Annotated in this window: 58 protein-coding genes and 1 pseudogene (1 of these 59 only partly in view); 32 read left to right on the top strand and 27 right to left on the bottom strand. The window is 69.0% G+C overall.

From position 1 onward, the window contains the following. Nucleotides 1–25 precede the first annotated feature (25 nt). Nucleotides 26–1,507, bottom strand: a complete 1,482-nt coding sequence (gene rpsA / locus ELY19_RS17910) for a 30S ribosomal protein S1 (protein WP_126197432.1) — start codon at nt 1,505–1,507, stop codon at nt 26–28. 166 nt (nt 1,508–1,673) lie between these two features. On the opposite strand from rpsA, the gene ELY19_RS17905 reads away from it, so the two are divergent. The 3 genes from ELY19_RS17905 to ELY19_RS17895 all read left to right on the top strand — a co-directional run bounded on the left by ELY19_RS17905 (nt 1,674) and on the right by ELY19_RS17895 (nt 3,470). After that, entirely contained in the window at nt 1,674–2,459 is a 786-nt protein-coding gene (locus ELY19_RS17905) for a class I SAM-dependent methyltransferase (RefSeq protein WP_126198910.1), read from the top strand. Nucleotides 2,460–2,691: 232 nt separating this feature from the next. Beyond that, nucleotides 2,692–3,045, top strand: a complete 354-nt coding sequence (locus ELY19_RS17900) for a hemophore-related protein (protein WP_164711644.1) — start codon at nt 2,692–2,694, stop codon at nt 3,043–3,045. A 26-nt stretch (nt 3,046–3,071) separates the two neighbouring features. Beyond that, entirely contained in the window at nt 3,072–3,470 is a 399-nt protein-coding gene (locus tag ELY19_RS17895; RefSeq protein ID WP_126197430.1) for a hemophore-related protein, read from the top strand. Nucleotides 3,471–3,472: 2 nt separating this feature from the next. On the opposite strand, the gene relB is transcribed toward ELY19_RS17895, so the two are convergent. The 9 genes from relB to ELY19_RS17855 form a co-directional block, all read right to left on the bottom strand. After that, on the bottom strand, nt 3,473–3,817 hold the full coding sequence (relB, locus tag ELY19_RS17890) for a type II toxin-antitoxin system RelB family anti-toxin (RefSeq protein WP_126197429.1): 345 nt from the start codon (nt 3,815–3,817) through the stop codon (nt 3,473–3,475). A 127-nt stretch (nt 3,818–3,944) separates the two neighbouring features. Continuing rightward, nucleotides 3,945–4,553 carry an HAD family hydrolase gene (locus ELY19_RS23550; protein WP_164711643.1) on the bottom strand — a complete coding sequence of 203 codons (609 nt, stop codon included), beginning with the start codon at nt 4,551–4,553 and terminating at the stop codon, nt 3,945–3,947. An 11-nt stretch (nt 4,554–4,564) separates the two neighbouring features. Beyond that, nucleotides 4,565–4,969: a hypothetical protein gene (locus tag ELY19_RS23545; RefSeq protein WP_164711642.1), complete on the bottom strand. Its 405-nt coding sequence runs from the start codon at nt 4,967–4,969 to the stop codon at nt 4,565–4,567. 55 nt (nt 4,970–5,024) lie between these two features. Next, nucleotides 5,025–6,302 (bottom strand): reverse transcriptase family protein, encoded by a 1,278-nt coding sequence (locus ELY19_RS17880; protein WP_126197427.1) that lies wholly within the window; start codon nt 6,300–6,302, stop codon nt 5,025–5,027. A gap of 239 nt (nt 6,303–6,541) precedes the next feature. Next, complete coding sequence (locus ELY19_RS17875) at nt 6,542–7,129, bottom strand: hypothetical protein (RefSeq protein WP_126197426.1); 588 nt, start codon at nt 7,127–7,129, stop codon at nt 6,542–6,544. Between the two features lie 28 nt (nt 7,130–7,157). Continuing rightward, nucleotides 7,158–9,833, bottom strand: coding sequence for a DNA polymerase I (gene polA, locus ELY19_RS17870; RefSeq protein ID WP_227967360.1), 2,676 nt, complete (start codon nt 9,831–9,833; stop codon nt 7,158–7,160). Between the two features lie 68 nt (nt 9,834–9,901). Further along, the gene (locus ELY19_RS17865) at nt 9,902–10,336 is read right to left on the bottom strand and encodes a hypothetical protein (protein ID WP_126197424.1); all 435 of its coding nucleotides are present in this window, start codon (nt 10,334–10,336) and stop codon (nt 9,902–9,904) included. Between the two features lie 26 nt (nt 10,337–10,362). After that, entirely contained in the window at nt 10,363–11,631 is a 1,269-nt protein-coding gene (locus ELY19_RS17860) for a TFIIB-type zinc ribbon-containing protein (RefSeq protein WP_126197423.1), read from the bottom strand. Nucleotides 11,632–11,633: 2 nt separating this feature from the next. Next, nucleotides 11,634–12,794: an SPFH domain-containing protein gene (locus ELY19_RS17855; RefSeq protein ID WP_227966935.1), complete on the bottom strand. Its 1,161-nt coding sequence runs from the start codon at nt 12,792–12,794 to the stop codon at nt 11,634–11,636. Between the two features lie 192 nt (nt 12,795–12,986). Between ELY19_RS17855 and ELY19_RS17850 the strand changes: the two genes are divergently transcribed. The 3 genes from ELY19_RS17850 to ELY19_RS17840 all read left to right on the top strand — a co-directional run bounded on the left by ELY19_RS17850 (nt 12,987) and on the right by ELY19_RS17840 (nt 14,886). Further along, nucleotides 12,987–13,172 carry a YegP family protein gene (locus tag ELY19_RS17850; protein WP_126197422.1) on the top strand — a complete coding sequence of 62 codons (186 nt, stop codon included), beginning with the start codon at nt 12,987–12,989 and terminating at the stop codon, nt 13,170–13,172. An 81-nt stretch (nt 13,173–13,253) separates the two neighbouring features. Beyond that, nucleotides 13,254–13,886: a HEAT repeat domain-containing protein gene (locus tag ELY19_RS17845; RefSeq protein WP_126197421.1), complete on the top strand. Its 633-nt coding sequence runs from the start codon at nt 13,254–13,256 to the stop codon at nt 13,884–13,886. A 19-nt stretch (nt 13,887–13,905) separates the two neighbouring features. Next, nucleotides 13,906–14,886, top strand: a complete 981-nt coding sequence (locus tag ELY19_RS17840) for a MerR family transcriptional regulator (RefSeq protein WP_126197420.1) — start codon at nt 13,906–13,908, stop codon at nt 14,884–14,886. Here the strand turns inward: ELY19_RS17840 and ELY19_RS17835 are convergent. Both ELY19_RS17835 and ELY19_RS17830 read right to left on the bottom strand, forming a co-directional pair. Then, entirely contained in the window at nt 14,861–16,651 is a 1,791-nt protein-coding gene (locus ELY19_RS17835) for a phosphocholine-specific phospholipase C (protein ID WP_227966934.1), read from the bottom strand. The two genes, ELY19_RS17840 and ELY19_RS17835, sit on opposite strands and share 26 nt — an antisense overlap. A gap of 63 nt (nt 16,652–16,714) precedes the next feature. Continuing rightward, complete coding sequence (locus ELY19_RS17830) at nt 16,715–17,377, bottom strand: TetR/AcrR family transcriptional regulator (RefSeq protein ID WP_164711641.1); 663 nt, start codon at nt 17,375–17,377, stop codon at nt 16,715–16,717. A gap of 88 nt (nt 17,378–17,465) precedes the next feature. Here ELY19_RS17830 and ELY19_RS17825 point away from each other — a divergent pair. Beyond that, nucleotides 17,466–18,968, top strand: a pseudogene (locus ELY19_RS17825) (MFS transporter). 1 nt (nt 18,969) lies between these two features. Here the strand turns inward: ELY19_RS17825 and ELY19_RS17820 are convergent. Beyond that, nucleotides 18,970–19,392, bottom strand: coding sequence for a nitroreductase/quinone reductase family protein (locus ELY19_RS17820; protein WP_126198908.1), 423 nt, complete (start codon nt 19,390–19,392; stop codon nt 18,970–18,972). Nucleotides 19,393–19,489: 97 nt separating this feature from the next. On the opposite strand from ELY19_RS17820, the gene ELY19_RS17815 reads away from it, so the two are divergent. Further along, nucleotides 19,490–20,314, top strand: coding sequence for an aminoglycoside phosphotransferase family protein (locus tag ELY19_RS17815; protein ID WP_126197417.1), 825 nt, complete (start codon nt 19,490–19,492; stop codon nt 20,312–20,314). Nucleotides 20,315–20,346: 32 nt separating this feature from the next. Here ELY19_RS17815 and ELY19_RS17810 read toward each other — a convergent pair whose 3' ends face one another. Beyond that, complete coding sequence (locus tag ELY19_RS17810; RefSeq protein ID WP_126197416.1) at nt 20,347–20,709, bottom strand: MerR family transcriptional regulator; 363 nt, start codon at nt 20,707–20,709, stop codon at nt 20,347–20,349. Between the two features lie 41 nt (nt 20,710–20,750). On the opposite strand from ELY19_RS17810, the gene ELY19_RS17805 reads away from it, so the two are divergent. Beyond that, nucleotides 20,751–21,836 (top strand): alkene reductase, encoded by a 1,086-nt coding sequence (locus ELY19_RS17805; protein WP_126197415.1) that lies wholly within the window; start codon nt 20,751–20,753, stop codon nt 21,834–21,836. On the opposite strand, the gene ELY19_RS17800 is transcribed toward ELY19_RS17805, so the two are convergent. Further along, nucleotides 21,816–22,811 (bottom strand): glutathione S-transferase family protein, encoded by a 996-nt coding sequence (locus tag ELY19_RS17800; RefSeq protein WP_126198907.1) that lies wholly within the window; start codon nt 22,809–22,811, stop codon nt 21,816–21,818. The two genes, ELY19_RS17805 and ELY19_RS17800, sit on opposite strands and share 21 nt — an antisense overlap. A gap of 114 nt (nt 22,812–22,925) precedes the next feature. Between ELY19_RS17800 and ELY19_RS17795 the strand changes: the two genes are divergently transcribed. Continuing rightward, entirely contained in the window at nt 22,926–23,420 is a 495-nt protein-coding gene (locus tag ELY19_RS17795; protein WP_126198906.1) for an LppP/LprE family lipoprotein, read from the top strand. Between the two features lie 64 nt (nt 23,421–23,484). On the opposite strand, the gene ELY19_RS17790 is transcribed toward ELY19_RS17795, so the two are convergent. Continuing rightward, nucleotides 23,485–23,982 (bottom strand): VOC family protein, encoded by a 498-nt coding sequence (locus ELY19_RS17790; protein WP_126197414.1) that lies wholly within the window; start codon nt 23,980–23,982, stop codon nt 23,485–23,487. A gap of 75 nt (nt 23,983–24,057) precedes the next feature. Between ELY19_RS17790 and ELY19_RS17785 the strand changes: the two genes are divergently transcribed. Then, the gene (locus tag ELY19_RS17785) at nt 24,058–24,822 is read left to right on the top strand and encodes an AraC family transcriptional regulator (protein ID WP_227966930.1); all 765 of its coding nucleotides are present in this window, start codon (nt 24,058–24,060) and stop codon (nt 24,820–24,822) included. Here ELY19_RS17785 and ELY19_RS17780 read toward each other — a convergent pair whose 3' ends face one another. The 6 genes from ELY19_RS17780 to ELY19_RS17755 form a co-directional block, all read right to left on the bottom strand. Then, entirely contained in the window at nt 24,823–25,086 is a 264-nt protein-coding gene (locus ELY19_RS17780) for an Rv1893 family protein (RefSeq protein WP_126197413.1), read from the bottom strand. 26 nt (nt 25,087–25,112) lie between these two features. Then, the gene (gene eutC / locus ELY19_RS17775; protein WP_126197412.1) at nt 25,113–25,907 is read right to left on the bottom strand and encodes an ethanolamine ammonia-lyase subunit EutC; all 795 of its coding nucleotides are present in this window, start codon (nt 25,905–25,907) and stop codon (nt 25,113–25,115) included. Beyond that, nucleotides 25,904–27,319 (bottom strand): ethanolamine ammonia-lyase subunit EutB, encoded by a 1,416-nt coding sequence (locus ELY19_RS17770; protein WP_126197411.1) that lies wholly within the window; start codon nt 27,317–27,319, stop codon nt 25,904–25,906. The genes eutC and ELY19_RS17770 overlap by 4 nt, the downstream gene beginning before the upstream one ends. 26 nt (nt 27,320–27,345) lie before the next feature. Beyond that, nucleotides 27,346–28,608, bottom strand: coding sequence for an HAD family hydrolase (locus tag ELY19_RS17765; RefSeq protein ID WP_126197410.1), 1,263 nt, complete (start codon nt 28,606–28,608; stop codon nt 27,346–27,348). After that, nucleotides 28,605–30,050: an ethanolamine permease gene (eat, locus tag ELY19_RS17760; protein WP_126197409.1), complete on the bottom strand. Its 1,446-nt coding sequence runs from the start codon at nt 30,048–30,050 to the stop codon at nt 28,605–28,607. Before eat ends, ELY19_RS17765 begins: the two co-directional genes overlap by 4 nt. 98 nt (nt 30,051–30,148) lie before the next feature. Further along, nucleotides 30,149–30,763: a TetR/AcrR family transcriptional regulator gene (locus ELY19_RS17755; RefSeq protein WP_126197408.1), complete on the bottom strand. Its 615-nt coding sequence runs from the start codon at nt 30,761–30,763 to the stop codon at nt 30,149–30,151. Nucleotides 30,764–30,828: 65 nt separating this feature from the next. On the opposite strand from ELY19_RS17755, the gene ELY19_RS17750 reads away from it, so the two are divergent. The 4 genes from ELY19_RS17750 (at nt 30,829) to ELY19_RS17735 (ending at nt 35,019) form a co-directional block, all read left to right on the top strand. Further along, nucleotides 30,829–31,752, top strand: a complete 924-nt coding sequence (locus ELY19_RS17750) for a metal-dependent hydrolase (RefSeq protein WP_126197407.1) — start codon at nt 30,829–30,831, stop codon at nt 31,750–31,752. 3 nt (nt 31,753–31,755) lie between these two features. Beyond that, nucleotides 31,756–32,892, top strand: a complete 1,137-nt coding sequence (locus tag ELY19_RS17745; RefSeq protein WP_126197406.1) for a DUF7802 domain-containing protein — start codon at nt 31,756–31,758, stop codon at nt 32,890–32,892. Beyond that, nucleotides 32,889–33,611, top strand: a complete 723-nt coding sequence (locus tag ELY19_RS17740; RefSeq protein WP_126197405.1) for an MgtC/SapB family protein — start codon at nt 32,889–32,891, stop codon at nt 33,609–33,611. Before ELY19_RS17745 ends, ELY19_RS17740 begins: the two co-directional genes overlap by 4 nt. Nucleotides 33,612–33,711: 100 nt before the next feature. Beyond that, nucleotides 33,712–35,019: a KasA/KasB family beta-ketoacyl-ACP synthase gene (locus ELY19_RS17735; RefSeq protein WP_126197404.1), complete on the top strand. Its 1,308-nt coding sequence runs from the start codon at nt 33,712–33,714 to the stop codon at nt 35,017–35,019. A 62-nt stretch (nt 35,020–35,081) separates the two neighbouring features. On the opposite strand, the gene ELY19_RS17730 is transcribed toward ELY19_RS17735, so the two are convergent. Further along, a complete protein-coding gene (locus ELY19_RS17730; protein WP_227966928.1) occupies nt 35,082–35,594 on the bottom strand; it encodes a TetR/AcrR family transcriptional regulator in 513 nt (170 codons plus the stop codon). Nucleotides 35,595–35,619: 25 nt separating this feature from the next. On the opposite strand from ELY19_RS17730, the gene ELY19_RS17725 reads away from it, so the two are divergent. Further along, nucleotides 35,620–36,342 (top strand): lysophospholipid acyltransferase family protein, encoded by a 723-nt coding sequence (locus tag ELY19_RS17725; protein WP_227966927.1) that lies wholly within the window; start codon nt 35,620–35,622, stop codon nt 36,340–36,342. Between the two features lie 30 nt (nt 36,343–36,372). Here ELY19_RS17725 and ELY19_RS17720 read toward each other — a convergent pair whose 3' ends face one another. Further along, nucleotides 36,373–37,239 carry an alpha/beta fold hydrolase gene (locus tag ELY19_RS17720; RefSeq protein ID WP_126197403.1) on the bottom strand — a complete coding sequence of 289 codons (867 nt, stop codon included), beginning with the start codon at nt 37,237–37,239 and terminating at the stop codon, nt 36,373–36,375. A gap of 67 nt (nt 37,240–37,306) precedes the next feature. Here ELY19_RS17720 and ELY19_RS17715 point away from each other — a divergent pair, with 67 nt between their 5' ends. Together ELY19_RS17715 and ELY19_RS17710 are read left to right on the top strand one after the other, a co-directional pair. Next, nucleotides 37,307–37,909: a TetR/AcrR family transcriptional regulator gene (locus ELY19_RS17715; protein WP_227966925.1), complete on the top strand. Its 603-nt coding sequence runs from the start codon at nt 37,307–37,309 to the stop codon at nt 37,907–37,909. 161 nt (nt 37,910–38,070) lie between these two features. Then, nucleotides 38,071–39,969 carry a DNA/RNA non-specific endonuclease gene (locus tag ELY19_RS17710; RefSeq protein WP_126197402.1) on the top strand — a complete coding sequence of 633 codons (1,899 nt, stop codon included), beginning with the start codon at nt 38,071–38,073 and terminating at the stop codon, nt 39,967–39,969. Between the two features lie 724 nt (nt 39,970–40,693). Here the strand turns inward: ELY19_RS17710 and ELY19_RS17705 are convergent. Beyond that, nucleotides 40,694–41,506, bottom strand: coding sequence for a hypothetical protein (locus tag ELY19_RS17705; RefSeq protein WP_126197401.1), 813 nt, complete (start codon nt 41,504–41,506; stop codon nt 40,694–40,696). Nucleotides 41,507–41,570: 64 nt separating this feature from the next. Between ELY19_RS17705 and ELY19_RS17700 the strand changes: the two genes are divergently transcribed. After that, complete coding sequence (locus ELY19_RS17700) at nt 41,571–43,130, top strand: hypothetical protein (protein WP_126197400.1); 1,560 nt, start codon at nt 41,571–41,573, stop codon at nt 43,128–43,130. A 426-nt stretch (nt 43,131–43,556) separates the two neighbouring features. Then, on the top strand, nt 43,557–43,808 hold the full coding sequence (locus ELY19_RS17695) for a hypothetical protein (protein WP_126195759.1): 252 nt from the start codon (nt 43,557–43,559) through the stop codon (nt 43,806–43,808). Here the strand turns inward: ELY19_RS17695 and istB are convergent. Next, nucleotides 43,805–44,632, bottom strand: coding sequence for an IS21-like element helper ATPase IstB (gene istB, locus ELY19_RS17690; RefSeq protein ID WP_068526535.1), 828 nt, complete (start codon nt 44,630–44,632; stop codon nt 43,805–43,807). The two genes, ELY19_RS17695 and istB, sit on opposite strands and share 4 nt — an antisense overlap. After that, complete coding sequence (gene istA, locus ELY19_RS17685) at nt 44,629–46,386, bottom strand: IS21 family transposase (protein WP_227967292.1); 1,758 nt, start codon at nt 46,384–46,386, stop codon at nt 44,629–44,631. Before istA ends, istB begins: the two co-directional genes overlap by 4 nt. Nucleotides 46,387–46,688: 302 nt before the next feature. Here istA and ELY19_RS17680 point away from each other — a divergent pair, with 302 nt between their 5' ends. The 12 genes from ELY19_RS17680 to ELY19_RS17625 form a co-directional block, all read left to right on the top strand. Further along, complete coding sequence (locus tag ELY19_RS17680; protein WP_126197399.1) at nt 46,689–47,684, top strand: hypothetical protein; 996 nt, start codon at nt 46,689–46,691, stop codon at nt 47,682–47,684. Then, nucleotides 47,681–48,343, top strand: coding sequence for a hypothetical protein (locus tag ELY19_RS23640; RefSeq protein ID WP_197715919.1), 663 nt, complete (start codon nt 47,681–47,683; stop codon nt 48,341–48,343). Before ELY19_RS17680 ends, ELY19_RS23640 begins: the two co-directional genes overlap by 4 nt. Nucleotides 48,344–48,378: 35 nt before the next feature. Further along, on the top strand, nt 48,379–49,476 hold the full coding sequence (locus ELY19_RS17670) for an IS630 family transposase (RefSeq protein WP_126194392.1): 1,098 nt from the start codon (nt 48,379–48,381) through the stop codon (nt 49,474–49,476). Between the two features lie 34 nt (nt 49,477–49,510). After that, nucleotides 49,511–50,842, top strand: a complete 1,332-nt coding sequence (locus tag ELY19_RS17665) for an FtsK/SpoIIIE domain-containing protein (RefSeq protein WP_164711640.1) — start codon at nt 49,511–49,513, stop codon at nt 50,840–50,842. Beyond that, a complete protein-coding gene (locus ELY19_RS17660) occupies nt 50,842–51,234 on the top strand; it encodes a hypothetical protein (RefSeq protein WP_126197397.1) in 393 nt (130 codons plus the stop codon). The genes ELY19_RS17665 and ELY19_RS17660 overlap by 1 nt, the downstream gene beginning before the upstream one ends. A gap of 161 nt (nt 51,235–51,395) precedes the next feature. After that, on the top strand, nt 51,396–51,746 hold the full coding sequence (locus ELY19_RS17655) for a hypothetical protein (RefSeq protein WP_126197396.1): 351 nt from the start codon (nt 51,396–51,398) through the stop codon (nt 51,744–51,746). Further along, nucleotides 51,746–52,312 carry a hypothetical protein gene (locus tag ELY19_RS17650; RefSeq protein ID WP_126197395.1) on the top strand — a complete coding sequence of 189 codons (567 nt, stop codon included), beginning with the start codon at nt 51,746–51,748 and terminating at the stop codon, nt 52,310–52,312. The genes ELY19_RS17655 and ELY19_RS17650 overlap by 1 nt, the downstream gene beginning before the upstream one ends. A 5-nt stretch (nt 52,313–52,317) precedes the next feature. Further along, on the top strand, nt 52,318–52,758 hold the full coding sequence (locus ELY19_RS17645; protein WP_164711639.1) for a helix-turn-helix domain-containing protein: 441 nt from the start codon (nt 52,318–52,320) through the stop codon (nt 52,756–52,758). Nucleotides 52,759–52,900: 142 nt separating this feature from the next. Further along, nucleotides 52,901–53,470: a recombinase family protein gene (locus tag ELY19_RS17640; protein ID WP_126197393.1), complete on the top strand. Its 570-nt coding sequence runs from the start codon at nt 52,901–52,903 to the stop codon at nt 53,468–53,470. Continuing rightward, a complete protein-coding gene (locus ELY19_RS17635) occupies nt 53,467–53,967 on the top strand; it encodes a M50 family metallopeptidase (RefSeq protein ID WP_126197392.1) in 501 nt (166 codons plus the stop codon). The genes ELY19_RS17640 and ELY19_RS17635 overlap by 4 nt, the downstream gene beginning before the upstream one ends. Further along, on the top strand, nt 53,964–54,788 hold the full coding sequence (locus tag ELY19_RS17630) for a DUF2637 domain-containing protein (protein WP_126197391.1): 825 nt from the start codon (nt 53,964–53,966) through the stop codon (nt 54,786–54,788). The genes ELY19_RS17635 and ELY19_RS17630 overlap by 4 nt, the downstream gene beginning before the upstream one ends. After that, nucleotides 54,785–55,019, top strand: the 5' portion of a protein-coding gene (locus ELY19_RS17625) for a hypothetical protein (protein WP_126197390.1). Its footprint extends 95 nt past the window's final position; only the first 235 of its 330 coding nucleotides appear in the window; the start codon lies at nt 54,785–54,787; its stop codon lies beyond the right edge, outside the window. Before ELY19_RS17630 ends, ELY19_RS17625 begins: the two co-directional genes overlap by 4 nt.

The following is a 55,019-nucleotide window of genomic DNA, read 5'->3' as shown; positions in this document are numbered from 1 at the left end:
TTCGCCGTCGTTGCGTCGAAGCGGATCAGGCGTTGCCCGACAGCTTCTCGCGGAGCGCGGCGAGCTGCGCGTCGCTGGCCAGCGAACCGCCGGTGCTCTGCGGGGCGTCGTTGCCGCCACGGTCGCTGGACGACTCGCTCGAGTAGTTCGCGCCACCCGCGGCCGGTCCACCGGCTGCGGCCTCGGCGGCCTCGTCGGCCGCGAACTTCTCCATCTGCGCGGTGTGCATCTTGTGGCGACGCTCCGCCTCGGCGTAGCGGCCCTCCCACTCCTCGCGCTGCTTCTCGAAGCCCTCGAGCCACTCGTTGGTCTCGGGATCGAAGCCCTCGGGGAAGATGTACTCGCCGTTCTCGTCGTAGCTGTCGGCCATGCCGTACTTCGACGGGTCGAACTCCTCGGTGTAGTCCTCGTTGGCCTGCTTGAGGCTCAGCGAGATGCGACGACGCTCGAGGTCGATGTCGATGACGCGCACCATGGCGTCGTCGCCGACCGAGACGACCTGGTCCGGGACCTCGACGTGGCGCTCGGCCAGCTCCGAGATGTGGACGAGGCCCTCGATGCCCTCCTCGACGCGGACGAACGCGCCGAACGGGACGAGCTTGGTGACCTTGCCGGGCACGATCTGGCCGATGGCGTGGGTCCGGGCGAACTGGCGCCACGGATCCTCCTGGGTCGCCTTGAGCGACAGCGAGACGCGCTCGCGGTCCAGGTCGACGTCGAGCACCTCGACGGTGACCTCGTCGCCCACGGTGACCACCTCGGACGGGTGATCGATGTGCTTCCAGGACAGCTCGGAGACGTGCACCAGGCCGTCGACGCCGCCCAGGTCCACGAAGGCACCGAAGTTGACGATGGAGGACACGACGCCCTTGCGGACCTGGCCCTTCTGCAGCTGGTGCAGGAACTCGCTGCGGACCTCGGACTGGGTCTGCTCGAGCCAGGCGCGGCGCGACAGGACCACGTTGTTGCGGTTCTTGTCGAGCTCGATGATCTTCGCCTCGATCTCCTTGCCGATGTACGGCTGGAGGTCGCGCACGCGACGCATCTCGACCAGCGAGGCCGGGAGGAAGCCGCGGAGGCCGATGTCCAGGATGAGACCACCCTTGACCACCTCGATGACGGTGCCCTTGACGGCCTCGTCCTTCTCCTTGAGCTCCTCGATCGTGCCCCAGGCGCGCTCGTACTGCGCACGCTTCTTGGACAGGATCAGACGGCCTTCCTTGTCCTCCTTGGTGAGGACGAGAGCCTCGACGGCATCGCCGACGTTGACGACCTCGGAGGGGTCGACGTCGTGCTTGATGCTCAGCTCGCGGGAGGGGATGACGCCCTCGGTCTTGTAACCGATGTCGAGCAGAACCTCGTCACGGTCGACCTTGACGATGGTGCCCTCGACGATGTCGCCATCGTTGAAGTACTTGATCGTGGCGTCGATCGCGGCGAGGAAATCCTCCGCGGTGCCGATGTCGTTGACGGCGACCTGCGGGGACGTAACGGTGGTGGTGGGCATTGGGTAAGTTGCTCCGGACAGGGTGCTAGTAGTTTGGGTTGAGATCGCGCACGCATGGGCACACGCGGGATCCAGGCTACTCCACCACGTGCAACCTGGGCAAACCGCCCTCACCGCAGTCGCCGTCGAGAGGTTCACTCCCGTGCCCTACCGCCCCAAACCGGACATGCGGCGCGACAGCGCCGGCTCCGAGGCCGTGAACCGATCCTGGTGGGACGCCGACGCCGACGCCTATCACGCGGAGCACGCCGCCTTCCTGGGCGTGGACACGGCCGACGGCGCCTTCGTGTGGTGCCCGGAGGGCCTGCACGAGTCCGACGCCGGCCTACTCGGCATCGTGGGGCCGGGCACCGTCGCGGTGGAGATCGGCTGCGGCAGCGCGCCGTGCGCCCGCTGGCTCGCCGCGCAGGGCGCGACAGTGGTCGGGATCGACATCTCGGCCGGCATGCTCCGCCGCGGACTCCCCCACGTGCGTGGCGGCAACCCCCTCCTCGTGCAGGCCGGGGCCGAGCGCCTCCCCATCGCCGACGGTGCCGCCGACGTCGTCTGCTCCGCCTTCGGGGCCATCCCGTTCGTCGCCGACTCCGCACGCGTCATGGCCGAGGCGCACCGCCTCCTGCGGCCGGGTGGCCGCTTCGTCTTCTCGGTGAACCACCCGATGCGCTGGATGTTCCTCGACGATCCGGGGCCCGACGGCCTCGTCGCCACGTTGTCGTACTTCGATCGGTCGCCGTACGTCGAGACGGATGACGACGGGGCGCCGACCTACGTCGAGCACCACCGGACGATGGGCGATCGGATCCGCGAGATCGTCGGCGCGGGCCTGCGGGTCGTGGACGTGATCGAGCCGGAGTGGCCCGAGGGCTTCACGCAGGAGTGGGGCCAATGGAGTCCTCTGCGCGGCGGGATCTTCCCCGGGACGGCGATCTTCGTCTGTGTGAAGCCGGACTGATTCGTTGCACTTACTGCACGGAGCGAACGAGCACCTCGCACACCCCAACGCCGTCTGACCCGGCTGGTCAGAGGCCTCGCAAAGGGGCATGAAGGGGGCGACGACCGGAGCCCGTACGGGGGTTTCAGTCCATCCGCACCGGGTTGGTTTTGCGCCTCGGCGTGCTTTCGCGCCACCCCGTGACCCGGTAGTCTCGCTGGGCAGTCGTCACCGCCCCGAACAGGAGACAGTCATGAACCGGATCCGCATCGCCGCCGCGGTCGCAGCCTTCGCAGGCGCCCTCGCCTTCGTTCCCGCGGTCGCCTCGGCCGCACCGACCGACAAGGTTCCCGGCACCAAGTGCACCGTCGCGCAGGTCGAGCGCGCCACGCAGGTCATCGCCCCCGAGGCGATCGCCGTCATGGACGCCACCCCCGGTGGCCGCGCCCAGGCGACCGAGCTGCTGACCGCCAAGCCCGAGGATCGCCAGAAGATCATCGACCGGCTGACCAAGGAGAACCCGGCGGCGGCCAGCTACTACAGGGCCAACCGCGCCGAGGTCGACGCCAAGATCGCCAAGGTCATCGCGACCTGCGACAAGTACTGATCCCCCGCCACCGAAAGGCACCCCGCATGACCTTCCGCCGCACCGCCGCCACCGCCGCCGTCCTCGGCGCGATCGCCCTGGCCGGCGCACCCCTCGCCGGCGCCGCCCCGACGCCGAAGCCCGCACCGAAGCCGGACGCCGCGTCGGCGCGCGCGGTGCCGGGAACGTCCTGCACCGTCGGCCAGCTGCGTGCCGCGATCGACCGGTCGTCGCCGGGCCTGGCGAAGCGTCTCGAGGACGCCGCCGGCGGGCCGCAGGAGTTCGCGGACATCGCAGCATCGGACGGACTGGCCCGGCAGTTCCGCGTTGCGGCCCTCGCGTTCCGGGGCACCGGTGCCGCCATGAGCCTGGCCGGCGAGCAGGCGAACGTGCAGCGCGCCGTCGCGGACGCCTACCGCACCTGCGGCTCCGCGAAGGCCAAGTAGCCTCAGGCCTCCTCGAGGGCCTCACGCAAGACCGACTCGACCGCCGCGATCGCCTTCGCGGTCGCCTGCTCCGGCGACCGGATCGCGACGCGGCGGTCGAGATCCGGCATCAGCAGCGCGGGCGGAACGTCGAGCGCCGCCGCGAGCCGGTACATCGTGGACATGTGAGGATCCGATACCCCGTCGTTCGAGCTCACATTGCGCTCGATGTTGGAGATCTGGTTGCGATGCAGCCCCGCCAGCTCCGCCAGCTTCTCCTGCGACAGCCCGCGAGCCTTCCGGAGCGTCACCAGGCGGCGGGCCAGTGCGTCCCCGTAGGTGTTCCACTCGATCTTCCGCGCCTTCATCGGATATACGGTGTCCGATGCTCCCCCGATTGTCTGCCCCATGGGTTATGCAATATCAAACCGTGGGGTAAATGTCCAGTTCCCTCGCCGTCGCGGCCCGCTACCCCCGGGATTCGCGGGCCGGGATTCACGCGCCCGCGTACGCGGGTAGCAGGGCGACGACCTCGCCCAGGTGCCCGACGGTGGCGTCCGCCCCGGCACGCCGCAACGCGTCGTCGCCGAACTCGCCCGTGGTCACGCCGATGAACGGGCATCCGGCCGCGCGGGCGGCCGCGGCGTCCTCGACGTGGTCGCCGAGATAGGCGCGGACGTTCTCGAAGAGCCGCAGGGCATCGCCCTTCCGTTGCCCGAAACGGCCACCCACGACGGCGGTGACGTCGAGGGCCGCGTCGGCGACGGCGCGCTCGGCGGCGGCCTGTTGCTTCGCGGACACCACCACCGACTCGCCTCCCGCCGCCCGGATGGCCGCGAGCAGCTCGTCCGCGCCGGGCAGCACGGGCACCGGCGTGGTCTCATCGGTGTCGTAGTGCGACCGGTAGCGCCGCAGGAACCGCACCGCGTCGATCCCGGGCACCACGTCGCGCGCGACGTCGTCGATCGGGACGCCCATGTGCGGGAGGAGCGCCGCATCGTCCACCGCGTGGCCGAGATCCGCGAACGCGCGTCGGGCGGCCGTCAGGATGCGCTGCCGGGAGTCGATCAGCGTGAGGTCCAGGTCGAAACCGATGGTGAACACAGCGGTCAACGCTACCGGCGCCAGGTGCTGAGGGTGAACGCGCTGGTCACGACGAGCGCGACAGCGCAGACTCCCCAGAGGACGCGGCTCTCCATCGTCGGGCCGGCGCTCCGGAAAGGCATCGACACGAAGACGACGACGTTGAGGAGCGCTTGGACGAAGGTGGTCGCCGCCGCGGACGTCGCGAACGAGGAGATCTGTCGACGCCGCCAAGCGACGGCCACGGACGCCGCACCGACGGCGCAGGCGGCGATGCCGAGACCGATGACCGCAGTCGGCAACCGCACCGGGGAGAGCGCAGCGGCGAACATGACCGCCGCTGCGGGGACCTGCGCGTACCAGGCGACCCGCATCGGATCCGGCTTCGGCATGCGCGGAATCCGCAATCCGAGAAGGGTGATCACTCCGTCGTTCATGCGCAGAAGATGCCACGACGCACTGACAGCTTTCGCGAGGCCCCGTCGAGCCCCGTCACCACCGCACGCGTGCGGCCATGGCGAGGAGGCGCTCGCGTCTGCGCTCGTTCCCCTGGGCGACCCAGGCGATCCGGCCGAGGACGTGGGCGCGGAAGTCCTCGTGTCCCTCGCGGTTCTGGCTCTCGGCGCCGAACCGCGCTGCGTTGTGCAGCAGGGCGCGCAGATCGTCGTACTCGGCCCGCGGGATCTGGGCACGGGCGTTGACCACCATTCCCGCGAGTTCCTGCCGCTCGCCGGCCCGCATGATCCGGGTCTTGCGCGGATTCACCGAGAGGCCCTCCGCCGCGACGATCTTCGGCACCACGCCCGCGATGAGCGAGGGCTCGAGCGCGCCGGAGAAGGCCAGGTCGTCCCCGTATCGCGTGTACCGTGCGCCCTGCGCGCGGGCGAGCCCGGTCAGGCGGGCGTCGAGCCTGTGCAGCGCGAGGTTCACCAATGCGGGCGACGAGGGCGCCCCCTGCGGCAGGTGCCGCGACCGCAGCGTCGCCGCCCGCCAGGGGTCGAGACCGCGGAGTTCGTCCGCGGGCGTGGCCACCGTGCACAGGTCCGCAAGGACGGCCGCGACCGGTGCCGGGTACCCCAACCGGCGGAAGACGTTCCGGATGCGGGGCACCGCCACCGTCGAGAAACAGTCGCGAAGGTCGAGCCGGACCACCGCACGACTGCCGTTATGGGGCGATGCGTAGGCGAGGACCGATCCGCCCGGGCGGAAGCCGCGCGCCGCGGGATGTGCGCCCGCGGGGTCCAGCACCCGACGCAGGATCCGCCGCTGCACCTCCGCGAGCCGGGGCTTCGGCGCTTCGATGAGCCGGAATCCGCCTGCCGGCTTGATGATCCGCGCGACGCGGTAGTGCCGCAGGGGTGGGCGCGCATGCCGAAGCCACCGCCCGTGGTCGGCGAACCACTCCAGTTCGGGCATCGTCAGGTCCAGCATGCGCGCAACCGATGCGACGTCGGGCAGGGCGAGGCCGGGTACATCGACGGGCCCTCCGGACTCCAGGGTCTCGGCGATGCGCACCGCGTCGAGTGCCGCCACGAGCGGCGCCGTCCTCGGTCGCCGCACGCGCCCGTCGACGACCTGCAGCGGCGGTTGCGGGTGCCCGGCGAGGAGCGCCTCGACGACCGGCCCGACCAACTCGTCCGGGACGGTGCCGCTGACCAGCGCGGCGATCGTGTCGGCGGTCCACATCTCCTCCGTGAGAAGAAGGACGCGATCGGCGACGGCGTGTCGCCACGACCGCGGCAGGCGCCGGGTGATCTCGACCGCCGTCATGCGCGGGATGCGAACGCCACTCGGGTGACCTGAAACAGAGTCCCGCAGCGCCGCCCGGTGCGCGCAGCGCACGGACCGGCGTGGGACGCAGGGTGTAACTGTGCAGTGCCCCCAGCGGTTACCGCTGGGACGGATCTCGCGGATCCCGCCTCACCCGAGCGACGTCGCATGAATCCAGACTGCCACACCTCGCAGTCGGGATGCACAGCTCCGGACGCGCTCAGGGCCACCGTTGACTGTCACCAGGTCCGCATGCCGCACATCCACCATTTGTCGCCGAGCGACACGGGATCCGTGCAGATCATCCCGTACATGTCGCGCCCCCGCGGGCTCTCCGACGGACTGTAGAAGAAGCCTCCGGCGTCATCCGGAATGCCCGTCCACTGCGGGAAGAAGATCGTGCCGTCGGTTCCGCTCCTCGAGACGAGCCCCCGCTCGGTGAGGAACCGGAGGTGTATCGGTAGGTAAGCGTAGTAGTCGTCGCCGATGTCGACGGTCCGCGCCCGTTCGTACAGCGCCCTGTGCACGGAGAACCATGACTGCGGCGCGATCCACCACCAGGCGCCGATCATCGCGGTCACGGCGATCATGACCGGAACGACGATCAGACCGGCGAGGCCGGCGAGGCCGCCACGGACGAAACCGATCACCACGAGCGCGAACCCCGTCACGAAGCAGGTCCATGCGATCGGGACGATCACCAGATCGAGGATCCACAGGTTCAGCCGTAGGTACGAGTGCAGCATCGAGACACCCCAGAGCGCGAGCCCCGTGACGACGGTGCCGCGGCTGACGCGCCGGTTCTTCCACCAGGGATCGGCGTACATCAATGCATACTGTCACATATTCACATGACTAGTGTGCAGCGTCGTCCCAGCTGCGACCGTAGCCGACGGAGACCTCCAGCGGGACGGACAGTTCGGCGGCGCTGCCCATCGTGTCGCGGACCAGCTCTTCGAGCTGCTCCCGCTCGCCCGCGGCGACCTCGAGGACGAGTTCGTCGTGTACCTGCAGCAGCATCCGCGACCGCAGCCCGGCGGCGGCGATCCGCTCCGCCAGGCGGATCATGGCGACCTTGATGATGTCGGCGGCGCTGCCCTGGATCGGCGCGTTCAGCGCCATCCGCTCGGCGGCCTCACGCCGCATCCGATTCGTCGACGTGAGGTCCGGCAGGTACCGCCGGCGCCCGTAGATCGTCTCGGTGAATTCGTTGCGCCCCGCCTCGACGACGACGTCCCGGAGGTAGTCCCGCACCCCACCGAACCGGGCGAAATACGCCTCCATCTGATCCTTCGCCTCGTCCCGCGAGATCTTGAGCTGCGCCGCGAGGCCGAACGCCGAGAGCCCGTAGGCGAGGCCGTAGGACATGGCCTTGACCCGGCGCCTCATGTCCGGCGTGACCTCGTCGATCGGGACGCCGAAGGCCTTGGAGCCGACGAAGTTGTGCAGGTCCTCGCCGGTGTTGAAAGCCTCGATGAGCCCCTCGTCTCCGGAGAGGTGCGCCATGATCCGCATCTCGATCTGGCTGTAGTCCGCCGTCATCAGCGTCTCGTAGCCGTCGCCCGCCACGAAGGCGTGCCGGATCTGACGGCCCGCCTCGGTGCGCACCGGGATGTTCTGCAGATTCGGGTCCGTCGAGGAGAGCCGACCGGTGGCCGCCACCGTCTGGTTGAACGTGGAGTGGATCCGCCCGTCGGAGGCGACGGTCTTGAGCAGGCCCTCGACGGTGACCTTGAGCCGGGTCGCGTCGCGGTGCTCCAGCAGGTACTGCAGGAACGGGTGCGGCTCCTTCTCGTACAACGCCTCGAGCGCCGCGGCATCGGTCGTGTAGCCGGTCTTGGTCTTCTTCGTCTTCGGCAGGCCCAGCTTCTCGAACAGGATCACCTGCAACTGCTTCGGCGAGCCGAGGTTGATCTGCTCGCCGATCTCCTCGAACGCCGAGGCCTCGGCGGCGCGGATCCGCTCGCTGAACTCGCCGTGCAGCGACTCGAGGTGCGCGGTGTCGACCGCGATGCCGGTGGCCTCCATGACGTCGAGTACGCGAAGCAGCGGCAGTTCCATCTCGGCGAGCAGCGGCCGGGACTCGATGTTGTCGAGCTCGCCGTCCAGCGCGTCGGCGAGGTCGGCGACGGCCCGGGCGCGCAGGATCGCCTGCTGCGCCTTCTCCCCCGCCGAGTCGTCCGGATCGTCGAGGAGCGAGAGCTGCGAGTCGTCGGCAGCCGCCTCGACGCGCAGCTCGCGGTGGAGGTACCGCACCGAGAGGTCGTCGAGGTTGAAGCTGCGCTGGCCCGGACGCACGAGGTACGCGGCGATCGCCGTGTCCGAGGTGAGACCGCCGAGTGTCCAGCCGCGGCTGGCGAGGGCGTGCATGGCCCACTTGGCCTCGTGGACGGCCTTGGGCTGCGCCTCGTCCGCCAGCCAGGCGCCGAGGGCGGCCTCGTCGTGCGGGGTGAGCGAGGACAGCTCGATGTACCCGCCCTCCCCGTCGGGGGCGGCGATGACGACGGCCTCCGCGTCACCGTCGACCACCACCTCCGGTCCGATCACCCCGAGTCCGGACCGCGCACCCGAGGCGCCGTGCTCGGCGAGCCATTCGGCGATGGTGCCGGGCGCCACGATGCCGCCCGAGATCTCGAAACCCTCGTCGGCCTCCGGCTCCGTGCTGGCGAGCTCGGTGAAGATCCGCTCGCGCAGCACGCGGAACTCGAGGTCGTCGAACAGCTGGTGAATGGCCTCGCGGTTCCACGGCTGCAGGGCCAGGTCCTCCGGGACGTAGGGCAGTGACATGTCGCGGACCATCTCCGTGATCTGCCGATTGAGCTGCACCGTGGCCAGATTCTCGCGCAGCGAGTCGCCGACCTTGCCCTTGACCTTGTCGACGTTGGTGACCAGGCCCTCGAGGTTCCCGTACTCGCGGATCCATTTGGCCGCCGTCTTCTCGCCGACGCCGGGGATGCCCGGCAGGTTGTCGGACGGGTCGCCGCGCAGTGCCGCGTAGTCGGGGTACTGCGCCGGGGTGAGGCCGTACTTCGCCTCGACCTCCTCGGGCGTGAACCGGGTGAGGTCCGAGACGCCCTTGCGCGGGTAGAGCACGGTCACGTCCTCGTTGACGAGCTGCAGCGCATCCCGGTCGCCGGTGACGATGAGGACCTTGAAGCCCTGCGCCTGCGCCTGCGTGGTCATCGTGGCGATGATGTCGTCCGCCTCGTAGCCCTCCTGGGCCATGGTGGGGATCCCCATGGCGGTGAGCACGTCCTTCACCACGTCCACCTGGCCGCGGAAGTCGTCCGGGGCGGAACTGCGCTGCGCCTTGTACTCGGGGTACATCTCGGCGCGGAAGGTCTGCCGGGAGACGTCGAACGCCGCGGCGACGTACCCCGGCGCCTCCTCCTTGAGGAGCTTGATGAGCATCGACGTGAAGCCGTACACCGCGTTGGTCGGCTGCCCCGACTTGGTGCGGAAGCGGCCGCCGTCGAGCGGGAGCGCGAAGAAGGCGCGGAACGCCATCGAGTGCCCGTCGATCAGCAACATCGTGGGCTTGGTCGAGGAGTTCGCTGAAGTCACACCGGCAGTCTAGTGATCGCCCCCGACAGCTTTCGTCAGGTCGTCGTGGGCGGCAACGGCGGCCGCACGACGACGGTGTCGGCGATGCTCTTCTCCAGGTCGGCGACGTCGGCTGCGGCGGCCTCGATCGCCGCGGCCTTCTCGCTCTCGGGCAGCGCGGCGATCGTCACCAGCCGGTCGTCGAGCTCCTGGGCGGCGACGGTGAGCCTCACCTGCGCGTCGAGCTGCGCCGCCGAGAGCACTCCGGCCGGCTGGTCGAAGGCGCGCAGCGCCGTGCGGATGCGCCGATGGAGGCGCGCCTCGGGGACGTGCGAACCGGACCACGACAGTGGGGCGCGCGACGGGAACGGCATGGCGGCCTCCGCCCGCTGCTGCCTGCGACTGTTGCGTACGAGCGCGATCGCGAAACCGGTGGCCGCGAGCACGGCCAGCACCACGACCGCGAGCAGCACCACGATGATCCACGACATGACGTACCTCCTCGCCGCCGCGGCGGCTACCCGCCGCGAGCCTGCATGTACAGGTACACCGCGAGCCCGACCAGCAGCAAGCCGACGGTGACCGCGAACGCGATCTTGATCGCACTCCACGGCCGCTGACCTTGCACTTCGCCCGTCACGCCGTTGACGAACACCTGGAACGGCTTGTTCGCGAACGTCACGGTGAGCAGCCACACCGGCATGAGCAGGTAGAGGAAGTCGATCGAGTGGTAGACCGGGTTCATCCGGCTGATCCGCTGCTCGTCGCCGCCGATGTCGCGGCGCACGGTGTGCTCGATGATGCCCTCGATCCGTGGCCGCGCCTGCGCCTCGAAGACCTGCGCCGCATCCCCGTCGTAGGTGCGCGCGAGGTGACCCGCGACGAACTCCGGCGTGTAGGTGACCGACTGCTCCGTCGGCCACGGTTCGAGGTCGCGGACCCGAGCGGAGTCGAGTCCGGTGTTGGCGGACTCGGCGAGCTGCCGGATGCTGTCGTGCACCCGTCCGCTCACCGGCCACCAGTCGGTGTAGGTCTCGATGTTGCCGTCGCGGTCGCGGCGGGTGCGGTGCACACCACGAGAGCCCGAGTAGTCCGTGGTCACCTCGGCGTCGTAGGTGTAGTACGAGAGGTAGACGCTGGTGAACGAGCCGAGCACGCGGTACTTCTTGAACTCGCGCGGCGCGAACCAGCGGCTGTTCACCCAGGCCTCGATGTTCCGCCGCGCCTGGTCCTCGCCCACCCGCAGCGGGAGGATCCCGTCGACCGGGAGCCGCGCGGGCGCGGCCTGAACATCGGTGCGCTGGATCGGGGTGTTGCAGTACGGGCACCTCACGGCGGTGAGGGTGCCGCTGAACAGGGTGTGGCCGCCGCAGTTCTGGCACACGACCTCGTGATCCACGACCCGCACCTGCTCCGCGGAGGCCGCACGGGCGTAGAGCGCGTTCATCGTGGGCCCCAGCGGGTGCGGCACCAACACCTTGCTGGTGTCGAGGAGCACCGGGTACGTGCTGCCGCAGCTCGGCGAGCGCAGCTTCCCGATCGACGGGTCGTAGATCAGCGCGTCGCCGCAGTTGCCGCACGGGTAGGTGCGCGTCTGCTCGGTGACCTGCAGCATCTCGCGGTCGTTGGCCGACGGGACGCCGGGCACGAGCTGCTCCGACCGCGCCGTCACGGGGTCGGCGGGGCGGGGCGGCTGCGGTGGGCGCGGCGGCGCGGGCGACGGCGGGGGCTGCTGTCGTCCGGGCTGCCCGCCGGGGCGGCCGGGTAGCGGGGGCGGCGTGGTCACGGCTACGTCCGCGGCGGCAGCGGCGGCGGAGTCCGGCCGAACAACGACGCCAGCGCGGGCACCTGCCCGGCCGGGGTCCAGTCGGTGAGCGCGGGCGACCACACGAGCGTCTGCGGGGTGAGGTTCATGGTGCGCAACTGTTCGAGCGGGAACGGCCCGGCGGACTGTCCGTTCTGCTCCACGTGGAAGACCTGTGCGTTCGGCAGCGGCGGCGGGCCGGACTGCGCCGCACCGGAACCCGGCTGCGCGGCCTGAGCCGGTACCTGCTGGCTCCGGAAGTTCTGGGCGAACTGCTGGCCCATCGCCATGCCCATGCCGGCGCCCAGGAAGTCACCGGCCCCGCCGCCTCCCTCGTTGGTCGCGGCGCCGAGCATCGCGTCGGCGGCGCGTCCCTGTTGGAAGCGGTTCATGTCGCCGACGTTGCCGTAGTAGCCCTTCTCCTCCACGCCGCGAGCGACGCCGCGGGTCATGGCCTGCGTGATCTCGTCGGGCAGCGAGATGTTCAGCTCGACGGCCTCGCAGGCGAGCCCGTACTGCTGGTTGATCCTGGACTGCACGTACTCCTGCAGCTTCGCCGCGAGTTCGCGCTGCCGGGCCTGCAGGTCGATCGCACCGACGCCGGTCTCGATGAGCATCTCGGAGAAGGCCGTGGTGATGGTGCGGCGCAGCAGCTCGGCGATCTCGTCCGAGTCGACGTTGGAGTCGGTCCCGATCACCTGGCGCAGGAACGTCGGCGAGTCGACGACGCGCACGACGCAGAGGCCGTTCGCACGCACCTGAACCATGCCGAAGTCCTGGTCCCGGATGGTGATCGGATTCGCCGTGCCCCACCGCAGATCGGTGATGGGGCGGGTGTTGACGAAGTAGACCTCGCTCCGGAACGGGCTCTTGAAGCCGTGCGGCCAGCCCTGCAGCGTGGACATGACGGGCATGTTCTCCGAGACCAGCTGGTAGTTGCCCGAGCCGTACCGGTCGGCGAGCTGCCCGCGGTAGACGAACAGGGCTTCCTGGCCCTCGCGCACGATGAGCTGCGCGCCGTTCTTGATCTCGTTGTTGTAGCGCGGGAACCGCCACGCCATCGTCGAGCGGTTGTCCTCGAGCCACTCGATGATGTCGACGAGTTCCCCGCGGACCCGGTCCATGATCCCCATCTGCGCTGCCACCCCTGTCGTCGTTGCCGTCGCGATCCACGATAGTCACGCCGCTTGGGAACGGCTGGTAGCTCGCTGAGGGCGGTTTCGATCGCGGCGATCCGGGCCCGGCGTGTCGGTCGCTTCGCCTCACATTCCCGTGGGCGACGTCATACGCTGCATCCGGCCCCGACGACGGGGATCACCACGAGAAAGGTGCTCCAGATGGCAGGCAAGTTCGAGGTGTACGAGGACAACTCCGGCAAGTTCCGGTTCCGGCTCAAGGCCGGCAACGGCGAGGTCGTGGCGTCGGGCCAGGCCTACGCCTCGCGGAAGGGCGCCCACGACGGTGCCGCCGCCGTGCAGCGCGCCGCAGAGGGCGCGAAGGTGGTCGACGTCGACAAGGAGTGAGCCGCTGACCTGCAGCGCTTGACCTTGACATCGTGACAGGGTCTCCCATGGAGCCACCGACGATCCAAGGAGGTGGCCATCATGGCCCGGACCCTGCTCGACCATCAGAACGCCTCGATCCGCCTGCGCGCGGCGCTCGACGCGGGCACTGCGCCCGGCACCGTCGACGCCGCCGCGCTCGTGGAGCGGTGCGCGGTCGAGCCGGACTTCTTCGTGCGCGACATGCTCACCTGGGCACTGACGCGGCTCCCCGCGGCCGCGACGGTGCCGCTGTTGCGGGCGGAGCTCGCGTCGCCGGTGCCGCAGGCCCGGAGTCAGGCGCTGCACTCGCTGTCGAAGATCGGCGGCGCCGCGGCCGCACCGGCGTTCGCGGAGGCCGTCGCCCTCAGCGGGGACCCCGACGGCGAGGTGGCGAAGGCCGCGTGGCGCACGGCCGGTGTGCTCGCCCCGGACGCCGCGGCCCGACGGTCGGCCGCCGGCGCTCTGGCCGCGCAGCTCGGGCGCGGGGACGCCCAGACGCGCCGCAGCCTGAGCCGCAGCATCCTCGCGCTCGGTGACGAGGGCATCGCCGCGGTGGAGGGCGCGACCGTGACGAGCGACGCCGTGCGGCAGCACGTGGCGGAGATCGCGCGGCTGCTCGAGGACCCGGACTCGGGGTTCGCGGGCTCGGTCCACGAGGCGCAGCGCGTGGCTGCGCTCGGCCGCGCGGAGTGACCGGAGGGAGGGCGAGGCCATGCGGATCGGCGAGGTGGCGCACCGCTCGGGCGTGAGCGCCCGCATGCTGCGGCACTACGACGCGCTGGGCCTCGTCCGCCCCTCGCACCGGTCGTCGTCGGGGTACCGGGAGTACACCGACGGCGACATCCGGCGCATCTTCCACGTCGAGAGCCTGCGCTCACTCGGACTGTCCCTCAAGGAGATCGGGCGCGCGCTCGACGACCCGTCGTTCGCACCCGATCAGCTCGTCACCGAGATGATCGCGCGCGCTCGCGAGCGGATCCGTCTCGAGACGGAACTGGTGGAGCGGTTGCGGCGGGTCTCGGCCAGCGGCCCTGCCGATTGGGAGCAGGTCCTCGACGTGGTGAACCTCCTCTCGCACCTCGACAGTGTCACCCCCGCCGCGCGGCAGCGTGCTGCGCTCACGGGGCGGGCCCCCGCCGAAGCCCTGGCCGAGGCGCTGCTCAAGGAGGAGAGCACGAACGTGGCGGGCGCGCTCCGCTGGGCGCTCGCGCGGACCGATGCAGGGGACCTGGCGCCCCTGATCGAGGCGCTCGACTCCCCCGCCCCGGACGCCCGTCGGCGCGCCGTCGAAGCGCTCGCCGAGGCGCCCGGTCAGGACGATGCCCTGCGGACCGGACTCGAGAACGACGACGGCTCCGTCCGGGTGATCGCCGCCGTCGCGTTGGGACTGCGCGGCGATCCGGCGGCCGTCCCGGAGCTCCTGCGCATGGTGCGCGAGGGCGAGAAGGACGTCGACGCTGCGGAGGCGCTGGGAGTCATCGCCGCCGCGAGCCCCGACGCGGAGCGGATCAGCATCGAGCTGGCGGCCACCGCGCGGGATTCCGCGGAGTACGCTGTGCGGCAGCGGGTCGCGCAGGCACTCGCCGAGATCCCCACCCCGGGCGCGGAAGCGGCGCTGCGCGCCCTCGCGGACGACGCCGACCCGCGGATCGCCGGTACCGCCGCATTCATCCTGCGGCGGCCGGAGCGCTGACGAACTCCCAGTGCTCCCCGGCGGGACCGAGGACCAGCAGGTCGTAGCGGCCGCCCGGCGCGGGGATCACGAGGTTCCGCTCGCCGAGCACGTCGGCGTGCACCGGCACCGCATCGGGTGTGTGGTACGGGAAGACGATGAAGTGGGCGCTCCGGGTCCCCGTGTTGGACAGGCGGAGTCGGACACCGTCGGGTCCGGGTGCCGCGGTGGCGGCGGGCACGTACGGCAGCGGACGGGCCGGTCGTTCGCCCGGCTCCTGGCCCGGGCGGGTACCGACGGCGGGAGCGTGCGGCTTCCAGCGCGGGCTGAGCGCGCCGACGGGGCGGGGCCGCGCCCGCGGGGGCAGCGAGCGTGGCACCCTGAAGTCGAACGCGCTGGTCAGATCACCACAGACGGTGCGCCGCCAGCCGGAGATCGCGGGTACCGAGACGCCCAGCCACCGCTCGAGGAACCGCAGGGTGGAGGTGTGGTCGAAGGTCTCGGACGCGACGAATCCGCCGACGGTCCACGGGGAGACGATCGTCATCGGCACCCGGTCCCCGAGCCCGAGCGGAAGGTCGCCGACCCACTCGTCGGACCGGTCGCGCGGCGGGCGCGGCGGCGGCACGTGGTCGAAGTAGCCGTCGTTCTCGTCGTAGAGCAGGAACAGCGCCGTCTTCCGCCACACCTCGGGATTGCGGCCGAGGGCGTCGAGGATGCGGTACACGAGGTTGGCGGACGCACGCGGCGACGAGCCGCTGGGGTGCTCCGATTCCCGCTCCGAGGCCACCACGTAGCTGACCGTGGGCAGTGCGCCCGCGGCGATGTCCGCGGCGATCCGGTCCGTGAGCGTGCCGGTGGCGGTGCGGCGCAGGCCGCGGAAGAAGAGCTCGCGGTCCTCGGACCCCAGCGCCCGGGCGCGGGCGTCCACCTCTCCCGATCGACGGTGCGCCTCCGCCGCGGGGAGGCGGCGCAGGCCCTGGTAGAAGTCGTCGATCTCGACGCCGAAGTCGGCGAAAACGGCCTTCGACACCGCCTTGAAGCGGCGGAAGAACTCGATGTTGTTGTCGGTGAAGTTGTCCCACTCCTGATACACCTGCCAGGAGACGCCTGCACGCTGGAGGATCTCGCCGATGCACGGCCAGTCGTAGCCGGGGTGGCCGCGGTCGTAGGCGGTGTTCTCGACGGCCCGCTCACCGGTGCCGGGCTCGAACCCGGTGGTGCCGGAGAAGAAGAAGTTGCGATTCGGCGAGGTCGATGTGGGCGAGCTGCAGTAGTAGTGGTCGCAGATCGTGAAGGCGTCGGCGAGGGCGTAGTGGAACGGGATGTCCTCGCGGTCGTAGTAGGCCATCGTCGAGTCGGTCTTGGCGGCGATCCATCCGTCGTGCCAACCGTCGGCGAGCGCCGCGTGGCCGCCCTTCCACGTGTGGTCGAGCGCGTCGATGTTCTCCGCGTCCATCCGCTGCCGCTCGGCCGCACCCCGCACCGGGAACGGCGGCACCGCCAGGCCGGACCGGGTGGGTTGGAGGAAGACGTCGTGGCCGGAGCGCAGGCGGATGGCGGCGGGGTCGGCGAACCCCCGCACCCCGCGGAGACGGCCGTAGTAGTGGTCGAAGGAGCGGTTCTCCTGCATCAGGAAGATGACGTGTTCCAGGCCGTCGAGGCCGCCCGCGGGCGCGGGTTGGGCCAGCGCCTCGGTCAGCGACGATGGGAGCAGGCCCATGCCCGCGACGATACCGCCGGTGAGGGCGCCTCTGAGGAAGGTCCGCCGATTCGCAGTGCTCACGATGTCACGCTGACCGATCCGGTTGAATCGGCGGTGGAGACGTCCTGAACGGGCGTCGACGGTTCAGCGCCGGTATCGCTCCGCGAAACCGGCGCACAGCGCATCGATCCCGGCGTGCAGCAGCGGCATCGCGGCGCACAGGTCCGGCCGGTCCACCTCGACGAGCTCCTTGAGCAGCGGCAGCTCCTCGATCACCGGATTGTCGGCGAGGTCGGCCACGAATCCGGCCCCGTCGAGTGACGAACCCGGGGCCAGGAGCAGCCGCCCGACCGCGCCGATGCCCGCGCCCTGAACGTGGTTCCACACGTGGAGCGTGAGTTCCGCCGAATCAGCGACGGCTCCGGTGAGGTGGCTGAACGCCTCGACCAGCCAGTGGAAGCACGAGACGGCGGACGGTGCCATCGCGGCGCGCGGCATGGAATGGGCCAGCAGCACCCACGGGTGGTGCAGGTACAGCCGCATGTCCGCCTCGGCGGCGACGTGCGCGCGCGTGCGCCAGTCCGGGTCGCCCAGCAGCTCCGGCGGGTACAGGTACTCGGCGCCCACGGATGCGGCCATGTCCCGGACGAGGCTGTCCTTGTCGGGTACGTGGCGGTAGAGCGACATGGCGCCCGCACCGAGGGCGTCCGCGATGCGCCGCATGGACACCTTCTCGAGGCCGCCCTCGTCGGCGAGCCGGACGGCCTCCGCCACGATGGCGTCGCGCGTCAGCGTGGTCTCGGACACCTGCGCCCTTTCTCCGTTGACCGAAATCGACGTTGCTGCGTACAGTGTACCCAGCAGTCCTGCGTACGCCGTACGCGCACGCCGATCGATGTTCGAGGAGTTCTTCGTGTCCACCACCCCGCGCCGTGCCTGGGCCGGTCTCGCCGCACTCCTGCTGCCGGTGTTCCTGGTGTCGATGGACGCGTCGGTGCTGTACCTGGCGATGCCCCACCTCACCACCGCGCTGCATCCGACGCCTGCCGAGCAGCTGTGGATCCTCGACATCTACCCGTTCATGCTGGCCGGCCTTCTCATCACCATGGGCAACCTCGGCGATCGCTAGGGCCGCCGCCGCCTGATGACCTGGGGCGCCGGGCTGTTCGGCGTGGCCTCGGTGATCGCGGCCTTCGCGCCGTCGCCCGCGCTGCTCATCGCGGCGCGCGCCCTCATGGGCATCGGCGGCGCGACCCTCCTGCCCGCGAGCCTGGCGCTCATCGCTAACATCTTCCGCGACCCCAAGGCCCGCGGCATCGCGATCGGCATCTGGACGGCCGCGTTCTCGTTCGGCATGGCGGTCGGCCCGGTGATCGGCGGCGTTCTGCTGCACCACTTCTGGTGGGGCTCGGTGTTCCTCATCAACGCACCGGTCTTCCTCGCCTTCCTCGTCGCCGGACCGCTGCTCATCCCGGAGTTCCGTACCGGAACCTCGGCCCCCTTCGATCTGGTGGGCGTCGCGCTGTCGATGGCCGCGATCTTCCCCCTGGTGTACGCGGTGAAGTCGGCGGCCGGTCACGGCGTCGACGGCACCACGCTCGCCGTCGGAGCCGCGGGCGCCGTGGTGTTGATCGCGTTCATCGCACAGCAGCGCCGCACCGCCCACCCCCTGATCCCGTTCGACCTGTTCCGTAACCGGTACTTCGCGATGGCCATCGCGGGCACCATCCTGGCGGTGTCGACGCTGAGCTCGATGTCCTATCTCACGGGCATCTACCTGCAGTCCGTCGTGGGCCTCGACGTGCTCGCCGCAGCGCTGCTCGGCCTCCCCGCAGCCGCCGTGGTGGCGTACTTCTCGATGCGGGCGCCGTGGATCGAGCGGTATCTCGGGCGGCGCGCGACGTTCGTGACCGCGCTCCTGTTCTCGGCGGTCGGCCAGTTCCTGCTCGTCGGGCTCGGCACCGACGGCCCGGCCTGGGTGTACGTGGTCGGGACCGTCGTCGCGGGCGTGGGATACGGCACCCTGTTCACCTTCGTCTCCGCGGTCGCGCTCGACGCCGCGCCACCGGAACGGGCGGGGCAGGCCTCGTCGATGTCGGAGATGAGCTTCGAGCTCGGCACCGCACTCGGCCTCGCCGTACTCGGCTCGGTGGCGACGGCGGTGTTCACCCGGCACGACGGGATGTCGCGCACGCTCGGCGACACCCTGGCGCTCGCCGACGGCATCGGCGGACCCGACGGTGCCGCTCTCGCGGACGCGGCACGGTCGGCCTGGGTGGACGCCGTGACCACGACGGTGGGCGTATCGAGCGCCGTCCTCGTCATCACCGCCATCGCGGCCTTCGTCGTCATGCGCGACCGCGACCGCACGGCCGCGCCGCAGCCGGTGAGCGCCTGAGTCAGCGCGGCGTCAGCCGGAAGACGGGGATCACGCGCCCCTGCGCCGCCTTCTCGTACTCCGCGAAACCCGAGGAACGGGCCTTGAACCGCGCCCACGCCTCATCGCGCTCGGCTCCGGTCAGCTCGGTAGCGGTGACCTGCGCGGTGGAGATTCCACCCTCGTCGTTCGGGTACTCGATCTCGATGTCCGGGTGGGCCTTGAGGTTGTGGTACCAGGCGGGGTTCTTCGGAGAGCCGCCGGCGGACGCGGGCAGCAGCCAGCCCAGGTCGTCGCGGATCGCCGCCAGCGGATTCACCCGCGGTTCTCCGGATTTGGCTCCGACGCTGTGGACGAGCGCGAGCGCCCGGCCGAAGCCCATGGCGGTCACGGTGCCGCCGTTGGCACGGAACTCGTCGATGATGGCCTGATTGAAGTCGCTCACGGCTTCATCATGCGCCCGTACCCGCGCCATCGCCACCGAGGTCTCACCCGCGTCGTCGCTCATCGCACCATCATGCGCCCCACTAGGGTCGAATGCTGTGCACGACCTCGATTCCTGGCGGGACGTCCTCGATCGCTGGGACCTCTCCCCCGACGGTGCGCCCTTCGCCACGCCCGGCAGCGACCTGCTGCCCGTGCGCTGGCACGGACGGCCAGCGATGCTCAAGCGCGCGAACGCCGCGGAGGAGCGAGCGGGGGCGGCCGTGCTGCGCTGGTGGGCCGGCGACGGTGCCGCGGAGGTCTTCGCGCACGAGGGCGACACCGTGCTGATGGAACGCGCGACCGGTTCCGGGGACCTGATGGCGATGGCGCTGGGCGGGCGCGACGACGAGGCCACCCGGATCCTGTGCGGCACCGTCGAACACCTGCACCGGGCGCGGCCCGGTGCGCCGGACGCCGACCTCGTGCCACTGCACGACTGGTTCGCCTCGCTCGCGGCGGCGCGGGACGCAGATGTGCGGTACCGGCGGTCCTGGGTGGAGGCCACGACCCTGTTCGCGACCCCGCGCGACGAAGTGATCCTGCACGGCGACGTGCACCACGACAACGTTCTCGACTTCGGCGATCGCGGATGGCTGGCGATCGACCCGAAGTGCGTCGTCGGGGAACGCGGCTACGACTACGCCAACCTGCTGACCAACCCGGACCTGCCGACCGCCGCGGATCCGGCGCGCTTCGCGCGCCAGCTCGACGTGATCGTCACCGAATCCGGGCTACCGCGCGAGCGCCTGCTGCGGTGGGTGATCGCGTTCGCGGGACTCTCCGCGGCGTGGTTCGACGAGGACGGCGAGACCGACGAGCGGGAGCGGGATCTCGCCGTCGCCGATCTCGCCGCCGCGCACCTCGCAGAGGCAGGGGCGTGACCGGGTCCCCTTGCGGCTGCCGCACACGGCCGTCACGGACCTGCACCGGCGGTGTCGATCACGTCGTCGAGGACCTCGCGGGCGCGCTGGAGGTCGCGGATGCCCGCGTCGATGCGGTCGCGCTCCGCGCGCAGCGTGGCGGCGAGCCACGGCGTCGCGGTCTCGTTCGGCGAACCGTCCTCGTCGTGGATGCAGGGCAGCAACTGGGCGATGACTCCGCTGGCGAGCCCCGCCGCGAACAGTTCCTGAATGCGCACGACCCGGTCGACGGCCCGTTCCGGATACACGCGCTGCCCCGCCGCGGTGCGCGTGGACGCGAGCAGGCCCTTCTCCTCGTAGTACCGCAGCGACCGCACGCTCACGCCGGTCCGCGCCGCGAGTTCACCGATCCGCATCGCTTGCCCCTCACATCAGTGTCAGGTTCTAGCGTACGGGCATGTCACTCCTCACGCCGTACCGCAGCCGCACCCTCGACCTCCCCAACCGGGTAGTCATGGCGCCGATGACGCGCCTGCGCTCGACGCCCGACGGCTCGCCGACCGCCGACGTCGCCGACTACTACCGCCAGCGCGCCGGTGCCGGCCTCCTCGTGACGGAGGGCATGTGGCCGCATTCGTCCGGTCAGAGCGAGGCGTGGGTGCCCGGGCTCGCGACGGACCGTCACGAGGGCGCCTGGGCGCGGGTCGTCGACGCCGTCCACGCCGAGGGCGGCCGGATCGTCGCCCAGCTCATGCACGGCGGCCGCAAGGGACACCCCGCCGCACGGATCGACGGATCGGTGCCCGCGGGACCGTCGGCGGTGCCCGACGGCGACGTACTGCACCTGCTCGACGGCTCGAAGGCGGCCTGGCCGCGCCCCACGGCGATGTCGATCGCCGCCATCGAGGCGACGATCGCGCACTACGCGGCCTCCGCACGGCGGGCGGTGGCGGCGGGATTCGACGGGGTGGAGCTGCATGGTGCCAACAGCTACCTGATCCACCAGTTCCTCGCCGACAACACCAACCTTCGTGATGACCGCTACGGCGGGTCCACGACGAACCGGATGCGGTTCGCCCTCGAGGTGGTCGACGCGGTGACGGAGGTCGTGGGCGCCGAGCGCACGGCCATCCGCCTGTCGCCCGGCAACCCGCAGTTCTCGATGGTCGAACGCGATCCCGCGGCGCTCTACCGTCGCCTCGTCGAGGAGTTGGGGCGCCGCGACCTGATGTACCTGCACCTCACCGACAACGACGACTACCCGGCGCTGGCGGACCTGCGGCCGCGCTTCGACGGCACCGTCATCGCCAATATCGGCGAGAATCGCGCGCCCACCTCGGCGCCCGCCGCCGAGCGCGCGCTCGCCGACGGCGCCGATCTGGTCTCCTTCGGCCGCGCGTTCATCGCGAACCCCGATCTGGTGGAACGCATTCGGCGGGGTCTGCCACTCGCGGCCATCCGTGAGGACGTGCTCTACGGACGCACGGCGGAGGGTTACAGCGACTACCCGTGCGCCGCAGTGTCAGCCGGCGGGGACCGGTAGCGTCGCGGGAGCGGTGCCGGCGCCGAAGGGGCTGCCGCCCAACTTCTCCCGGCCGTGCTCGGTGAACCAGTTCTTCAGGTCCGGCCCCTTCGGCACGATGCCCGACGGGTTGATGTCGCGGTGCACCTCGTAGTAGTGCCGCTTGATGTGCTCGAAGTGCGTCGAGTCGCCGAACCCCGGGGTCTGGAACAGGTCGCGGGCGTAGGCCCACAGCACCGGCATCTCGCTGAGCTTCTCGCGGTTGCACTTGAAGTGGCCGTGGTACACCGGGTCGAACCGGGCCAGCGTGGTGAACAGACGTACGTCGGCCTCGGTGATGGTGTCGCCCACCAGGTACCGCTGTGTCGCGAGACGCTCGGTGAGCCAGTCGAGGCGCGAGAAGAGCTGATCGTAGGCCGCGTCGTAGGACTCCTGCGAGCCCGCGAAGCCGCAGCGGTACACACCGTTGTTGACGTCGCGGTAGACGAGCTTGTTCACCTCGTCGATCTCGCCCCGGAGATCCTCGGGGTAGAGCTGCGGGGCGCCGGGCCGGTGGAAGTCCACCCACTCCAGCTCGAAGTCGAGGGTGATCTGCGGGAAGTCGTTGGTGACCACCGCACCGGTCGGCACGTCGACGATCGCGGGCACGGTGATGCCCTTCGGGTAGTCGGGAACCCGCGCGAAGTAGGCGTCCTGCAGGCGCGGGATCCGGAGGACGGGGTCGAGGCCGCCGGGGTCGAGGTCGAAGGTCCACGACCTCTTGTCGTGCGTGGGTCCGGCGATGCCGAGGGAGATCGCGTCCTCGAGCCCCAGCAGCCGGCGCACGATGATGGTGCGCGTGGCCCACGGGCACGCGTACGAGGCGACCAGGCGGTACCGCCCCGGTTCCACCGGGTACCCGTCCCGGCCGTCGCGGGTGATCCTGGTTTCGATGTACCGGGTGTCGCGCTCGTACGGCTGATTCGCGGTGACGTAGCTGCCCTGTTCCTCGCTCATGCCCTCAGCGTAGGCGTGGCCCGCGTAACACGCCGGAACCGTTACCCGATAGAACGATTGTCGTGTCGATGGAGACCGTGTCGACCTCCCGCAAGGTAGGAAGGAACGAACCCCATGCGCAAACCCCTGATCGCACTCGCGCTGTCCGCGGCGGCCGTCGGCGCGGCGGCCGGCACCGTCGGCACCGGAGCCGCGGCGGCGACCCCGACGCCGTGCCCGGCCGTCCCCCAGGACCGCATCGACGCCGCGATCCGTACCGTCGCCCCGCCCCTGCCCGGCGTGTCGTGGCAGGCGACGGCCCGCGGCTCGTCGATCGGCTGCACGCTGAACTGGGTGCGGCTGGATACGGCGGGCGGAACGGGAAGCTCGCCCGTGCAGATCCTGCTGTTCGACCAGATGAAGTACGCCGGGACGACCACCCCGAAGGCGCACGCCTACACATCGGTGGTCGGAACCTCTGAACCCGGGCAGATCACCGTGCGGTTCAAGTGGCTCAACCCCGGTGATGCGAACGCGAACCCCACGGGCCAGGCCGACGTTCGCTACCAGGCGTTGCCGCAGGACACCCCGCAACCGCTGGACCCGATCCCGCCCCAGGTCGCGGGCTGAAGCAGTGCGCGGGCCGACGGGGCCGCGGCGTGACGCCGCGGCCCCGCCCGCCCGCTGGGCCGGATCACCCCTGGGCTGCGGCCCATTCCTCGACGCGGGCGGCGCTCTCCTCGTCGCTGAGGTCCTCGACGCGGGTCATGATCGACCAGCGCACGCCGAACGGGTCGCGGATGCTGGCGAACCGGTCACCGGAGACGAAGTTCGCCACCGGCTCGCGGATCGTCGCCCCCGCGGCCTCGGCGCGCGCGACGACGTCGTCGACGTTGCTGCAGTACAGCCCCAGCGAGTAGCAGTCCGCGTCGCCGTCCGGGGGCGCGACCAGGCCGAACTGGTCGTTGGGTTCCCCGAGCTGGAGGCGGCCCTGCCCGAAGTCGAGTTCGGCGTGCACGACGACGCCGCCCATCTCCGTGACGCCCAGCGGCCGGGCCCCGAGGACGGAGGTGTAGAAGTCGATGGCCCCCTTCGCGTCCCGGATCGCGAGGAAGGGCGTCAGTGAGCTGAAGGAGTGCGGGACTCCGTTGGTGGTGTGTACGCCGTTCGCGGCGGTGATGTTCTCTGTCATGCCCGAAACGCTACGGGCGCACCACGGCCCGTCGATTGAACATTCGCGACAGCCCTCGCGCCTACGATCGATTCCGTGAACTCCCGCGGCATCCTCTACCCGGCGCAGCTGCCCACCTTCGAACGCCGGCCGCCCTCCCCCGCCGCGGACGCGCTGGTCCGCTGGTTCTGGATCTCGCAATGGGAGATCGCGCCCGGCCGTACGTCGCGGCAGGACGTGCTCGCGTACCCGGCGCTCAATCTGGTGGTCGAGACGGAACTGGTCGGCCTGGCGGGCGCGACCACGGTCCGGTCCCACCGCGACCTCGTAGGCACGGGCTGGGCGGTCGGCGCGCTGCTGCGGCCCGCGGCGACACCGGCCGTCACCGCGGACGCGCGCTCGATCCTCAACGAGTATCCGGTGGTCGACGCGCCGGAGCTGCACGCGGACGTCGCCGCGGCGATGGGGAACGGCGACCTCGCGAGCGCGTGCCTCGCCGTCGAGTCCTGGCTCACGGCACGCGTTCCGACGGTGTCCGACGACGCCGCGCTCGCCAATCGGCTGGTGGTCGCGATCGAGGAGGACGAGGCGATCCTCACGGTGGAGGACGCGGCGGCGGCGATCGGCGTCTCGCCGCGGACCGCGCAACGCCTCACCCGCCGCTACGTGGGGTTGACACCCCTCGCGTTGATCCACCGCAGGCGGCTGCACCAGGCGGCGCACCTGCTGAGCACCGAACCCGGCACCACGGTCGCGCAGATCGCCGCGGATCTCGGGTACGCCGACCAGCCGCACCTGGTCCGCGACTTCCGGAAGGTCCTCGGCTTCACGCCGGGCGGCTATCGCAGGACCGCGCGGTGATCAGTCCTTGCGGGTCACCCGGTCGGCGACCGCATCGGCGGCTTCGCGGGCCGCGGCCAGGTTGTCCCCGGCGAGCTTGACGCCCTCGGTGGCGGCGGACGTCGCGATCCCCGCCGCGCCGGTGGCGATGCGGCTCGCGCCGCCCTTGACATCCCCCTGCAGCGCCGCGCCGGCGCCCTCCAGGATCTCACCGGACTTGCGCACGGAGTCCGCCGCGATCCTGGTGACGGCCTCGATGTTCTCCTGGATGCGCTTGCCGATCATGGTGGTTCTCCTTCGTTCCGCTGCGCTCAGTCTAGTCCGCGCAGGTCAGCGCCTTCCAGCTCGGCGCGGGAGGTGTCCTTGAGGTCGACGCCGGAGCGGCCGAGCCGCCGCGCGCCCACGACGAGCCCCGCCGCGATGCGGGCTGCATCGGCGTAGCCGAGGCCCTCGGGTGGGTGGATGTTGGAGATGCAGTTGCGGTGCGCGTCGGTGACCCCCGCGCCGAAGTCCTCCGGGTCGGCACGGTGGGTGAGGTAGATCCCGAGGCTGTCCGCCACCGAGAGGCCGGGCCGCTCCCCGATGAGCACGAGCAGGGTCCGGGCGCCGAGCGCGCGGGCGACGTGATCGCCCAGCGCGACGCGGGCCTGGGTGGCGATCACCGGCGGCGCGACCGTCACGTCGGCCGGCAGAGCTGCGAGGATCGCCGCAGCCAAGGCGACGCCGTGATCGGTGAGCGCGCGGGGCGAGAGGCCGTCGGCGAGCACGAGGGCGACGTCGGCGACGCCGTCGGGCAGCGGGCTGAGGCCCGTCAGGTCGGCGGGCGCCCGGCCCAGGTCGGGCCGCCGCAGGTACTCCCCGCGGTCGGTGGCCCGGCTGGTGACGACGACGGGCTCGCCGATGCCCAGGTCCCGGGCGCGGGCGAGGAGGTCGTCGGCGTCGAGCGGCTGGTGGACCGCGTCGCGGGCTGCGGCGTGCGCCGCCGCGAACTCGAGCACGCGCCGCGTGGGAAGGGCATCACCGGTGCGCCCCAGCCCGATCCGCGACTGGGTGGTGGTACGCAGGGCGTCCCAGAACGGGTCCTCGGACCGCTCGGGCGCGCTCACCGCGGGACCCCCGCCGCGAGTTCGCGCAACGGGGACGCCTCGACGGCCACGTCGCGGAGGCCGCCGGACTCGTCGGTCATCCCCTGCCGGGCGAGCCAGGCGTCGAACTCCGGCGCGGGCCGCAGGCCGAGGGCGCGGCGCACGTAGAGCGCGTCGTGGAAGGCGAGCGACTGGTAGCCGAGCATCACGTCGTCGGCACCGGGCACGGTGATGACGAACGACACCCCCGCGACGGCGAGCAGCGTGAGCAGGTCGTCCATGTCGTCCTGATCGGCCTCGGCGTGGTTGGTGTAGCAGACGTCGACGCCCATCGGCAGGCCCAGGAGCTTGCCGCAGAAGTGGTCCTCGAGGCCGGCGCGCGTGATCTGCTTGCCGTCGTAGAGGTACTCGGGCCCGATGAAGCCGACGACGGTGTTCACCAGGAGCGGGTCGAGGTGCCGGGCCACCGCGTAGGCGCGGGTCTCGAGGGTCTGCTGGTCGACGGGAGCACCGTCGGTCCCGAGGTGCGTGCCGGAGGACAGCGCGGAACCCTGCCCGGTCTCCAGGTACATGACGTTGTTCCCGACGGTGCCGCGCCCCAGCTCGCGCGCCGCGGCGTTCGCCTCGTCGAGCAGGCCGAGCGTGACGCCGAACGCGGAGTTCGCGCCCTCGGTACCGGCGATCGACTGGAAGACGAGGTCGACCGGGGCGCCCTGCTCGATGAGCCCCAGCGTCGTCGTCACGTGGCTGAGCACGCACGACTGGGTGGGGATGTCGAAGCGGGTGCGCACCTCGTCGAGCAGGTGCAGCAGGTCGGAGGTCGCGTGCGGCGAGTCGGTGGCGGGGTTGATCCCGATCACCGCGTCGCCGCAACCGAGGAGCAGCCCGTCGAGGGTCGCCGCGGCGATGCCCCGCGGATCGTCGGTCGGGTGGTTGGGCTGCAGGCGCGTCGCCAGTGTGCCCGGCAGGCCGACCGTCGTGCGGAATCCCGCGGTGACGCGGACCGCCCGCGCGACGGCGATGAGGTCCTGGTTGCGCATCAGCTTGCTGACCGCCGCGACCATCTCCGGGGTGAGGGCCGGGCCGAGCGCGGCGAGGCGGGCACCGGCATCGTCGGCGACGGCGATCCGCAGCAGGAGGTCCCGGAGGTCACCGACGGTGAGATGCGCGATCGGCGCGAACGCCGCCCGGTCGTGGCTGTCGATGATGAGGCGGGTGACCTCGTCGGACTCGTACGGTACGACGAGTTCCTCGAGCAGCGCCGTCAGCGGCACCTCGGCGAGTGCCCACTTCGCGGCGGCCCGCTCGGCGTCGGAGGCCGCCGCGCAGCCGGCGAGCTGGTCGCCGGAGCGCAGGGGCGTGGCCTTGGCCAGCAGGTCGGCCATCGAGGTGAAGGTGAAGGTCTCCCCGCGCACGGATTGGGTGCGGATCATGATTGCTCCGTTTTCAGACGTGGCTTCTAGTAGACGGTATCGGCGACGGACCCCAACGGGGCGCCGTCCGCGCCGCGGACCGGCACCTTCGCTCCGGCGGCGTCGGTACCCGCGGTCGCGCACGCGTAGGGCTTCGCCTGCGGCTTCGGCTCGATGAACATGGGGTTCACGAGCCACTTGCCGTCTGCGTCGGCGTACGCCGTGCACATCAGCTCGGGGACGTTGCGGTTGATCACGAGCCGTAGGCCGGTCGCGTCGCCGAGGAACGTGAGGTCGGTGACCGAGTCGCCGGCGGAGAGCACCTGCCGTCGGGCCTCCGGCGCCTGCCGCCAGGCCTGCGCCCCGGTGATGCCGAGGACCTCCTGGTTGACCAGGCAGCGCTTGCCGTCGATGTAGTTGATCATCGAGTCGTCGCCGTCCGGTACGTCGCCGCAGCCCCGCAGGTGCGGGACGATCTTCCCGTCGGACACGACGGGGCGGATCCCGATCAGCTTGTCCGGGCCGAGCCCGACCTCCGGCGCCCAGGCGCGGACGACCGGCTGCGCCGACGCGGAGATGATCCGGACGTCGAAGCCGTTGGCGACGAGTGTCCCGATGAGGTCCTTGATCTGGGTGTAGTAGCGCACCCACGCGGCCACCTCGATGGTGCCGACGCGCTGCGTCGTCCCCTCGGCGGCCGCCAGTGCCTCCGTGCGGGCCGCCTTCGCGAAGTCCTCGATCTCCGCCTCGGTGTAGCCGGCCATGAGCTGGACCACCCACGCGTAGGCGGGCTCCATGCGGCGGTGGTCGTAGCCGGCGAAGGCGGGGCTCCCGCCGATCTCCCCGTCGTCGACGATCGAGACGAGCGCGTCGGCGCACCGGGTGTCGCGGTCCGTCGGCAGCGGCGCCCCCGGCGCGGCGAGCGCGGTCGGGCACGCCTCGGCGAGGGCCTGCGCCGCTTCGGGGGCGAGGTAGCGGCTGGTCGTCCGCCAGTCGCCGTTCGCGGGCTGCCGGATCTTGCCGGTCCGGATCATCCAGTAGGCGGTCGCGGAGCCGATGTCGTTGCGCACCACGGTGTTGTCCCAGTCGAACAGGGCGACGGGGGCCGCACCGTCGTGGGCGGCGCCGCAGTGGCCGCGCTCGGCGATCAGTTTCTGCAGGCGGTCGTGGTTGTCGCCGTACCAGCCGGCGTCCGGCGCGAGGGTGCGGCACTCGGCGGCCGTGTCCTGCGCGTCGTTCGTCGTGCAGCCGGCGATCGGGGCGAGTGCCAGGGCCGCCGCGGCGAACAGTGCCGCGCGGGTGCGCCTCACTGCAGGTCCCGCTCGGCGTCGGCGAGCGCGGCGAACTCCTCGTCCGGCGAGTTGGCCACGAGGTGGTGGCGGCTGTACACGCCGAAGTACACCAGGAAGGCGGCGAACGCGGCGAGCGTCAGGCCCGCCGCCGTCGGGTCCACGAGGAAGGTCGCGACCACGGCGGCGCAGGCGATGACCAGCGCGAACGAGGTGGTGACGATGCCACCGGGGGTTCGGTACGGCCGGGGCATGTCGGGCTCGCGGCGGCGCAGCACGATGTGACTGATCATCATCAGCACGTAGCTCAGGGCCGCGCCGAAGACCGCCATGTTGAGCAGCATCGCGCCCTTGCCCGTGAGCGAGAGGGCGAAACCGATCACGCCGGGGACGATCAGCGCGAGGACGGGGGCCTTGCGGGCGTTGGTGACCGACAGGCTCTTCGGCAGGTAGCCGGCGCGGGAGAGCGCGAAGGTCTGGCGCGAGTAGGCGTACATGATGGAGAAGAAGCTCGCGACCAGGCCGGCCAGGCCGATGTAGTTGACCAGCTTCGACGCGGTGCCGTCGCCGAGGGCCTCGACGAGCGGGTTGCCGGATTCCGACATCGCCTGCGCGCCGACGGCACCCGGGGCGAGGAAGAAGACCGTCGCGCCGGTGACGACCAGGACGCACATCGCGACGATGATGCCGCGCGGGACGTTCTTCTCGGGTTCGCGGGCCTCCTCCGCGGCGAGCGGGACGCCCTCGATGGCGAGGAAGAACCAGATCGCGAACGGCACCGCGGCCCAGATGCCGAGGTAACCGTGCGGGAGCCAGCTCGACGCGCCCACGGCATCGGAGGCGGCGATGTCGGTCAGGTTGTGGGCGTCGAACTTCCCGATGGCGAAGACCGCGAAGATCACCAGGCCCACCAGGGCGATCGCGGTGATCAGGAACATCGCCTTGAGCGCCTCGCCGGCGCCGGTGAGGTGGATGCCGATGAACAGCGCGTAGACGAACAGGTACACCCACCAGCCGTCGGTGATCCCGAACAGGTTCAGCGAATCGACGTAGGCGCCGATGAACGTCGCGATCGCCGCGGGAGCGATGGAGTACTCGATGAGGATCGCGATGCCCGTGGCGTATCCGCCCCAGGGGCCCATCGCGCGGCGGGCGAAGGTGTAGCCGCCGCCGGCGGCGGGCAGTGCCGAGGACATCTCGGCCATGCCGAGCACCATCGCGAGGTACATCCCCGCGATGATCACCGCGGCGATGGCGAGGCCGCCCCAGCCGCCCTGCGCGAGCCCGTTGTTCCACCCGGCGTAGTCGCCGGAGATCACGTAACTCACGCCCAGGCCCGCCAGCAGCACCCAGCCGGCGGAACCCGACCGGAGGGTGCGTTTGGCGAGGTAGTCGTCGGACTCGATAGTGGCGTCCACCCCGTCGTGGTGGATCTGCTGCGGCGCCTGGCGCTCTGTACTCATGTGGGCCTTCCTGATCACGGTCGATCCTGTTCCCGGCGTGTTTCCGGAATCGGATCGGCGTGTTTCACCGACGGGTCTTGCCGGTGTGATCTGGAACACTACGAGTCAAGAGTTGCAGCGGGGTTGCAGCGCAGGTCGACGGCGGGTGCGACCCACCGGCGGAGATAGGAACGCAGTTCGTCGGGAGTGCGCGCCGGATCACCCGGCGAGATGAAGAAGGACTGCATGATGCGCAGCTGGAACTCGACGAGTTCGCGCAGCCGCGCCTCGTCGTAGCCGTGGGCGGGCCAGTCGACGTCGAAGCGGCGGATCATCGTCATCCCGAAGGCCATCGCCTGCCCGGAGGCGATGGCCTCGGTGTGCGAGTGCTCCCCGGCCAGCATGAGCCGGAGATGCGGAGCGCGGGGCACCTGGTCCAGCGTGAAGACGATGCCCTCGACGACGGCGTCGGCGGGGTCGCCGATGCCTCGCACGTGCGCGGCGAGGCGGTCGAGGAAGGCACCGACGGCCTGGACCGCAGCGGCCTGGAGCAGCGCATCCACCGTCGGGAAATACCGGTAGACGGTCTGCCGGATCACGCCGAGAGCGTCGGCGACCTCCGCGATCGACGTGGTGCCGCGCTCGCCGATCAGCTCGACGGCGGCGGCGACGATGCGCGCCGCGGCCTCCTCGTCGCCGGCCGGCGGCGAGCCACCCCATCCCCTGCGTGCCATCGCCCCAGGCTACAGCTTCGCGCGTTCTCAACATACAGAACCTGTTCTATGTGTATGTTCACACCATGACGGACCTGCACCCCCGCAAGATGGACTTCCATTTCGACGAGGCATCCGTGCCCTTCCTGTGGAACCCCGACAATCCCGCCTTCTCGTCGATGATGAACGCGGTCTCCTTCCTCGCCGTCGGCTTCGAGAAGATGATCGTCAAGCTGATCCTGCAGCTGCGCAAGGAGTTCGCCGACCCCGCGGTGGCCGCCGAGGCGACGGCGTTCATGCAGCAGGAGGGGCACCACTCGACGGCGCACCGCAGGCACGTGCAGGCCCTCATCGCGCAGTACCCCGGCCTCGAGAACACCCTCGACGCGGTGATCGGCGAGTTCGACCTCCTCACCGAGGCCACCTCCACCGACTACCGACTCGCGTACACGGCCGACCTCGAGGCGACGTTCACCCCGGTCTTCAAACTCATGCTCGACAACGAGGCGACGCTGTTCCGGCCGGGTGACGATCGCGTGGCGTCGATGTTCCTGTGGCACTTCGTCGAGGAGGTGGAGCACCGCAGCTCCGCCCTCATCATCTACAACGCGATCGTGGGCAGCGAGGTGTACCGGATGCGCATGGCCCCGTCGGTCTTCGCCCACGTGCTCAAGGTGATCCGCATCGCGTGCGCCGGTTTCAATCAGCACGTTCCGCTGAAGGACCGGCAGGTCGACGCGCTCTCGATGTTCGGCCGGTACCGGCTCAAGCAGAAGATGCTCGTCGCGGTGGCGCCGCACCTGACGAAGGGAGCGATGCCCCGCGCCTTCGACGTGCTCCCCAAGGCCGAGCAGGCCGTCGCGCTCAAGGGCATCATTCGCAGCCAGATGCCGCTGCACGACCCCGCGCACGAGAATCTGCCCGCCCTCGCCGGCGAATGGTTGCGCCGCTACGACAGCGGAGTCGACTGCACTCGGTGGTACGCCTCCGACGCGGCGATCGGGGTCTGACGGATGGACCTGTGCACTCCGACCTTCGACGCGCTCGCGCGCCGAATGGGCTTCACCTGCGAGGACACCGGCGGGCTCGTCTCCGTCCGCAGTCCCCTAGCCCTGGAGAACTGGACGCTCCCGGTGTTGGAGCTGACGATCATCGCCGGTTCGATCCTCATGCTGATCCACGCGATCCGCAGGTGGCGCGCGGGCGACGCGACGAACCTGGCCGTCTGGTTCGGCGCGACCGCTTACCTGTTCGTCATCGAGCCGCCGCTCTACTTCCCCGGCGCCTTCGGCATCGACGAGTACGTGGACACGATGTTCGCGCACAACCTGTTCACGGTCGAATTCCTCTGGGGCAGGCTGCCGCTGTACATCGTCGCGATCTATCCGATGATGGCGACGATGTCGTTCGAGATCGTCCGCATGCTCGGCGTCTTCCGGCGGTGCGGGATCGTCCTCGGCGCGTGCACCGTCGGGCTCGTACACGGCGCCTTCTACGAGGTCTTCGACCATCTCGGCCCACAGCTCCGCTGGTGGGAGTGGGCGCCCGACAACCCGATCAACCTGCCCTTCTTCGCCTCGGTCCCGATGGGCTCGGTCGTGGTCTTCGCGGCGCTGTGGCCGATGTCGTTGGCACTGTGCGTGCAGTTCATGGTCGGGCGCCACGTGGACGCGGGCGCGCGGTTCACCGGTCCGCAGCTGGTGTGGCGCACCGTCGTCGTCGGGCTCGCGGCGTCGGTGGGCACGTTCGTGCTGCCCCTGCCTGCGACGGTCCTGGGGCTGGCCGGCGACACGGTGCGCGGCACCGTCTACGCCGTGGAACTGGCCCTCATGACCGGGGCCGCGCTGTTCGCGCTCCGACGGTGCCTGTCCCCCGCGCCCGGCGCACCGTCGGTCCCGGCGCACCGCAACCGCCTGGTCCAGGCGTACGCCACGGCGTACCTGGCGGTCTTCGCCGTGCTGTGGGCGACGGCCCTGCCCGCCTTCCTGGGTGCCGAGGGCGGGGCGACCGAGGCCGGCGACCCCGTCGGGAACCTGCCGTTCGCGCTCCTCTGCTTCGCCATCGGCCTCGCGGCGGTGGCGGCGACGTTCATGCCGCCCGACCGGAAAACGGTTGCGTCGGCGCCGATCGGGAGCACCATGGAAGTGTGAGCACGCTCGCGGACTCATGGATCAGCGCCGGTCAGGGCTGGCGCCAGATCGAGCAGCTGGTTCTCGCGTTCTGCCTGTCCACCGTGGTCGGGCTGGAGCGCGAGTTCCGCGGCAAGAGCGCCGGGCTCCGTACCCAGGCGATCGTCGGCACCACGTCCGCACTCATCCTCCTGGTCAGCAAGTACGGGTTCGGCAACGTTCTCGCAGCGGGGACCGTGGTGCTCGACCCGTCGCGCGTCGCAGCGCAGATCGTCTCCGGTATCGGCTTCCTCGGCGCGGGGTTGATCATCACGCGGCGCGGCGCGATCCGCGGCCTCACCACCGCCGCAGCGGTGTGGGAGACCGCCGCGATCGGCATGGCCGCGGGCGCGGGGCTCGAGATCCTCGCCGTCGCGGTCACGGCTCTCCACTTCGTCGCGGTGCTCGGCTTCACCCCGCTCGGGCGCATGGTCGCGGCACGGGGCACCGCCGAGCGCGGTGTCACCCTCACCTATCGCGACGGGGCCGGCGTCCTGCGGGAGGTCCTGTCGGCGTGCTCGCGCCGCGGATGGACTGTGGCCTCCCTCACCGTGGTCGACGGGCCGGCCGACGAGGTGACGGCGGACCGGCAGGTGACCGTCGCGTTATCGCTGGTGGGCCGCGGCGTCACCGAGGCCGGCGCCGCGCTCGGCGGCGTCGACGGCGTGCTGCGGATCGACCGTGGGGCCGACGACGACTGAGGGTGAACCGAACGGTTCGTGACGATCCCACAAGAGACGGCTGTGAAGTTCTCACCTGAGAACAGCCGGATGCACGTTTCCATCCTGTTTCATGGAGGGCATGGCAGACATCCGGAGTTTCAGCACGCTCGGCGGGCAGTTCCCCAACGTCGTGGTCACCGCGATCGAGATGACCACCTCGATCGGCACCGACACCGAGTCCACATGGGCGGGCCTTCTGGCCGGCAAGAGCGGCATTCGCGAGCTCAAGGGCGACTTCATCGGCGTCGACATCGCCGACCTCCCGGTCCGCTTCGGCGGACAGTTGCTCGAGGACCCCACCTCCGAGGTGCCCGAGCGTCCGGACCGCAAGTACGCGGGCGACATCAGCAAGCAGCACGTCAGCAAGCGCCGCATGTCCTACGTCGAGCAGGCCGCGCACGTGATCACCAAGCGCCTGTGGGATAACGCGGGCCGCCCGGATGTCGATCCGACCCGCCTCGCCGCGGTCGTCGGCACCGGCCTCGGCGGCGGCGAGTCGATGGTCGAGGCCGTCGACGCGCTCCGCGATCACGGCGTCCGCAAGGTCTCTCCGTTCACCGTGCAGATGGCCATGCCGAACGGCGCCTGCGCCGTCTCCGCCCTGGAGATCGGCGCCCGGGCGGGCGCCATCGCCCCCGTCTCGGCCTGCTCGACCGGCAACGAGGCCATCGCCCACGCCTGGCGCCAGATCGTCCTGGGCGATGCCGACATCGCGGTCTGCGGCGGCATCGAGGGCCGGATCGACAGCCCCGTCATCGCCCCGTTCGCGATGATGCGCGCTCTCTCGACCCGCAACGACGATCCGCTGGCCGCGTCGCGCCCGTTCGACAAGGACCGCGACGGCTTCGTCTTCGGCGAGGCGCAGACGCTGATGATCATCGAGACCGAGGAGCACGCCCTCGCCCGCGGCGCGAAGCCCATCGCGCGCCTGCTCGGCGCCGGCATCACCTCCGACGGCTACCACATGGTCTCCCCCGACGTGGAGGGCGGCGGCGCCGCCCGCGCCATGAAGCGCGCCATGGAGACCGCCGGCCTGACGCGCGAGGATATCGACTACATCAACGCGCACGCCACCGCGACCCCGATCGGCGACACCGCCGAGGCCAAGGCCATCAACGCGGTCGTCGGCACCGACGCGGCGATCTACGCCCCGAAGGGCGCGCTGGGCCACTCGATCGGCGCCGTCGGCGCCCTCGAGGCCGCCCTGACGGTGCTGTCGCTGCGCGACGGCATCATCCCGCCGACCCTCAACCTGGACAACCAGGACCCCGAGATCGAGCTCGACGTGGTACACGGCGAGGCACGCAAGGGCGACTACAAGTACGCGCTGAACAACTCGTTCGGCTTCGGCGGCCACGACGTGGCGCTGGCCTTCGGCAAGTACTGAGTCGCAGCACTTCTCACGACGCCGCCCGCTCCTGATTCCCAGGGGCGGGCGGTGCCGTCCGTTCAGGCGGCCGCGAGGCGTTCGGCGACGGCACGGACGTAGCCCTCGTCCACGGTGATCCCCGCGGAGGCGATCGCCGCAGTACGGGCGAGGACGCAGAGACCGTGGATCGCCGACCAGAGTTCGATCGCGCGATCGATGCCGTCGAGGCGTTCCGCCAGCGCGTCGATCCAGGGTCGGGTGACTTCGCGGAGGTCTCCCCCGGCACCGCCGAGGAGATCGTGCCGGAAGATCAGATCAAACATGTGCGGGCGTTCCACGGAGAAGCGCCAGTACGCGACCGCCGCGTCGCCGACGCCGCGTGCCAGGGCCGGTGCCAGCGCGCGATCGAGGTCGTCGACCCCCTCCCTGGCGATGGCGGCGAGCAGTGCGGCGAGCGTCGGGAAATACCTCCGTGGGGCTCCGTGGGACAGCCCCGCCGCCGCCGCGACGGACCGGACCCCCACCGCAGCGATGCCGTCCGCGTCCACCATCGCCGTTCCGACCCGAATCAGGGTTTCGCGCGTCGCATCCACGTTGACAGTGTCTACGCCTTCGGGCATGCTGGCAAGCGCCGCCGTAGACAATGTCTACGAGATGGAGGAGGCTGCCGTGTTCTACGCCCTGTACAAGCACGTATTGATCGGTCCCGCGCTGCGCGCCGTGGTTCACGTCGAGACGGTCGGTGTCGAGAACATTCCTCGCCGCGGTCCGGTGATCCTGGCGGCGAACCACCTCGCGGAGGTCGACTCCCTGATCCTTCCTCTCGTAACGCCAAGGGAAATCGCCTTCCTGGCGAAGTCGGAGTACTTCACCGGCACCGGCATCCGCGGTCGACTATCGCGCTGGTTCTTCCAAACGGCGGGGCAGATCCCCGTCGACCGATCGGGTGGCGACACCGCCGCGCTGGACGCGGCGGTCGAGCACCTCCGACGGGGCGGCGCCTGGGGAATCTATCCCGAGGGCACTCGCTCCCCCGACGGACACCTCCACCGGGGACACACCGGACTGGCGCGGGTCGCCCAACAGGTGCCGGGCACACTCGTCGTACCGGTGGGATTGAGTGGCACGGACACCGTCAACCCGCCCGGCCCGCGACGATCGATCCGACGGGGTGGCGTGAGTGTGCGGTTCGGCGTACCGCTCGACATCGGCGGCCTCATCGACGAGCACGGGATCCGTGGCGCGACAGACCTGACAATGAGGGCGATAGGCGATCTCACGGGACAGCCGTACACGAACACCTACTCGCGTCGGCACCCGCATGATCACGGCTCCGCGTGAACTCCGAGCAGCGGCCACGATCCGGGACTCCTACGAGGGCGGGAATCGTCGCGCGATGGCCGCCGCGAAGCGACCCGGTGCGAACTCCTGAACTGCATGGCCGGCAGCGGCGATCTCCACAAACTCGATATCCGCGAAGTCCCGACGCACCTGCGGCAGATACGCATGCGGCCGGAACACCGGGTCGCGCATCCCCCAGATCGCGAGCGCGGGCTTCTGACCGAGAGCCGTGGGCACCGACCGCTCGAGCCGACCGAGAAAGGGTCGGGCGTCCCGGATCTCCTTGGGCATGACCGCCAAGGCGACGCGTGCTGCTGGGTTCGGCTGTACCCCGCGGTAGTGCTCGACCTCCCGGCGAGTGACCAACCGCCCCACCTCGGAGACCAGAACCCGGTCGATCATGAGATTCTTCTCGAGGATCTGTCGTTGCGCAAAACCGGAACTCATCGCTGCGCTGAACAGACGTTTCGAGAGTGCTCGATTCGGCCAGTACGTGGTGTTCGCAAGAACGACGCCACGCACTCGGTCGGCACGCTCCACCGCCGCGCCCAATGCGATCGGTCCACCCCAATCGTGTCCGACGACGACGAAGTCATTCAGGTCGAGCCGGTCCACCAGGCGACCGAGCACGCTCGACAGTGCAGGGATCGTGTAGCCGTACCCGTAGGGACGCTCCGATAGACCGAATCCGAGATTGTCGACGGCGATGCAGCGATATCGCACCCGGAGGACGGAGATGATTCGGCGGTACAGAAAACTCCAGGTCGGCGTCCCATGACAGAAGAGCAGGACAGGGCCTTGCCCCTCGTCCACGTAGTGCACTCTTCCGGCATCGGTCTCACACCACCGAGACTCGAAGGGGTACAGATCACGGTCGGGCAGGAATTCAACGAACATGCCACCTCTCCTCTCGCATGCTACAGGCGTAGCCGTCAAGCACACGCTACATCTGTAGCATGTGCTCATGCCCGACATGCCACCTCGATCACCGGCCGCGCACTACCGTCGAGACCTGGTCGCTCGGAGTGCGATCGGCATACTCGCGCAGGATGGCGTTCGCGCGTTGACCCATCGCGCAGTCGACGCGAGTGCCGGACTTCCGCCGGGATCGACCTCCCACATCGCGCGCACGCGCGAAGCGCTTCTGACATTGGTCGTGGACGCACTGGCTGAATCGACACTGGTCGACTCCGAACGAATCGCGACACGGCTGGACCACGATCCAGCCCCCCTGTCCGTTGACGAACTAGCCGACCATTTCGCAGCCCTCGTCGAAGCGCTCGCGTCTCGGCGCGACGATATGCGCGCGCGGTACGCACTGATCATCGAGTTGCATGACGCTCCGACGCTGCACGCGAAATTGACGACCGGTTCTGAGGTGCACGCGACAGCACGAAGAATCGCGATAGCAGCTCTGCGCCGCGCCGGGCTTCGCCACTCCGCCAGCGACGTGGACGAGCTACTCAGGCTCGTCGACTCGCTCACGTTCCATCGCTCGGCGATCGACGCGAACGCACCGGTCCGACCGATCATGCGCGCATACCTACACGGCTGCGCCGGAAGATAGCGGGCGCCTCCCGCGCACTCGCCCCAGCGCCTCATCTCTTCGGTCATCGCCGGGATCTTCCCACCCGGCAGCACCGCCGTTGCCGTTCACGCGCACAACGATCCGTCGTGCCCGGTCCGCTCGCCGAGCCACACGCGCGAATCTCACCTACCGTTGAAGTTATGGCCGGAAACAAACGGAAGCCCGCAGCACCGTCGACCCAGCAGGCCAAGGATGCGCCCCGCGCTTCCACGGAAGCGCTGCGCAGATACGTGCGCGCCCGCGCCTCCGACTTCCTCGCCGATCCGAATGTGACCTCGGTCGGCATCGGGCACAAGGTCGTCGACGGCAAGCCCACCGATACCGTCGCGGTGCAGTTCACCGTGCGCCGGAAGGTGGCGCCCGAGGCGCTCGAGAGCCTGGGCACCGCGTTGCTGCCGGAGTCGGTCGAGGTCGACGGCGTAGCGGTGCCCACGGATGTGCTCGAGCGCAGTTACGAGCTCTCGTACCGGATCGTCGCCGAACCCGAGGCGGCACCGGCCGAGGCCAAGGCTCGCCTGGACCCGATCCGCCCCGGCATCAGCGTCGGCAACGTCAAGGTCTCCGCCGGCACCATCGGCGCGATCGTCTACGACCGCACCGACGGCACCCCGCTGATCTTGTCGAACTGGCACGTCCTCAACGGCCCCGACGGCAAGGTCGGCGACACCGTCGTCCAGCCCGGCGCCTACGACGACGACCGGGTGGACGACAACCGGCTCGGGGTGCTGTACCGCTCCCACCTCGGGGTCGCCGGCGACTGTGCCGTCGCCACCATCGAGGACCGCGGCTACACCCCGGAACCGCTCGGGCTGACAGTCGCGCCGACCGAGCTCGGCGAACCCGAGCTCGGCGACAAGGTCGTCAAGAGCGGCCGCACCACCGGCGTCACCCACGGTCTCGTGCGCCGCATCGACGTCGTCGTCAAGATCGACTACGGCGGCAACGTCGGAGAGCGACAGGTCGGCGGCTTCGAGATCGGCCCCGACCCCAGAAACCCGGCCCCCGACAACGAGATCAGCATGGGCGGAGACTCCGGAGCCGTCTGGCTGTTCAAAGCCGCCAACGGCCGCCCCACAGGAGTCTTCGCAGGCCTCCACTTCGGCGGTGAGGCCACGGGCAGCCCGGACGAGCACGCGCTCGCCTGCCTCGGCACGTCCGTGTTCACCAAGCTCGGCATCACCCTCACGCCACCCGCCGGTGCCCCCGCCGCGCAGGCCGCCCCGGCGGCGCGGATCGGCGCCGGGTACGACCCCGACTTCCTCAGCACCGCGGTGCCCGTCCCCGCGGTGGATGCGAGCCTGGCCGACGACGCCGTGGAGGTCGACGGCAGCCCGATCATCGACTACACGCACTTCTCGCTGACGCAGAGCCGATCGCGGCGCCTCACCCGCTGGGTCGCCTGGAACATCGACGGCACCAGTCTGACGAGCATCGACCGCAGCGGTTCGAAGTTCGTCAAGGATCCGCGCCTCCCCGAGGACACGCAGGTCGGGAACGAGCTGTACTCCGGTAACCGCATCGACCGCGGACACGTCGCTCGCCGAGCAGACCTCACCTGGGGCAGCCCGTCCGAGGCCGAGCAGGCGAACACCGACTCGTTCTACTACACGAACATCTCCCCGCAGGTCGAGGACTTCAACCAGAGTGCCCGCCAAGGCATCTGGGGACTCATCGAGAACGCCGTCCTCACCGACACCGAGGCGGAGAACCTCAAGGTCAGCGTCTTCGGCGGGCCCGTCTTCGGCGACGACGACCGCACCTACCGGGGCGTCGCTCTTCCCCGCGAGTTCTTCAAGGTCGTCGCGTTCGTCGGCGACGGGAAGCTCGTTGCCCGTGGATTCCTGCTCACCCAGAACCTCGACCGGCTCGAGGCCCTCGACCTCGACGAGTTCCGCGCCTACCAAGTGAGTCTGCCGACGATCGAGGAACGGACCAAGCTGCGCTTCCCGGACCAGCTGCACACCGGCGACACCTACGCGGCGCCGGAGAGCCTCGCCGACCACTCACCGCTGGCGAGCGTCAGCGACATCATCTGGTGATGCGGTAGTGCCCCCGGTGAGACTCGAACTCTTTCGTCAACGCAGTCAGTAATCGCCAGGAGGCAATGAGCTGCGACGATGACAGACCTGAGTCGACATAGATCGACACCAACCGACGCGAATCCGTGCTCATTTCGTGCTCACGGACGGCCCCCGATTGCCGAGTGGTCCACGAAACCGCTTTTGCGGACTGAGCCCGCTCCTACCGGCTCTGAACTGCGGGTCTACACATTGAAGCGGAACTACGTCCTGGGCGTTTGATTACGCCGGGAACGTTGGACGCGTTGGATTCCTGCATGTCAGGCCGTTGGTGACATTGGCGAGCGACGAGCCGCACCGGAGCTACTGCGGACTGACTGCGGACTGCAAGATGAAATACTGCCCGCGTCCACCCCACCCGGTCGTAGCGTTGCCGGATGCGCCGCGATCAACCGCCACCCCCGCCGATGACTTGGCGGACGAAGTGTTCCTCTCCCTGAAGCGACACGTGATGATGGCACGGCTAGCGCCAGCGGGAGGCGGCACATTCTTCACGGTGAACAAGATGCAGCAAGCTCTGTCCACCGCCCGTCATCAGCCGATCTTCCTCGATCTCCGGACGCTGCCTTCGCGGCAAGTCGTGGAGCACCCGAAGCGGCTCCACGACAGGCGGTGCAGGAGTGGCCACACAGCCCGGTCATCCAGCTATTCGGGCGGTAACGCGCTTCCGTGTCCAGGGCAGAGATCATGGCCTGTAGTCAAGGCTCTCAGCGTCGGCAAAGGTACCGTCCGGTCGCGGATAGGCAGCGACAATTTGATCGCCCTCGCGCCCCCTCGGTCCGCCGAACCAGAACCCTGAAGCATCTGGGAATCTCTGATGAATCCTTCGTACTTGCACTCCAACGAATGACTCGGTCCCCCGTAGTTGGATTACACGGAGTTCGATGGACCTCGACTGACCCGCGGGTGTCGTCCCGCACAGCCGTATTCGACTGTCGCCAGTACCTTCATGGATGCCTCCTCGCCACTCCTTGGATAGTAGCCATCCCTCCAGCGAGTAGCCGTTAGCGGTTCCGGGGGTACACGATTGGAAGTCCATATCTGCTATGCGGAATACGAGATCAGACTTCCGCAGGGCGTCTACTTCTGAGTAGTCACCGAGGCCCCAGGCGGACAGACCAAAGGCGGGGCCGGTCGTAACCCCTACATCAATCGGCACTGAGAAGACGCCGATCCCCCTCGGGAGGCCGAGCACGTTGATACCGGAGCGGATCGTCCCCTTGGATTCGCTGCTGAACTGCACGAGTCCGTCCCTGTGGTGCGACAGCTTGACGTGGTCGGATGCCGTGTAGTGAACAGCATCTTCGACTGATGCCCACTTACCGTTCTGAGGACCGTAACCAAGTCCGATCGGGATCTTGAAGAGCCAGCCTTCCCGCGCGCTGTGGTATGGGCAGATCACCGAGTACCCACCGTCAGCAAGGATCTGGATCTTGCACAGGGCGCGCAACGCTCCGTCAGCATCCTCGATCACGACCCGGTGTCCAGAACTGCCCATGCCTGGATCGTGCCAGAGGATCGAATGTGCCTCGCACCTACCGTTCGCTTGCGATCATTTCCGCATGGTCGTCATCCCCGAGGGGCAACCGAACTACCGGTTCATGAGGTACGTCCGCCCGCCGACAGGTAAGCGAGCCGAACACACCCCGCTCTTCCCGCTGCGACCCGCAACTCGCCCTGTGCGGCTCGGGATCGACGTCGCGACGGTCCCGACACCTCCAGACGGCTACCTGCCTGAGCTGCTTACGCGCGACGAGGTCGAGCCGTATCTCCTGGTTCAGAACGAAGACGAAGTGCCCTGCGAATGGTTGACATTGCTCCCCTCTGCGGTGGTCGCACGCATCACGTACACCTCCGTGGACGACAGTGAGCGGCTGCTCGACACCTCGCGCGTGCCTGTGACGCTGAACCAGGACGGAAAGGTGTTCTGTTGGACGAGTGGGCACTTCTTCGGGGTGTACTCCCAGTTGGATGAGAGCGATATGCCAGACGGGGTACCGGCGATCCCACTGGGCGACCGACACCGCGCCGCGGCTTACGCAGCCGGAGCAGGCGCGGTACAGATCGACGTCATCGTTACCAACGCCGTTACAGCCGGGCGCGCCGACGTCCAGGACAACGACATCGTGCTCGCCGTGCGCCCGGATGAAGCGGTCGCAGTGATCGGGCACTACTTCCGCGTGAAGCACAACCCGGTGACCCGCGTGGAACGCGGGACGAATAGCTGGGGAGAGTGGACGCGCACGACGCAGTCTCGCTCCGTTCACGACCTCTACAGGGACGGAGTGATCAGCGGACTGCGCTACTTTCATCTACTTAAGATCATCGCGGGGTGCATGCTTCAGTTCGCCACGGTCGAGGCACTCGAAACTGTCGAGATCAGACTGTGCCGAGCTGTCCGAGCGTTCGACGGCCTCCTGGCCGCACTCTCGAACGGGCAGGACGGGCAGAACCAAGTCGACGTCACTGAGGCGACATCGGAGGCGCTCGACCGTGAGTTGCTGTACCTATCGGCGGCGTTTGACATGTTTGGCAGGCTCTACGAGCATCTACTCAACCCGAGCGTGGAGCTCGGAAAGTCCCGGCAGTCACTCGATTCCGCAGCATTCATCGATAAGCACGTTCGACCCAACTATGACGCGAGTCTTCTCGTCGATGTGGAACGCCTACAGAAGTACGCGTGGATCGCGAAGCAACTGCGCAACAGGGTGCACGGGGGTGTCCTACCCGCGGGAGCATGGCTCGCGCGTTCCTACGGATCCACCAAGCTGGTCGCGATCGAGTTGGGGAAGGTACCCGATCTCCTACCGAACTCAAGCAACGGACTGACGCAACAGCACTACGACGACTTGGGGGCCTATCGGGCGATGCCTGAACGTGCGTTCGGGCCGAGCACGCTCGTCGCCGACGTCCCGACGCTCGGCCTGAGTCTCCTACGTTGCGCGCTCGGTTATGTCGATGCATTCTCGCGTGTCATTCTGTGCAACAAGCCGAATGCTGCGGAGGGGTACAACGGGCTACTCGGAAGCGCGTTGGCCCAGCCGGGCGACGAGAATATCCCCGAGCCTCCCGAGGCGCTGCACCACCGCGCACTGTTCGGCTGGCACCCGACGCTCGACTGAGCCCTAACTACTTGTCGACGAAGACACCTGGACGTGCGGCGGCTCGACACCTCGCGCGGTCGGAGAGTGACACCAAGCCGTGGCTGTGATGTTTCTCACAGTTCCGGCCTGGATTGGGTTTTGTCCGAATTTTTGTAGGACCGGTTGTAGTTCTCGTGACCCTGCCTGGGCGTGACGCCGGCCCGGTTGTCACGTCCTTCGCTGTAGGATTTCTGCCCATCATCATCGCAGGTCAGATGATGTTCTGGCCTTGCTATGTGTCCCCGGGGCCCACATCATCGGTGGCATGACCTCCCCCCAGAACGCGCCGTGGCGGCGGGCCCACTCCACTCTCCTAATCTGGCTATGTCAAGTTGATCTGGCCCCGGTAGGGCGGTTTCATTCGGCCCCACCTGAGTGGGGCCCTGAGCCGCTAGAGTCCGGGGTGTGGATGGGCGGCCGCGGGTGCGCAGTGTGGTTGCGCCGACTGGTTGGGATCGCGAGTCGGTGCGTGCGTATGCCGAGTTCGTGATCGCGCGTGATGATCAGCTCGGTGATCAGGTATCGGTCCGGGTGAAGATTAAAGACGGGGAGCGACTGCCGAACCTGACGACCCGGTGGACCGTGGTTTATGTCACTCACCAGAACCGGGCCTTGCGCCGGCATCTGTCGGTAGTCAAGGACGAACGCCGCGCTTAGCCCGCGGTAGCTGCTGCTTCGGTGTGAGCCAGGCGGTAGCTGTGAGTGCCGGTTTCGATGATGGTGCCGCGGTAGGTGAGCCGGTCGACGATCGCGGCGCAGAGTCGTGGGTCGGTGAAGGTGTCAGTCCAGCCGGAGAAGGACTGGTTGGAAGCGATCGCGACGCTGTTCTTCTCTTCGCGTTCGGTGAGGACTTGGAAGAGCAGTTCGGCGCCGCGGCGATCGAGTTCCATGTAGCCGAGCTCGTCGATGATGAGCAGGTCAACGCGGCCGTAGCGGTTGATGGTCTTCGCGAGCTGCTTCTCGTCAGCGGCCTCGACCAGCTCGTTCACTAGTTTGGTGGCGAGGGTGTAGCGGACTCTAAAGCCTTGCTCGGCGGCAGCGGTTCCCAATCCGATCAGCAGATGGGATTTGCCGGTTCCGGAGTCGCCGATGAGGCAGAGCGGCAGTCCGTGGCGGATCCAGTCGCCGGTGGCGAGCTGGTGGATGGTGGCGGGTTCGATGTCGGGGTTGGCGTCGAAGTCGAAGTCCGCCAGCCACTTCTCCCGCGGGAACCCCGCGGCTTTGACGCGGCGAACAGTGGAGCGGCGGTCCCGGTCGTCGACTTCGGCGAGCAGGAGTTCGGCGAGGAACCCCTGGTAGGACAATTGCTGCTTGGCGGCGGCGGTGAGGTGCTGGTCGATCATCGACCGCACTGTCGGCAGGCGTAGGCGCCGGCAGGCCTGGTCAACGGCGGCGAGGGCGGCTTCTTCGGTGAGGCCGCCCCGGCGGCGCAACGACGGGGCCAGCGCATTCGTCTGGTTCTTATTGGCGGTTGCGGTCATAGCCGGGTGGGCCTTTCAATCGGTGGTGGGTCCAGCGACTCAATCGGTGGTGGGTCCAGCGACGCAGGTAGCGCGTCGGAGGCAGTGCGTCGCCGGTGCTGCGGGAGCAGGCGGTCGTAGGCCGTAACGCTGGGCAGCGGTCGCCGGTCGGGTGGCAGGCCGGCGATCACCGCCGCGGGGTCTGCGAGCCGTCGTTGGGTGAGGCTGACAACTCGTTGCTCGCGTCGTTCGGCATGGCGATCGAGATGACGGCCAGCGTTGGCCCCACCTGTCTGGTCGGCAGCGACCGAGGCGTGCGCGAGCAGGCGGGCTTCGGCGCGGCGAGCCTCAACGGCGACGACCTCGGCGCTCACCGCCCCGACCCGCAATGCAGCATCGATGCCGGCGATCACCGCCGCGGCGGGCAGGCTGCGGTGCAGCAGCAGGACGTCGATCAGCTCGCTGGTGCCGTCGGTGTCGCCGTTGACTCGTCGGGCGGCGGCCCAGAACGCATCATGGCTGGCGGTGAACACCCCGGCAGCGCGGGCCTGCGCCAACGCCGTTGATCCCGGCAGGGCACCGGGTTTGAACTTGAGCACCTCGAGGTAGTGGTCGAGGTCGATCTTCGCGGTGCCGCGGCCGGCGACCCGTGGATGCCGCGCGACCAGGGTCCGGCCGTCGTAGACCAGCAGCTGGGAGGCTTGTAGTGAGACGCGGACTCGGCGGCCGATCAGGTGCGCCGGCACCGAATACTTCACCATCCGAACGGTGATCATCGCCGACCGATCGACCCGTGGTGTGAGGATCAGGCCCGGGTCGAAATCCTCCACCGGCAGCGGCGCGAGCGCTGCTCGGTCGTGCTCGTAGTCCTGGCCGATGGTGCGCAGTCGTCCGTCGATCCGGCGGCCCTCGTCGCGGTCCTCCCAGGCTTTGATCTGCTCGTTGAGCTCATCGAGGGACTCGACCTGCGGCATTGGGGTCAGCCGGTTGCGGCGGAACCATCCGACCTCGCCTTCAACGCCGCCCTTCTCGTGCGCCCCGGCGATGCCGGGCTGGCAGTAGAACGGATCGAATCCGTAGTGCGAGTGAAACAACGTCCACCGCGGGTTCTCCTGTCGCCGCCGGTCTCCGCCCTGCAGGACCGCGACCACCGCCGAGGTGAGATTGTCGTAGCGGATATGCCGGGTCGGGACCCCGCCGAGCTCGCGGAACGCCTCGACGTGCCCTTCGAGGAACGCTTCCTGCCCGCCGGTCGGATAGACCCGGTGAATGGCCTTGCCCGAGTGCGAGAGCCGGTAGACGAACATGTGGCACTTGGTCTTCACCCCGCCCAGGATCACCCAGACCTCGCCGAAGTCGACCTCCGCCTCCGCCCCGGATGCGTGGTCCTGGGCGATGAACACCTCCCGGCGGCGGCCGGCCTCCACCTCGATCTGCGCCCGCCGGACCCGCACGTAGTCCCGCACCGTCGAATACGACAACTCGACCGCATCGTGCTCGATCGCCAGGCGTTCCCGGATCCGCGTCGCGGTGTGCCGCTGCTTACGCGGAGCATCCAGATCCGACCGCAACATCTCATCAATCGCCGCCTTGAACCGGTCCAACCGCGGCGACGACCGCTCCGGCGTCTTCCGCGGCGGCGGCTCCGCCGATGACAACGCCTGCCGCACCGTCCTCCGGTGCACGCCATGCTTGCGAGCCAACGCCCGGATACTCATGCCCTCGACCCGGGCGTCCCGCCGGATCTGCGCGAACAGCTCCACCTTCGATCCCATCATTGGCCACCACCTGCTTCGGCTCGGAAACGATGTTCACGAGCAACCATCAGGTGGGGCCAGATCAAACCGTCGCAACACCACCGGCGAGTCGCAAACGGGGCCAGGTCTAGCCGTCGAGCCGGGGCCTCTTCAAGCTGTCATAGCCACTCCTAATCGCCGCCATCGCGCTCGGCGGGCTGGTTCTGGGCGGCTGCTCGGCCTCTCAGAACCAGCCCTCCACCCCCGCGCCGACCACTTCATCTGCCGCCTGCGACAGCCCGCGCGGACTCGCGTGCTCGGCCGCGGAGATCGACAAGATCATGAATGAGGCGGAGGCCGACTATCGGTCGTCGCCGAAGGCGAAGTCGCGCGCGTTCAAGGAGCCCCGCGTGCTCATTCCCGCGCTGGCGGGCGGCCTACTTGTCCTCATCGCCGCGATGGGCTTGATCAACAACTCGGCGGTTCCTCCCGGTCGTGATCCGGCGGGGCCCGCGGCGCGGTTGGCGGTCGCGAAGGCTCGCCGGGAGCGGGCCGGGTCGGTCGCTTTCGGCGTGCTCGGTGGGGCTCTCCTACTGGCTGGTCTTGGCGTACCGCTCGGTGGCCTGGCGACCTCGGAACAGGTCTCCATCGTGGTCGTGGGCGCGGCGGTTGCATGGTTCGCGCGAAGGTCTGCGAAGCGGCTCGACTGGCCGGTCGCGGGCTACCAGCTCGCTGAGGCTGATTATCAGCACGCCGTCCACGAGCGGCTCACTCAGGCCGAGTCCGCTCACCGTGCGCGGTACGCAGATCTCGCTTCGATCGGCGCGGAGATTCCGCCGTTCGATCCCACTTCGGTGTGCGTGAGCGAGCCGCATCTGACGACCGAGGAGGCGGTCGCACTCGCGAAGAATCAGGCTGTGACCGGCGGGTTCTCCGCGCCCGAGGGCAGCGCACTCGCCGCCGTTGCCGACGAGTCGGGGGGACCGTCCATCGCGAATGCGCGGCTGCACAAGGTTTGCAAGGACTTCCGGTGGGTCACCTATACCAACAACCAGGTCACCGGTGAGCCGGTCCCGAGCTACTGGCTGGACGTCGTCCGGATCGAGCCGCTCGGTGAGGGTGACGCGCGGATCGTCATCGCCGCCGCGCATGCCTCCGTTGGCGAGGAAGAACTCACCAAGAAGCTGGCCGCCTTGCTCAAGGCGTGGAAGGTCCGCGCGGCGATGCCGCCGATCGTGCAGCGCGATCACTCAAGTGGCTTGCTGCACGTCACGGTGACGAATAATTCCGCCGCCGCGAGCCAGGACGACGAGGACGGCGCGGTGGTGTGGAAATGAGCAATCCACTTGCACGGCTTACCGGCGTCCCGAAGGTCGTCGATGCGCCTGAGCCCGCACCGCCGGAACGGAAGCCCGCGCGTCGTCCGAAGGCCGAGGAGACCGCGCCGGTCAAGCCGGTCAAGCCGGTCGAGCCGGTCGAGCCGGTCGAGCCGACGACAGACGGTAAGGCCGCACAGAAGGCTCGCCTGCAGGCGGACGCCAACGAACTCATTGCGCTGGCTCGCGACGTCGAGGAAATCCACCTGCCGGTTCCCGAGCGAGGACAGGCAAAGCCGGAGGGAACCGTAGCCGAGCGCTGGGTCTCGATCTGGAACTGGCGGCTCACGCAGTCCGATTGGCTTACGTCGATTCACCTTCCCGCCGGGAGCTACGGGATTGCGAAGCTGATCGGCAGCTCAGAGCCGGGCTGGCGCGACATCCTCGTCGAGATCACGCTTCCCGTTGGTGGAACTGTCCACATCAAGGAGCTCGGCGATGCTGTCGCGCAGCAGTTTCGGACGCAGTATGAGATTCATCGCGCCGCCCGCCGAGGTTCGAACGGCGAGCTCGTGATCCTGCTGATCCGCAGACGAGCTGAAAATCTGACGGAGGGGTTCCCTCCGCCGGTGAGACGGTTCTATCTCGACGCGGACCATGCTAGTGGCGCGTGTCGTTAATCATTGAACAGTTTGGTGCCTGCGAGAATTGAGGCATGGCGAATCATCCTGCTCCGGCGTTGACGCTGCGCGATGGTGATCGGGAGGTGCTGGAGTCGTGGACCCGGTCCGCTTCGGTGCGGGCGTCCGCGGCCAAGCGGGCGCGGATCGTGTTGCTGGCCGCTGATGGTGAGTCGAATCAGCGGATCGCTGAGTTGGTCGATGCGAGCCGGACGACGGTGATCGCGTGGCGGGATCGGTATCTCGAGCGTGGCCTGGAGGGCCTGTCCGATCGGGTTCGGCCAGGCCGGCCGCGGGAGCTCGATCAGGATGCGATCATCGTCGCAACGCTCACGCCGCCGCCGAAAAGCCTTGGGGTGACGCATTGGTCGACGAGGCTGCTCGCCGCCCGGATCAAGGTGTCGCCGGCCGCGGTGGCGCGGGCGTGGCGCGCGTACGGGATCAAACCGTTCAAGGCCGAATCGTTCCGGTTCTCCACCGACCCCGAGCTGGTCGGCAAGGTCACCGACATCTGCGGCCTGTACTTGAACCCGCCTCAGAACGCGATCGTGCTGTGCGTGGATGAGAAGTCGCAGATCCAAGCCCTGGATCGGACGGTGCCGATCCTGCCGACCCAGCCCGGGAAGGTCGAACGCCGCTCCCATGACTACTACCGGCACGGCACCACCACCTTGTTCGCCGCCCTCGACATCGCGACCGGCAAGGTCACCGCCGCCCTCAAACCCAAGCACCGGCACCAGGAGTTCCTGGCGTTCCTGCGTCAGATCGAGCGGGCCTACCGCGACGTGCTCGACTCCGACGGCAACCCGGTCGAGCTGCACCTGGTGATGGACAACTACGCAGCTCACAAGCATGCGAACGTCAAGGCCTGGCTCGCCAAGCATCCCCGGATCGTCGTGCACTTCACCCCGACACACGCCTCCTGGATGAATCTCGTCGAGGCCTGGTTCGGGATCGTCGAACGACAGGCCATCCGGCGCGGCGTGTTCACCTCCGTCCAGGACCTCAACGCCAAGATCCGGGCGTTCATCGACGGCTGGAACCCGAGAGCACAGCCGTTCGTCTGGACCAAGACCGCCGAGCAGATCCTCGAGAAGGCGAACCGTCCAACAACTTCAAACCCGCGCCACTAGGGCGCGAACTTTCCACGCGGCGAACCTGACTCAGGTGACTAAAGGATCCGGCACTGCGCCCAAGGTTAAAGAGATTCGCAACGGGCACCGCGGTCCCGAGATCATTGTCGAACCTCTCTCTGGGCAGTCGATCGACGATTTCGTACGCGCGCGCGGAAAGCTCGCCACCGAGTTCAAGGCCCCAAACCTCGCGGTGGTCCCTAACGGCCATCTTGCGCGAATCGAACTGCGCACGCGCGAGGTGACGTTTCCGAAGGAAGCGCCTCTGTCTCCCACCCTGCTCGTACGTCCGCGTACCGAGGCAGAACGGATCGTCGCGGGACGTCAGATCGTGCTGCCCGTCGGCGTGACGGCGGACGGCGAGAGCATCTTTATCGAGCTCGCGAAGCGCCCTCATACAGTGATCACGGGGACGTCGGGCGCGGGTAAGTCCACGCTGCTCAAGTTGATGGTGTCCGCTCTCGGCCTCCAGGGCGCGAAGATTCTGCTCGGCGACTTCAAGGCTGGCGGCGACATGGACGAGCTCTACCGGAATCGTGTACCCGGCGTCGTCCACTTGAGCGCGAATCCGGCGTCGATCGCGCGCCTCATCCGCTGGTTCGCAGACGAGCTCGCACGACGTCAGGCCCTCATGCCGTTCTTTCTCGCCGAAGGGGTTGAGCCCGCCTGGGAGACGATTGTCGTCATCATCGACGAGTGGGGACAGGGCCTTGATGAGCTACTGAACAGCGGCTCGAAGGCGGACCAAATGGCGGCAAACGAGATGGTGAACCTGGTTAGCAAGATGTATGCCCAGGGACGATCCTTCGGGATGTTCATGACGATCTCGACCCAGCATGTGTACGCCTCCTCACTGCCCGGACGGATCACCGCCAACGCGGCGAACCGAATCATTGTCGGGCGCCCGAAGTCGGGAAGCGCCGGACACATCGAGCGGCTGTTCGCGGAAGCAGATCGAGACGACGCGCGGGCAGCCGCCGAGGGCATCACCGACGGTATGCAGGGCCGCGGGATCATCGCCGGACAGGAAGGGAAACCTGTTCAGTTCCAGGGCTTCTACAACGTCGATGATGCTGCTCAGAGGTTCAATGCGGCACTCGCCGGCACTCCGCGCCAGCGGCGATTCGGGTGGCAGTTTCCGACCGCGGGCGAGGGCTCGGATGGTGATTGGCTGTCCTGGTCTCTCTGGGGTGGCGCCCCGACGAAGCCGCTCCACACGGTCGCCGAGCTGCCGGTCATCGTGCTCGACGACGAGGACGGAAACCCGATCGAGGAGGCCCGGATGTACGACCCCACCGATCCCCTGTACGACCCCGGCGCGCCCCTCCTCAATGCGGGGCACATCAACCCTCAGAGGAGTGCATGATGCCTCGCAAAAACCCCGTCCTGAACCGCGCCGCCCGGGACCTACTTCCGCACCTCTGTGGACGGATCGTCACCGTCACTGCTGGCGCCCTCGGCCCGCTTCAGAAGGTCGCTGAGAGCACGCATCCGACCCTGCAGGAGGCGTATCAGGCGCTCGCCTCTCTGCGGGCCGCTCGCGGCGAAATTGAACGCGCCGAGCTGGAGCTCGTGGGGTGCCTAGCGATGGGCGGCATGGCCCAGATCCCGCTTGCGCGCGTCGTCGGAGTCAGGCGCGAAACGCTGTCGCAGAAGCTCGCCGCCGTGCCCTGGGCCACGGCCCGTCACGACTCGCTCGTCCGCGACGCGGACGCCCCGGGTGGGTGGATCGTCCGCCCCGGCGGCGATCGGCCGTGAGCGCGGATCTGGGGGCGTCTTCCGGCCCCGCCGAAAACGGCCCTACGCGCGTGCGCGCGAGTGGGTGTGTCCCGGAATCACATTCAGACCGAATTGTGAGCTCCGGGTTCCGTCCGATTTTCCCTGCATGAACTGAGTCAATCCACTACGAGAGGAACGGAATGAAGACGAACAGGTTTAAACTCACGAAAGAGCTGGAGGTGGCTGCCACCCGTTGGAGGTACCAACGACGCGCACTACCGGAGGCGAAGCAGTTCGCCGACGAGGCCGTCGAACTCGCTGCCGCGATCGAGGGCGGAAAGGGTGGGCAGCCCGTGCCGCGAATCGCTGCCGCACTGGACCGTTGGCGGCTCGCGATCCTGGCCGCACACGTGGACGAAATCGGCACTGCGCGGGGCAAGCGTGTTGCTGCGCTTCTCGCTGAGATTCGCGAGCTGGAACGGGTCACGATCGGTACGCCTGATCGCGCCGCAGAATTCGCGCCGACGGTCCCCGATTCGGAGGTCATCTGATGGCGAACCCGTTCGCGCAGATCTTCTGGAATGCGCCCGCAGAACTCGAAGTGCTCAGCGAACGTGAGGATTCTGCTCGCGTGCCGCTTCCGCCCAGGCTCGCGTACCGCGGTCGCTGGTCTGGGAATCAGGACGCCTCCGAGACGTACTGGCAGGCGACCGTTTACCGGTCGAGTGCGCCGCACGGAGAGGTCGTTGTCGGGCGCAAGGTCCAGGTCGACCCGGACACGTCGGTGATTGAGTTTCGCGAGTTGGTCCGACGCGAGCGACGGAAGCTGCTGGTGCGTAGCTGGATCGCATATCTGACTCCGAAGTCGACCCTCGGACGACGGACGCTCGTTGCCGCGATCGGGTGCCTCATATGGCTTCTCATCGTGCTGATCGCGGGGACGGTTCATGGGTCAGACGCGACCGCGACCTCCGATCGCACGGTCGTCGATTCCGGTGGCGCACGGCCGAATCAGACGACCGGCGTTCCTGGTAGCGAACCACTTCCACCTGCGGGGACCGTCGCGCCCGCTCCCGGACAGTGGATCGTGCCCCCGGGCGCGAGCTGGGCAGGATGACGTCGATGTCTGAAACCCTTGATGTCGAGCAGGCAGCGTCCCGCCTCGGGATGTCGCGCGCCGCCGTCACTCGGCGAGTCAACGCCGGAGAGATCACCGCGACGCGGGTTGGGAACGATATTCGCATCGCGGCGGCGGAGGTTGAGCGATACCGGCAGTCGCTGATGATTGCTATGGCGCGCGAGGACCAAGACGGCATCGACGACGACCTGACGAACATGCCACGGGAACTGACGACCACGGAAGCTGCCCGACAGCTCGGGGTAACGCGCCCGACGGTGATGAAGTGGATCAAGGACGGCAGCCTCGCGGCGCACATGGTCGGCAGCCATCACAGGGTCCTCGCAAAGGACGTCATGGAATTCGTCGAGGAGCGACGTGAGGAGCAGCTGCGCGCTTTCGAGAGGCTGCGTGAAGCCGATGAAGCCCTTGGGCTGGACAACTGAACCCCAGCTGCACATGTCGCTTTGGGGTCCACTCCATCGAAACATCCCCGATTTTCGTCAGACCGTTGCAATAGAGTCGATTTCACGTTCTGCAACGACTGCGCAATGACCTCTTAGACCCCAATGCAACACGGAGGGAATCATGGCCGGAACGGGCCAGCGAGTTGGCTACATCCGCGTCTCGACCGTCGATCAGCACACGGAGCGACAGCTCGACGGAATCGAACTCGACCGCACCTTCATCGATAAGGCCAGCGGCGCGACTTTGGAGCGTCCGCAGCTCAACGAGGCGCTCCAGTACGTCCGTGACGGCGACACGCTCGTCGTGCACAGCATGGACCGGCTCGCCCGCAACGTCGAAGATCTCCGACGCATCGTTCGGCAGCTCACCGGCAAGGGCGTCAGGGTCGAGTTTTGCAAGGAGGGGCAGACCTTCACCGGCGACGACTCCCCGATAAGCAACCTGTTGTTGTCCATGCTCGGAGCGGTCGCGGAGTTCGAGCGCGCTCTGATCCACGAGCGCCAACGGGAGGGAATCGCGTTGGCGAAGAAGAAGGGCGTCTACAAGGGCCGCAAGCCCTGCCTCACGAGAGAGCAGGAGACGGAGGTGAAGGCGCGTTACTCGGCCGGGGAATCCGCGTCGGATCTCGCTCACGAGTACGGGTGCTCTCGCTACACGATCTACCGAGCAGCGAAGGAGACCGCGGCATGACCGACCATGACCTTGACTTGACTGCCCACCACGAGGCAGGCCACGCGATCGCGGCTGTGATGCGTGGAGGTTCGAGCCTCCGTAGCGTCACGATCGACCTGAACCAGCCGGGGCACGGGCTGACCCTGCATCGCTCCGCTCCGTGGGACTTCGGGTTCATCGCGTACGCGGGCCCGTGGGCAGAAGCCAGGTTCCTCTGGGGGGAACGCCCTTTCGATGAGCGCGATGAGGACGACTGCGATTTCTCCGACTACGTCGTTGGGGTTCTGGTGAACCAGCCGGACGACGCTGCTGTGTGGCGTGCATGGCGCAACGACCCGGTGCAGGTGGCTGTGCGGCGCGAGATGGATCGTCATGGGCTCGATTCGCAGCCCGAGGACATCTGGCATTACGAGCTGGAGTCGGTGTGGCCCCAGATCCAGACCCTCGCCCACCGGATTCGCGCGGGCGAGGCGGTCACTGACGACGAAGTACGCGAGCTTAAGGACGCAGCATGATGTGGACCCGTTGGAAGGGACTCCTGGCCCTCGCGGTGCTGACCTCGATCACCGGCAACGTGATGCACGCTGTGCTCGTCGCGCCGACGGTGTACGGGTGGGGCGCGGCGGTCGCGGCGAGCATCGCGCCCGTGTTCCTGTTCTGGCACACGCACAACCTGATCACTGCGCCGGAGGGGTCGCGCCGGGGTGACTGGGTGGGCGCAGCGGTGATCTCGATGATCGCGCTCGGCGCCTTCGCTGTCTCGTTCATGGGGCTGCGGGAGCTGCTGATCACCTTCGGGTTCGCGCCCGCCGTCGCGGTGATCTTGCCGCTCGTGGTCGACGTGACCATCGCGGGCGCGAGCTGGGAACTGGTCCGTGCGGACCGCGGGACCGAGGTCGCTGATCGCCCCTCCGGGCACCCGGTGATCCCCGCCGATCAGCCGGTGATCACCGCGCCTGATCAGCCGATCGCAGAGCCGATCAACCTTGATCAGACGGTCGATCTGCCGCTGATCGGCGCAGGTCACGAGGGTGATCAGCCTGGGGCCGGCGAGCTGCACCAGGTGATCACCGAGGCCCAGACGGAGGCACCGATGCACCTCGTCGAGCCTGCCAGTGATCCGCACGATGATCATGCTGATCCCATGGACGATCACCGGGAGCTGGCGGAGCTGATCGCCGCGACCGGCCGCACTACGCAGCCGATCAACGTGATCACCGCAGTGCTCGCGGCGCGCGCCGAGGGGAAGGGCCAGAAGGCCGCCGGGATGGCTGCCGGGGTCGCCCAGGGCACTGTCCGGACCATCGAGAAGCTCGCCGGGGAGGTCGCCGCATGACCTTTCAATCGAGGCAGGAAGCGGTCGATGCCCTGGAATCCGCGCGGAGGTATCTGGCCAACGACTTGGCACGAAGCCGTACGGCAAACGATCTCTGGTTGGCAGTCGCGGATGATGATGAGGCCGAGCTTCTGCGCGACGCCGCCGAGCTCCGCATAGCTCTGCGTGAAGCGGTGGTGGCCGCAGTGGAAGACCAAGCCTGGGTTCGCGGCGTCGATGAGTACGAGCACC

It is taken from the genome of Tsukamurella paurometabola (assembly GCF_900631615.1).
GTDB lineage: Bacteria > Actinomycetota > Actinomycetes > Mycobacteriales > Mycobacteriaceae > Tsukamurella > Tsukamurella paurometabola_A.
This window is presented reverse-complemented; position numbering and strand designations above follow the sequence as displayed.

What these genes read in the sequence shown, in the direction of transcription:
- rpsA (WP_126197432.1), bottom strand. Translation starts at nt 1,507, where the DNA reads ATGCCCACCACCACCGTTACGTCCCCGCAGGTCGCCGTCAACGACATC.
- ELY19_RS17905 (WP_126198910.1), top strand. Translation starts at nt 1,674, where the DNA reads ATGCGGCGCGACAGCGCCGGCTCCGAGGCCGTGAACCGATCCTGGTGG.
- ELY19_RS17900 (WP_164711644.1), top strand. Translation starts at nt 2,692, where the DNA reads ATGAACCGGATCCGCATCGCCGCCGCGGTCGCAGCCTTCGCAGGCGCC.
- ELY19_RS17895 (WP_126197430.1), top strand. Translation starts at nt 3,072, where the DNA reads ATGACCTTCCGCCGCACCGCCGCCACCGCCGCCGTCCTCGGCGCGATC.
- relB (WP_126197429.1), bottom strand. Translation starts at nt 3,817, where the DNA reads ATGAAGGCGCGGAAGATCGAGTGGAACACCTACGGGGACGCACTGGCC.
- ELY19_RS23545 (WP_164711642.1), bottom strand. Translation starts at nt 4,969, where the DNA reads ATGAACGACGGAGTGATCACCCTTCTCGGATTGCGGATTCCGCGCATG.
- ELY19_RS17880 (WP_126197427.1), bottom strand. Translation starts at nt 6,302, where the DNA reads ATGACGGCGGTCGAGATCACCCGGCGCCTGCCGCGGTCGTGGCGACAC.
- ELY19_RS17875 (WP_126197426.1), bottom strand. Translation starts at nt 7,129, where the DNA reads ATGTACGCCGATCCCTGGTGGAAGAACCGGCGCGTCAGCCGCGGCACC.
- polA (WP_227967360.1), bottom strand. Translation starts at nt 9,833, where the DNA reads ATGTTGCTGATCGACGGGCACTCGATGGCGTTCCGCGCCTTCTTCGCG.
- ELY19_RS17865 (WP_126197424.1), bottom strand. Translation starts at nt 10,336, where the DNA reads ATGTCGTGGATCATCGTGGTGCTGCTCGCGGTCGTGGTGCTGGCCGTG.
- ELY19_RS17850 (WP_126197422.1), top strand. Translation starts at nt 12,987, where the DNA reads ATGGCAGGCAAGTTCGAGGTGTACGAGGACAACTCCGGCAAGTTCCGG.
- ELY19_RS17845 (WP_126197421.1), top strand. Translation starts at nt 13,254, where the DNA reads ATGGCCCGGACCCTGCTCGACCATCAGAACGCCTCGATCCGCCTGCGC.
- ELY19_RS17840 (WP_126197420.1), top strand. Translation starts at nt 13,906, where the DNA reads ATGCGGATCGGCGAGGTGGCGCACCGCTCGGGCGTGAGCGCCCGCATG.
- ELY19_RS17810 (WP_126197416.1), bottom strand. Translation starts at nt 20,709, where the DNA reads ATGCGGATCGGTGAACTCGCGGCGCGGACCGGCGTGAGCGTGCGGTCG.
- ELY19_RS17805 (WP_126197415.1), top strand. Translation starts at nt 20,751, where the DNA reads ATGTCACTCCTCACGCCGTACCGCAGCCGCACCCTCGACCTCCCCAAC.
- ELY19_RS17800 (WP_126198907.1), bottom strand. Translation starts at nt 22,811, where the DNA reads ATGAGCGAGGAACAGGGCAGCTACGTCACCGCGAATCAGCCGTACGAG.
- ELY19_RS17795 (WP_126198906.1), top strand. Translation starts at nt 22,926, where the DNA reads ATGCGCAAACCCCTGATCGCACTCGCGCTGTCCGCGGCGGCCGTCGGC.
- ELY19_RS17790 (WP_126197414.1), bottom strand. Translation starts at nt 23,982, where the DNA reads ATGACAGAGAACATCACCGCCGCGAACGGCGTACACACCACCAACGGA.
- ELY19_RS17780 (WP_126197413.1), bottom strand. Translation starts at nt 25,086, where the DNA reads ATGATCGGCAAGCGCATCCAGGAGAACATCGAGGCCGTCACCAGGATC.
- ELY19_RS17770 (WP_126197411.1), bottom strand. Translation starts at nt 27,319, where the DNA reads ATGATCCGCACCCAATCCGTGCGCGGGGAGACCTTCACCTTCACCTCG.
- eat (WP_126197409.1), bottom strand. Translation starts at nt 30,050, where the DNA reads ATGAGTACAGAGCGCCAGGCGCCGCAGCAGATCCACCACGACGGGGTG.
- ELY19_RS17755 (WP_126197408.1), bottom strand. Translation starts at nt 30,763, where the DNA reads ATGGCACGCAGGGGATGGGGTGGCTCGCCGCCGGCCGGCGACGAGGAG.
- ELY19_RS17750 (WP_126197407.1), top strand. Translation starts at nt 30,829, where the DNA reads ATGACGGACCTGCACCCCCGCAAGATGGACTTCCATTTCGACGAGGCA.
- ELY19_RS17745 (WP_126197406.1), top strand. Translation starts at nt 31,756, where the DNA reads ATGGACCTGTGCACTCCGACCTTCGACGCGCTCGCGCGCCGAATGGGC.
- ELY19_RS17735 (WP_126197404.1), top strand. Translation starts at nt 33,712, where the DNA reads ATGGCAGACATCCGGAGTTTCAGCACGCTCGGCGGGCAGTTCCCCAAC.
- ELY19_RS17725 (WP_227966927.1), top strand. Translation starts at nt 35,620, where the DNA reads ATGCTGGCAAGCGCCGCCGTAGACAATGTCTACGAGATGGAGGAGGCT.
- ELY19_RS17720 (WP_126197403.1), bottom strand. Translation starts at nt 37,239, where the DNA reads ATGTTCGTTGAATTCCTGCCCGACCGTGATCTGTACCCCTTCGAGTCT.
- ELY19_RS17715 (WP_227966925.1), top strand. Translation starts at nt 37,307, where the DNA reads ATGCCCGACATGCCACCTCGATCACCGGCCGCGCACTACCGTCGAGAC.
- ELY19_RS17710 (WP_126197402.1), top strand. Translation starts at nt 38,071, where the DNA reads ATGGCCGGAAACAAACGGAAGCCCGCAGCACCGTCGACCCAGCAGGCC.
- ELY19_RS17705 (WP_126197401.1), bottom strand. Translation starts at nt 41,506, where the DNA reads ATGGGCAGTTCTGGACACCGGGTCGTGATCGAGGATGCTGACGGAGCG.
- ELY19_RS17700 (WP_126197400.1), top strand. Translation starts at nt 41,571, where the DNA reads ATGGTCGTCATCCCCGAGGGGCAACCGAACTACCGGTTCATGAGGTAC.
- istB (WP_068526535.1), bottom strand. Translation starts at nt 44,632, where the DNA reads ATGACCGCAACCGCCAATAAGAACCAGACGAATGCGCTGGCCCCGTCG.
- istA (WP_227967292.1), bottom strand. Translation starts at nt 46,386, where the DNA reads ATGGGATCGAAGGTGGAGCTGTTCGCGCAGATCCGGCGGGACGCCCGG.
- ELY19_RS17680 (WP_126197399.1), top strand. Translation starts at nt 46,689, where the DNA reads ATGAATGAGGCGGAGGCCGACTATCGGTCGTCGCCGAAGGCGAAGTCG.
- ELY19_RS23640 (WP_197715919.1), top strand. Translation starts at nt 47,681, where the DNA reads ATGAGCAATCCACTTGCACGGCTTACCGGCGTCCCGAAGGTCGTCGAT.
- ELY19_RS17670 (WP_126194392.1), top strand. Translation starts at nt 48,379, where the DNA reads ATGGCGAATCATCCTGCTCCGGCGTTGACGCTGCGCGATGGTGATCGG.
- ELY19_RS17660 (WP_126197397.1), top strand. Translation starts at nt 50,842, where the DNA reads ATGCCTCGCAAAAACCCCGTCCTGAACCGCGCCGCCCGGGACCTACTT.
- ELY19_RS17655 (WP_126197396.1), top strand. Translation starts at nt 51,396, where the DNA reads ATGAAGACGAACAGGTTTAAACTCACGAAAGAGCTGGAGGTGGCTGCC.
- ELY19_RS17650 (WP_126197395.1), top strand. Translation starts at nt 51,746, where the DNA reads ATGGCGAACCCGTTCGCGCAGATCTTCTGGAATGCGCCCGCAGAACTC.
- ELY19_RS17645 (WP_164711639.1), top strand. Translation starts at nt 52,318, where the DNA reads ATGTCTGAAACCCTTGATGTCGAGCAGGCAGCGTCCCGCCTCGGGATG.
- ELY19_RS17640 (WP_126197393.1), top strand. Translation starts at nt 52,901, where the DNA reads ATGGCCGGAACGGGCCAGCGAGTTGGCTACATCCGCGTCTCGACCGTC.
- ELY19_RS17635 (WP_126197392.1), top strand. Translation starts at nt 53,467, where the DNA reads ATGACCGACCATGACCTTGACTTGACTGCCCACCACGAGGCAGGCCAC.
- ELY19_RS17630 (WP_126197391.1), top strand. Translation starts at nt 53,964, where the DNA reads ATGATGTGGACCCGTTGGAAGGGACTCCTGGCCCTCGCGGTGCTGACC.